The 57,671-nt window shown below is 63.8% G+C and carries 52 protein-coding genes (2 of these 52 only partly in view); 32 read left to right on the forward strand and 20 right to left on the reverse strand.

Going from position 1 to position 57,671, the window contains the following annotated elements; genetic code table 11:
* Both ntrB and RS897_RS39890 read right to left on the reverse strand, forming a co-directional pair.
* On the reverse strand, positions 1 to 90 hold the start of the coding sequence (ntrB, locus tag RS897_RS39885) for a nitrate ABC transporter permease (RefSeq protein WP_315834136.1). Its footprint begins 750 nt before the window's first position; only the first 90 of its 840 coding nucleotides appear in the window; its start codon is at positions 88 to 90; its stop codon lies off the left edge, out of view.
* A 1-nt stretch (position 91) separates the two neighbouring features.
* Entirely contained in the window at positions 92 to 1,480 is a 1,389-nt protein-coding gene (locus RS897_RS39890) for a CmpA/NrtA family ABC transporter substrate-binding protein (protein ID WP_315834137.1), read from the reverse strand.
* Positions 1,481 to 1,651: 171 nt separating this feature from the next.
* Here RS897_RS39890 and RS897_RS39895 point away from each other — a divergent pair, with 171 nt between their 5' ends.
* Together RS897_RS39895 and RS897_RS39900 are read left to right on the forward strand one after the other, a co-directional pair.
* Complete coding sequence (locus RS897_RS39895) at positions 1,652 to 3,520, forward strand: sigma 54-interacting transcriptional regulator (protein WP_315834138.1); 1,869 nt, start codon at positions 1,652 to 1,654, stop codon at positions 3,518 to 3,520.
* Positions 3,521 to 3,601: 81 nt separating this feature from the next.
* Positions 3,602 to 4,084: a nucleoside deaminase gene (locus tag RS897_RS39900; RefSeq protein ID WP_315834139.1), complete on the forward strand. Its 483-nt coding sequence runs from the start codon at positions 3,602 to 3,604 to the stop codon at positions 4,082 to 4,084.
* A 305-nt stretch (positions 4,085 to 4,389) separates the two neighbouring features.
* Here the strand turns inward: RS897_RS39900 and RS897_RS39905 are convergent, their stop codons facing one another.
* Positions 4,390 to 5,442, reverse strand: coding sequence for a hypothetical protein (locus RS897_RS39905; RefSeq protein ID WP_315834140.1), 1,053 nt, complete (start codon positions 5,440 to 5,442; stop codon positions 4,390 to 4,392).
* A 69-nt stretch (positions 5,443 to 5,511) separates the two neighbouring features.
* Here RS897_RS39905 and RS897_RS39910 point away from each other — a divergent pair, with 69 nt between their 5' ends.
* The 5 genes from RS897_RS39910 to RS897_RS39930 all read left to right on the forward strand — a co-directional run bounded on the left by RS897_RS39910 (position 5,512) and on the right by RS897_RS39930 (position 10,723).
* Entirely contained in the window at positions 5,512 to 6,054 is a 543-nt protein-coding gene (locus tag RS897_RS39910; protein WP_315834141.1) for a hypothetical protein, read from the forward strand.
* Positions 6,017 to 7,591 carry an ABC transporter ATP-binding protein gene (locus tag RS897_RS39915; RefSeq protein WP_315834142.1) on the forward strand — a complete coding sequence of 525 codons (1,575 nt, stop codon included), beginning with the start codon at positions 6,017 to 6,019 and terminating at the stop codon, positions 7,589 to 7,591. The genes RS897_RS39910 and RS897_RS39915 overlap by 38 nt, the downstream gene beginning before the upstream one ends.
* Positions 7,575 to 8,666, forward strand: coding sequence for an ABC transporter permease (locus tag RS897_RS39920; protein WP_315834143.1), 1,092 nt, complete (start codon positions 7,575 to 7,577; stop codon positions 8,664 to 8,666). Before RS897_RS39915 ends, RS897_RS39920 begins: the two co-directional genes overlap by 17 nt.
* Entirely contained in the window at positions 8,653 to 9,570 is a 918-nt protein-coding gene (locus RS897_RS39925; RefSeq protein WP_315834144.1) for an ABC transporter permease, read from the forward strand. The genes RS897_RS39920 and RS897_RS39925 overlap by 14 nt, the downstream gene beginning before the upstream one ends.
* A 73-nt stretch (positions 9,571 to 9,643) precedes the next feature.
* A complete protein-coding gene (locus RS897_RS39930; protein WP_315834145.1) occupies positions 9,644 to 10,723 on the forward strand; it encodes a BMP family ABC transporter substrate-binding protein in 1,080 nt (359 codons plus the stop codon).
* Between the two features lie 57 nt (positions 10,724 to 10,780).
* On the opposite strand, the gene RS897_RS39935 is transcribed toward RS897_RS39930, so the two are convergent.
* Entirely contained in the window at positions 10,781 to 12,136 is a 1,356-nt protein-coding gene (locus RS897_RS39935; RefSeq protein WP_315834146.1) for an 8-oxoguanine deaminase, read from the reverse strand.
* A gap of 155 nt (positions 12,137 to 12,291) precedes the next feature.
* On the opposite strand from RS897_RS39935, the gene RS897_RS39940 reads away from it, so the two are divergent.
* The 8 genes from RS897_RS39940 to RS897_RS39975 all read left to right on the forward strand — a co-directional run bounded on the left by RS897_RS39940 (position 12,292) and on the right by RS897_RS39975 (position 23,750).
* On the forward strand, positions 12,292 to 13,113 hold the full coding sequence (locus tag RS897_RS39940) for an FAD binding domain-containing protein (RefSeq protein ID WP_315834147.1): 822 nt from the start codon (positions 12,292 to 12,294) through the stop codon (positions 13,111 to 13,113).
* Complete coding sequence (locus RS897_RS39945; protein WP_315834148.1) at positions 13,110 to 15,839, forward strand: molybdopterin-dependent oxidoreductase; 2,730 nt, start codon at positions 13,110 to 13,112, stop codon at positions 15,837 to 15,839. Before RS897_RS39940 ends, RS897_RS39945 begins: the two co-directional genes overlap by 4 nt.
* A 78-nt stretch (positions 15,840 to 15,917) precedes the next feature.
* The gene (locus RS897_RS39950; protein WP_315834149.1) at positions 15,918 to 16,814 is read left to right on the forward strand and encodes a LysR family transcriptional regulator; all 897 of its coding nucleotides are present in this window, start codon (positions 15,918 to 15,920) and stop codon (positions 16,812 to 16,814) included.
* 189 nt (positions 16,815 to 17,003) lie between these two features.
* Positions 17,004 to 19,094 carry a hydantoinase/oxoprolinase family protein gene (locus RS897_RS39955; protein WP_315834150.1) on the forward strand — a complete coding sequence of 697 codons (2,091 nt, stop codon included), beginning with the start codon at positions 17,004 to 17,006 and terminating at the stop codon, positions 19,092 to 19,094.
* Positions 19,091 to 20,995 carry a hydantoinase B/oxoprolinase family protein gene (locus RS897_RS39960; RefSeq protein ID WP_315834151.1) on the forward strand — a complete coding sequence of 635 codons (1,905 nt, stop codon included), beginning with the start codon at positions 19,091 to 19,093 and terminating at the stop codon, positions 20,993 to 20,995. The genes RS897_RS39955 and RS897_RS39960 overlap by 4 nt, the downstream gene beginning before the upstream one ends.
* A 142-nt stretch (positions 20,996 to 21,137) precedes the next feature.
* Positions 21,138 to 22,133 carry an ABC transporter substrate-binding protein gene (locus RS897_RS39965; RefSeq protein ID WP_315834152.1) on the forward strand — a complete coding sequence of 332 codons (996 nt, stop codon included), beginning with the start codon at positions 21,138 to 21,140 and terminating at the stop codon, positions 22,131 to 22,133.
* A gap of 14 nt (positions 22,134 to 22,147) precedes the next feature.
* Positions 22,148 to 22,981 (forward strand): ABC transporter ATP-binding protein, encoded by an 834-nt coding sequence (locus RS897_RS39970; RefSeq protein WP_315834153.1) that lies wholly within the window; start codon positions 22,148 to 22,150, stop codon positions 22,979 to 22,981.
* A gap of 4 nt (positions 22,982 to 22,985) precedes the next feature.
* The gene (locus RS897_RS39975) at positions 22,986 to 23,750 is read left to right on the forward strand and encodes an ABC transporter permease (protein WP_315834154.1); all 765 of its coding nucleotides are present in this window, start codon (positions 22,986 to 22,988) and stop codon (positions 23,748 to 23,750) included.
* Here the strand turns inward: RS897_RS39975 and RS897_RS39980 are convergent.
* Genes RS897_RS39980 through RS897_RS39995 form a run of 4 tightly spaced genes read right to left on the reverse strand, consistent with a single transcriptional unit; the run spans position 23,713 to position 28,383 of the window.
* The gene (locus RS897_RS39980) at positions 23,713 to 24,612 is read right to left on the reverse strand and encodes an SDR family oxidoreductase (RefSeq protein WP_315834155.1); all 900 of its coding nucleotides are present in this window, start codon (positions 24,610 to 24,612) and stop codon (positions 23,713 to 23,715) included. The genes RS897_RS39975 and RS897_RS39980 overlap by 38 nt on opposite strands.
* Positions 24,613 to 24,650: 38 nt before the next feature.
* Entirely contained in the window at positions 24,651 to 26,999 is a 2,349-nt protein-coding gene (locus RS897_RS39985) for a molybdopterin cofactor-binding domain-containing protein (protein ID WP_315834156.1), read from the reverse strand.
* Positions 26,996 to 27,484, reverse strand: coding sequence for a (2Fe-2S)-binding protein (locus RS897_RS39990; RefSeq protein WP_315834157.1), 489 nt, complete (start codon positions 27,482 to 27,484; stop codon positions 26,996 to 26,998). The genes RS897_RS39985 and RS897_RS39990 overlap by 4 nt, the downstream gene beginning before the upstream one ends.
* The gene (locus RS897_RS39995) at positions 27,481 to 28,383 is read right to left on the reverse strand and encodes an FAD binding domain-containing protein (protein WP_315834158.1); all 903 of its coding nucleotides are present in this window, start codon (positions 28,381 to 28,383) and stop codon (positions 27,481 to 27,483) included. Before RS897_RS39995 ends, RS897_RS39990 begins: the two co-directional genes overlap by 4 nt.
* A gap of 407 nt (positions 28,384 to 28,790) precedes the next feature.
* On the opposite strand from RS897_RS39995, the gene RS897_RS40000 reads away from it, so the two are divergent.
* The 5 genes from RS897_RS40000 to RS897_RS40020 all read left to right on the forward strand — a co-directional run bounded on the left by RS897_RS40000 (position 28,791) and on the right by RS897_RS40020 (position 33,023).
* Complete coding sequence (locus RS897_RS40000; RefSeq protein WP_407654598.1) at positions 28,791 to 29,579, forward strand: ABC transporter ATP-binding protein; 789 nt, start codon at positions 28,791 to 28,793, stop codon at positions 29,577 to 29,579.
* Entirely contained in the window at positions 29,569 to 30,489 is a 921-nt protein-coding gene (locus RS897_RS40005; protein ID WP_315834159.1) for an ABC transporter permease, read from the forward strand. The genes RS897_RS40000 and RS897_RS40005 overlap by 11 nt, the downstream gene beginning before the upstream one ends.
* Complete coding sequence (locus tag RS897_RS40010; protein WP_315834160.1) at positions 30,486 to 31,613, forward strand: ABC transporter permease; 1,128 nt, start codon at positions 30,486 to 30,488, stop codon at positions 31,611 to 31,613. Before RS897_RS40005 ends, RS897_RS40010 begins: the two co-directional genes overlap by 4 nt.
* A 44-nt stretch (positions 31,614 to 31,657) precedes the next feature.
* Complete coding sequence (locus tag RS897_RS40015) at positions 31,658 to 32,647, forward strand: ABC transporter substrate-binding protein (RefSeq protein ID WP_315834161.1); 990 nt, start codon at positions 31,658 to 31,660, stop codon at positions 32,645 to 32,647.
* Positions 32,648 to 32,876: 229 nt separating this feature from the next.
* A complete protein-coding gene (locus tag RS897_RS40020) occupies positions 32,877 to 33,023 on the forward strand; it encodes a hypothetical protein (protein ID WP_315834162.1) in 147 nt (48 codons plus the stop codon).
* A gap of 12 nt (positions 33,024 to 33,035) precedes the next feature.
* On the opposite strand, the gene RS897_RS40025 is transcribed toward RS897_RS40020, so the two are convergent.
* Together RS897_RS40025 and RS897_RS40030 are read right to left on the reverse strand one after the other, a co-directional pair.
* The gene (locus RS897_RS40025; protein WP_315834163.1) at positions 33,036 to 33,320 is read right to left on the reverse strand and encodes a hypothetical protein; all 285 of its coding nucleotides are present in this window, start codon (positions 33,318 to 33,320) and stop codon (positions 33,036 to 33,038) included.
* A gap of 52 nt (positions 33,321 to 33,372) precedes the next feature.
* Positions 33,373 to 33,852, reverse strand: a complete 480-nt coding sequence (locus RS897_RS40030; protein ID WP_315834164.1) for a hypothetical protein — start codon at positions 33,850 to 33,852, stop codon at positions 33,373 to 33,375.
* A 494-nt stretch (positions 33,853 to 34,346) separates the two neighbouring features.
* On the opposite strand from RS897_RS40030, the gene RS897_RS40035 reads away from it, so the two are divergent.
* From RS897_RS40035 to RS897_RS40070, 8 genes are read left to right on the forward strand one after another with little or no spacing between them, the layout of a single operon-like run.
* Entirely contained in the window at positions 34,347 to 34,481 is a 135-nt protein-coding gene (locus RS897_RS40035) for a hypothetical protein (RefSeq protein ID WP_315834165.1), read from the forward strand.
* A gap of 11 nt (positions 34,482 to 34,492) precedes the next feature.
* Entirely contained in the window at positions 34,493 to 34,582 is a 90-nt protein-coding gene (locus RS897_RS40040) for a K(+)-transporting ATPase subunit F (RefSeq protein ID WP_315834166.1), read from the forward strand.
* Between the two features lie 13 nt (positions 34,583 to 34,595).
* A complete protein-coding gene (gene kdpA, locus RS897_RS40045) occupies positions 34,596 to 36,299 on the forward strand; it encodes a potassium-transporting ATPase subunit KdpA (protein WP_315834167.1) in 1,704 nt (567 codons plus the stop codon).
* A gap of 27 nt (positions 36,300 to 36,326) precedes the next feature.
* Positions 36,327 to 38,441, forward strand: coding sequence for a potassium-transporting ATPase subunit KdpB (kdpB, locus tag RS897_RS40050; protein WP_315834168.1), 2,115 nt, complete (start codon positions 36,327 to 36,329; stop codon positions 38,439 to 38,441).
* Between the two features lie 21 nt (positions 38,442 to 38,462).
* Complete coding sequence (locus RS897_RS40055; protein WP_315834169.1) at positions 38,463 to 39,068, forward strand: K(+)-transporting ATPase subunit C; 606 nt, start codon at positions 38,463 to 38,465, stop codon at positions 39,066 to 39,068.
* Between the two features lie 39 nt (positions 39,069 to 39,107).
* Complete coding sequence (locus tag RS897_RS40060) at positions 39,108 to 41,834, forward strand: DUF4118 domain-containing protein (RefSeq protein ID WP_315834170.1); 2,727 nt, start codon at positions 39,108 to 39,110, stop codon at positions 41,832 to 41,834.
* Positions 41,831 to 42,520 carry a response regulator transcription factor gene (locus RS897_RS40065; RefSeq protein WP_315834171.1) on the forward strand — a complete coding sequence of 230 codons (690 nt, stop codon included), beginning with the start codon at positions 41,831 to 41,833 and terminating at the stop codon, positions 42,518 to 42,520. Before RS897_RS40060 ends, RS897_RS40065 begins: the two co-directional genes overlap by 4 nt.
* Positions 42,521 to 42,550: 30 nt before the next feature.
* A complete protein-coding gene (locus RS897_RS40070; RefSeq protein WP_315834172.1) occupies positions 42,551 to 42,994 on the forward strand; it encodes a PTS sugar transporter subunit IIA in 444 nt (147 codons plus the stop codon).
* Positions 42,995 to 43,001: 7 nt separating this feature from the next.
* Here RS897_RS40070 and RS897_RS40075 read toward each other — a convergent pair whose 3' ends face one another.
* The 8 genes from RS897_RS40075 to RS897_RS40110 all read right to left on the reverse strand — a co-directional run bounded on the left by RS897_RS40075 (position 43,002) and on the right by RS897_RS40110 (position 52,320).
* Positions 43,002 to 43,715, reverse strand: a complete 714-nt coding sequence (locus tag RS897_RS40075) for an ABC transporter ATP-binding protein (protein WP_315834173.1) — start codon at positions 43,713 to 43,715, stop codon at positions 43,002 to 43,004.
* Positions 43,696 to 44,460, reverse strand: coding sequence for an ABC transporter ATP-binding protein (locus RS897_RS40080; protein ID WP_315834174.1), 765 nt, complete (start codon positions 44,458 to 44,460; stop codon positions 43,696 to 43,698). Before RS897_RS40080 ends, RS897_RS40075 begins: the two co-directional genes overlap by 20 nt.
* Positions 44,457 to 45,452, reverse strand: coding sequence for a branched-chain amino acid ABC transporter permease (locus tag RS897_RS40085; protein ID WP_315834175.1), 996 nt, complete (start codon positions 45,450 to 45,452; stop codon positions 44,457 to 44,459). Before RS897_RS40085 ends, RS897_RS40080 begins: the two co-directional genes overlap by 4 nt.
* A 7-nt stretch (positions 45,453 to 45,459) precedes the next feature.
* The gene (locus tag RS897_RS40090; RefSeq protein WP_315834176.1) at positions 45,460 to 46,326 is read right to left on the reverse strand and encodes a branched-chain amino acid ABC transporter permease; all 867 of its coding nucleotides are present in this window, start codon (positions 46,324 to 46,326) and stop codon (positions 45,460 to 45,462) included.
* Between the two features lie 210 nt (positions 46,327 to 46,536).
* Positions 46,537 to 47,712, reverse strand: coding sequence for an ABC transporter substrate-binding protein (locus RS897_RS40095; RefSeq protein ID WP_315834177.1), 1,176 nt, complete (start codon positions 47,710 to 47,712; stop codon positions 46,537 to 46,539).
* A 28-nt stretch (positions 47,713 to 47,740) separates the two neighbouring features.
* Complete coding sequence (locus RS897_RS40100; RefSeq protein WP_315834178.1) at positions 47,741 to 49,183, reverse strand: glutamine synthetase family protein; 1,443 nt, start codon at positions 49,181 to 49,183, stop codon at positions 47,741 to 47,743.
* A 27-nt stretch (positions 49,184 to 49,210) separates the two neighbouring features.
* Positions 49,211 to 50,572 (reverse strand): aromatic ring-hydroxylating dioxygenase subunit alpha, encoded by a 1,362-nt coding sequence (locus RS897_RS40105; RefSeq protein ID WP_315834179.1) that lies wholly within the window; start codon positions 50,570 to 50,572, stop codon positions 49,211 to 49,213.
* A 38-nt stretch (positions 50,573 to 50,610) separates the two neighbouring features.
* Positions 50,611 to 52,320, reverse strand: a complete 1,710-nt coding sequence (locus RS897_RS40110; protein ID WP_315834180.1) for an amidohydrolase — start codon at positions 52,318 to 52,320, stop codon at positions 50,611 to 50,613.
* 229 nt (positions 52,321 to 52,549) lie between these two features.
* Between RS897_RS40110 and RS897_RS40115 the strand changes: the two genes are divergently transcribed.
* From RS897_RS40115 to RS897_RS40125, 3 genes are read left to right on the forward strand one after another with little or no spacing between them, the layout of a single operon-like run.
* Entirely contained in the window at positions 52,550 to 52,873 is a 324-nt protein-coding gene (locus RS897_RS40115; protein ID WP_315834181.1) for a 2Fe-2S iron-sulfur cluster-binding protein, read from the forward strand.
* Positions 52,870 to 54,111 carry an NAD(P)/FAD-dependent oxidoreductase gene (locus RS897_RS40120; RefSeq protein ID WP_315834182.1) on the forward strand — a complete coding sequence of 414 codons (1,242 nt, stop codon included), beginning with the start codon at positions 52,870 to 52,872 and terminating at the stop codon, positions 54,109 to 54,111. The genes RS897_RS40115 and RS897_RS40120 overlap by 4 nt, the downstream gene beginning before the upstream one ends.
* 59 nt (positions 54,112 to 54,170) lie before the next feature.
* Positions 54,171 to 54,968, forward strand: a complete 798-nt coding sequence (locus tag RS897_RS40125) for an IclR family transcriptional regulator domain-containing protein (protein ID WP_315834183.1) — start codon at positions 54,171 to 54,173, stop codon at positions 54,966 to 54,968.
* Here the strand turns inward: RS897_RS40125 and RS897_RS40130 are convergent.
* Complete coding sequence (locus RS897_RS40130) at positions 54,965 to 56,002, reverse strand: MBL fold metallo-hydrolase (RefSeq protein ID WP_315834184.1); 1,038 nt, start codon at positions 56,000 to 56,002, stop codon at positions 54,965 to 54,967. The two genes, RS897_RS40125 and RS897_RS40130, sit on opposite strands and share 4 nt — an antisense overlap.
* Here RS897_RS40130 and RS897_RS40135 point away from each other — a divergent pair.
* On the forward strand, positions 55,991 to 57,019 hold the full coding sequence (locus tag RS897_RS40135) for a LysR substrate-binding domain-containing protein (RefSeq protein WP_315834185.1): 1,029 nt from the start codon (positions 55,991 to 55,993) through the stop codon (positions 57,017 to 57,019). The genes RS897_RS40130 and RS897_RS40135 overlap by 12 nt on opposite strands.
* A 70-nt stretch (positions 57,020 to 57,089) precedes the next feature.
* On the opposite strand, the gene RS897_RS40140 is transcribed toward RS897_RS40135, so the two are convergent.
* Positions 57,090 to 57,671 carry the 3' portion of an ABC transporter ATP-binding protein gene (locus tag RS897_RS40140; RefSeq protein ID WP_315834186.1) on the reverse strand. It continues 186 nt past the right edge of the window, so 582 of the gene's 768 nt are visible here — the last part of the coding sequence; the start codon falls outside the window, past its right edge; its stop codon occupies positions 57,090 to 57,092.

Genomic DNA, 57,671 nt, shown 5'->3' on the forward strand with positions numbered 1-57,671 from the left:
GCCGCGGGTCGCCAGATGCCACACGCCGAGGAAGGCCGCGAAGATCGCAACCGACAGGATAGCGGCGCGCAATGTCAGCGAACTGCCCACCTCAGCTCGCCTTTCGGATCTTGAAGCTGGCGAGATAGTCCTCGGGCTTGGCCGGATCGAACGGTTTGCCCATCACCGAGAACGACTTGGTGGTGTTTGCCGGCGGCGTCAGGCCAACCTCTTTCATTAGCTTGGCCGTGTCGGTGGCCAAATAGACCTGGCTCGCCACCGCCGCGTAGTCGACGTCGCCCTTGATCTGCCCCCACCGCTTCATCTGGGTCATGATCCACACCGCGAACGACTGCCAGGGGAACGGATCGAAATCGACCCGGTTCGGCTGCGTCACGATGTTGCCGAGACCGTCAGCAAAAGTGCCGGTCAGGATCTGCTCCAGCACGATCGGCGGCTGATTGAGATAGTTTGCGGGTGCGATCGCCTCGGCGATCTGCTTGCGGTTCTCCGCCTTGTGGGCGAACGCGGTGGCGTCGATGATCGACTTCAGCAGCGCCGCGTAGGTGTTGGGCATCGTGGTGACGAATTCCTTCGACGCCGCAAAGGCGCAGCACGGATGCCCCTCCCAGATATCCTTCGTCAAAATGTGGATGAAGCCGACACCGTCATAGACGGCGCGCTGGTTCATCGGATCAGGACCGAGGAAACCGTCGATGTTGTCGGCGCGCAAATTGGCCACCATCTCCGGTGGCGGCACCGCGCGGATCTGCACGTCGGTGTCGGGATCGATGCCATGCTCGGCCAGGTAATACCGCAGCAGGTAATTGTGCATGGAATAGTCGAAGGGCACGGCGAACTTGAATCCCTTCCAGTCCTTGGGATCGCGCTTGTCCTTGTGCTTGATGGCGAGCGTGATGGCCTGGCCATTGATGTTCTCAACCGCCGGCATGGTGTAGGGCTGCGGATTGGAGCCGACGCCCATGGTGATGGCCAGCGGCATCGGCGACAGCATGTGAGCCGCGTCGTATTCCTTGTTCATGGTCTTGTCGCGGATCACCGCCCAGCCGGCGGTCTTGATCACTTCGACGTTCAGTCCCTGCTTGGCATAAAAGCCCATCGGCGCCGCCATGATGATCGGCGTGGCGCAGGTGATCGGGATAAAACCGACCTTGATATCCTTCTTCTCCAGGGCCGCTCCTTGCGCAAACACCTCAGTCGCGGTCTTCAGCGGAAAGAATTGCGAGATCGCCGCAAGCGCGGTGGAGGCGCCGACCGATTTCAGGAATGCGCGGCGCGCCACATCCTTCGGAAACATCGCGCGCATCACCGCGGAGGCAACCACGCCCTCATACTGCTGCTCCGAACTTTCGACCGGCGCGCATTGCAGGGCGAGTTGCGCTTCTCGGTCGTGTTCGGCCCTGGTGCGATGGAGGCCGCAGCCGCAACCGGTCGCCTGCAAGGAATGGTCGGCATCAAACGGATCGTCGAAAGTGGACATGAGAGCTCCCCTGCGTGGATCTGACCTGGGACTCTCTACGCAAAGCCCATGCCAGCGCAGCAGAACTCGGATTCCTCAATCATCTCAATGGGACTGCGACAATCTGCACCTCACGAAATTTCGTGATATACGATATCTCGTCATTTCATTTACGAAAATCCGTAAGAGATCATGAGCACCGTCGGCACCGCCTTCGACTTCTCCGCTCAGCCGCAGCTGCTGCTCGATCCCTTCGCGGACCAGATCCTCGACGCCAATCCGGCCGCCTGCACCCTGCTCGGCTACGACCGCGCGCTGCTGCGGCAGATGAAGATCAGCGCACTGCATGCCGGCCAATTGCCGGCGCTGATCGTGTTCACCCAGGCGGTGCTGGCCAAGAGCGCCTACTGGACCACGACGCTGGTGCCGCGCCATGCCGCCGGCAAGGAGCTGCGCAGCGAATACAGCGGCTCGCTGATCCCCCGCGACGGCGCAACGCCGCATCTGCTGCTTGCCATCAGCGATCTCGATGAGCGGCGGCGGCGCTCGGTCGATGCGGCGGCGGATGACTATATGGGCGGCGGCATCGCCGCCTGGCAGCGGGTGGAGCGCGTGTTCCGCGACATCGAGCGCGAGAACCGCTTGATCCTGCGCGCGGCGGGCGAAGGCATCTACGGCGTCAACGCCGAGGGCAAGACCACATTCGTCAACCCGGTGGCGGAGCGCATCCTCGGCTGGTCGGCGGATGAACTGGTCGGCCGCGACATCCATTCGATCGTGCATCACACCCGCCACGACGGCAGCCATTATCCGCACGAGGAATGCCCGATCTACGCAGCCTTCCGCGATGGCGCCATCCACAAGGTCGACGATGAAGTGTTCTGGCGCAAGGACGGCGCGCCGGTCTGGGTCGAATACACCTCGACGCCGATCCGGGACCGCGACCTTGTGGTCGGCGCCGTGATCGTGTTCCGCGATGTCAGCCAGCGCCGCGAGGCGGACGAGAAGCTGCGCGCGGCGCTGGCGGAAGTCGACCAGTTACGCGAACGGCTCGAACTGGAGAACGCCTACCTGCAGGAAGAAATCCGCATCGAAACCAATCCGCGCGGCATCATCGGCCGCTCGGAGGCAATCCAGACCATCCTGCGCCAGGTCAAACTGGTCGCGCCGACCGATGCGTCGGTGCTGATCACGGGCGAATCCGGCACCGGCAAGGAGCTGATCGCCCGCGCCATCCATGAGGCCAGCCAGCGCCAGGACCGGCCGCTGATCCGGGTCAATTGCGCCGCGATCCCGCGCGAGCTGTTCGAGAGCGAGTTCTTCGGCCATGTCAAAGGTGCTTTCACCGGCGCGCTGCGCGACCGCATCGGCCGGTTCGAACTGGCCGACGGCGGCACGCTGTTCCTCGACGAGGTCGGCGAAATTCCGATCGAACTGCAAGGCAAGTTGCTGCGGGTGCTGCAGGAGGGCCATTTCGAGCGGGTCGGCGAGGAACGCACCCGCGCCGTCGACGTCCGCGTGATCGCCGCCACCAACCGCGACCTCAAGCTGGAGGTGCAGCGCGGGCGGTTTCGCGAGGATCTCTATTTCCGGCTCAACGTCTTCCCGGTGGAATCGGTGGCGCTGCGCGATCGCCGCGAGGACATCGCGCTGCTTGCCCAACATTTCCTGATGAGCGAGAGCAAGGCGCTGAAATCGGATTTGCGGCTGTCAGAGGCCGACGCGCGAAAACTCGCGCGCTACGACTGGCCGGGCAATGTGCGCGAATTGCAGAACGTGATCGAGCGGGCGGCGATCCTGGCGCAGAACGGACGCTTGCGCATCGACCTGCCCGATCCCCCAGGATCTCACGCCACGCCGGTGGCCGATCCACGCAAGGGCGAGACGCGGCCCGTCATCCTGACCGAGGACGAAATGCGCGAGCGCGATCGCAGCAACATCGCCGCCGCCCTTGACCTGTGCGGCGGCAAGGTGTCCGGCGCCGGTGGCGCGGCGGAACTGCTGGCCATGAAACCAACCACACTTGCCTCCCGCATCAAGGCCCTCGGTCTCGGTGGATGACGAGGCGGCAGATCCACATCGATGGCATTGAACCAACATTTCTGCTCTGCTCGCAGCCAGGCATGCGTAAGGGGTGAGCTGATGGCCCACGACGATGAACAATTCCTGCGCCGTTCATTCGCGGTCGCGCTCGCGGCCCGCGCCCACGGCAATCATCCATTCGGAGCCATCCTGGTCGACACATCAGGCCAGGTGCTGATGGAGCGAGAAAACGGCCACCTGCCGTCACGGGACGGCACCGCCCATGCCGAGCGCCTGCTCTGCACCGACGCCAGCATCGCCTACGACGCCGACATTCTGCGCGGCGCGACACTCTATTCCTCGGCAGAACCCTGCGCGATGTGTGCCGGCGCCATCTACTGGGCCGGCATCGGCCGGCTGGTGTACGGCCTCAGCGAACATCGCCTGCGCAGCTTGACCGGCGATCATCCAGAAAACCTGACACTCGACCTGCCATGCCGCGAGGTGTTCCGCACCGGACAGCGCGACATCGAGGTGGTCGGGCCGCTGCTGGAGGACGAGGCCGCCACAGGGCACGCCGGCGCCTGGGAGCCGCGCGCGTAGAAAAAGGTTGTTCAGCGCGAAGTACGGCGCCTCCCATTGCTGTCATGCCCGCGCACGCACGCGGGCATCAATTACGCCCGGCGTGCATGAGGAGCCGCGATGCTCGTGACCAGCGCCTGCGTTTACTGGATCGCCGCTTCGCGGCGATGACAGCAGAGAATGAGGAACGCTCCGGGGCACATCACCGCAAACCTGATGGCGCCGCGGCAAAGACCGCGGCGCCATGTGTCGCTGACAGACTTGGACCTGACAGACTTGGAGCTAACAACCTTGGAGCTGACAGCCTTGTCGCTAACAGCCTCGGATCAGAACTTGACCGTCACGCCAGCATAGAGGGACTTTTCAGTACAGCTCTTGTTGTTGGTGGCCGCAGCCGTTCCGGCGTTGAAGAAGCAGACGCCGTTATTGGTGTTCTTGTCGTCAAGACCGAACTTGTTCTCCCAGTAGCGATAGGCAACCCAGACGTCGAGGAAGTGGGAGTATTTCGGGCCCCAGATCAGCTTGCTGGTGTCCATGGTCAGACGGATCGGCTCGCTGTTGATTTCCATCTTGGTTTTGTTGCTGTCGGGGAGCGTGTAGCTGCCGTAAGCACCGCTGCCCTTCGGGCCGTAGAAGCCGGCGCGACCGCTGATGGCGAAATACTGCAGGTTTTCCGGCAAGAAGCCGAGATCCATGTAGTAGTTCATTTCCACCGCCCAAGTGCCCTTGAAATGGGTGTTTCCATCAGGAATGCCGGTGAAGCCAGCCGGAACAAAGCCCGGAGTCACGAAGGTGTTGTGATTCCACTCCTGGTAATACAGCGGATTGACGTTGAAGAAGCCCTTGTACGGCAGGTTGAAGGCAAACTGCAGACCGGCCACCACGTCTTTCTTGTTCGGGGCCAGGAACTGGTTTTCCGTCTCGCCATCCGCACCGACCACGAACGACACGTTCTGCAACGGCCCCATGGTGAAGGCATGGGTGTCGAAAATCTGATTCCAGCCGAAGGTGCTGCGGATCAGCCCGTAAAACTCCATGGCGCCGGCGCAGGCGTTCGGAACGCCGACGGTTCCGATGCAGGGAGACGCCGGGTCCCGATGATCCGACTTGAGCAGTTCGAGGTTGATGAAGTTGGTGCCGTAGGCCCAGACGTCGAAGTGGGTGAAGGCATAGACCTGCTTCGCGGTCTTGTCGGCAAAGCCAGGCGAGGTTGCGGTGAACTGGTAGGCGTAGGTCAGGCGGTTGTCGTTCACAAGAAAGAACGGCACGTCGATAATCGGCTTGGCCTTGACCGGCATCGGCGCAAGGTCGGCAGCGAACGCCGAGCTGAATGCCGTCACGGCAAGCCCGGCCGCAAGAGCGATTGATTTGTAAAACATCGAGCTGGTCCCCCAGAGAAGTTGCGACAAACTAAAAGCTGTCCCGGTCAGTTTGCGCGGGGGCGCCAAATGGCAAAGCCCGAAAGTTCCGCAGAAAATGCTCAGTTCTTGAAACCGGCGCAAAATACATCGGCACATGGGCTCGCGAGGCCATCGCCGACGATGGGCGCGACGGCGACGCCCAATACAACGGACGACATGCCGAAAAGCCCGAATTATTGCGGCAATCTGGCGCATGTGAGGGGGCGCGACTGCGACAATTTATGCCTTGCTTTTCTAATCCAGAAGCCAGCAGCGGCCATGCTCAAAAAACAGACTGATGCCAAAACCGCCCCGCACGATTGCCGGCCGACAGTTACAATTCTGCAACAGGTTGCTGGGGCAACCATCGGCTTCCCCATTGCCGACGACATGTCATCACCGCCATCCATGACGAAGCGATCACGGTCAGCCCCGGTCCATTGCCGGTGTTCTGGGCAGGTGATGACGCCTTTTCACCACTTACCTTCGATTCCGATTTGTCACAGTATCGCCGAAGCTTACCCCGTTCGCACCAGTGAGTTGTCCGCATTCGATGTCCGCCGCACCGACCATCGCACCACATCCCGGTGATTTGCCGCTGCTCCAGGCGGTCGGCATCACCAAGCGGTACGGCGATTTTCTCGCCAACGATTCGGTCGATCTCGATGTGCGTCCCGGCGAGGTCCACGCCCTGCTCGGCGAGAATGGCGCCGGCAAATCGACCCTGGTGAAGGTGATCTACGGACTGATCCAGCCCGGCGGCGGCGAGCTGCGCTGGGAGGGCCAGCGAATCGAGCTCGCCGGGCCGGCGGCGGCGCGCGCGCTCGGCATCGGCATGGTGTTTCAGCACTTCTCGCTGTTCGACAACCTGACGGTGGCCGAGAATGTCGCGCTGGGATTGTCGACCGATGAATCCTTCGGACAGATGTCGGCGCGGCTGGCGGAGGTTTCGCGGACCTACGGCTTGCCGCTCGATCCCAAGCGCGAGGTCTGGCAGCTCTCGGTCGGAGAACGGCAGCGCATCGAGATCGTCCGGCTGCTGATGCAAAATCCGCGGTTTCTCATCCTCGACGAACCCACGGCGGTGCTGACCCCGCAGGAAGCCGACCAGCTCTTCACCGTGCTCGAGCGCCTGACATCCGAGGGACGCGCCGTGCTCTACATCAGCCACAAGCTGGACGAGGTGAAGCGGCTGTGCGATGTCGCAACCATTCTCCGGGCCGGCAAGAAAGTCGCGACCTGCAACCCCCGCGCGGAAACCGCCGGCTCGCTGGCGCGGATGATGGTGGGGGCCGAAATCAAGCAGGTGAAAGCCGCGACCGGCCGCGCGATCACCGTGCCCCGCCTGGTCGTGAATAACCTCAGCGCCGCGCCCGACGAGCCGCACGGCGTCCGCCTCGCGGACATTTCGATCGAGCTGAAAGGCGGTGAAATTCTCGGCATTGCCGGCGTCGCCGGCAACGGCCAGGACGAACTGTTCGCCATCCTCTCCGGCGAGCGGCGCCTGCCCGACCCCTTGACCATCGTCATTGATGGCCAGTCGGCCGGGCATCTGTCCATCACCGAGCGGCGCAAGCTCGGCGCGGCATTCGTGCCGGAAGAGCGGCTGGGACACGGCACCGCGCCACGGATGCGGCTGTCGGAAAATGCCCTGCTGACCGGCCACGCCACCGGCGCCATGGTGCAACACGGCTTCATCAACGCCAAGGCCACGCTCGCCACCGTCGATCGCGCGACGCAGGCCTTCGACGTGCGCAAGGCGAAGCGCGATCCGGAAGCCGCCAGCCTGTCCGGCGGAAACCTGCAGAAGTTCATTGTCGGCCGCGAGATCCTGCGCGACCCCGGCATCCTGGTGGTCAGCCAGCCGACCTGGGGCGTCGACGCGGGCGCCGCCGCCGTGATCCGCCAGGCGCTGCTCGATCTCGCCGCGCGCGGCTCCGCCGTGATGGTGATCAGCCAGGATCTTGATGAACTGTCCGAAATCGCCGACCGCATCGCAGTGATGTTTCACGGACGGCTGTCCGATTCATTGGCGGCCGCGGACGCGGACCGCGAAACCATCGGACTGTTGATGGGCGGCAGCGCCGCGACAAAGCAGGAGGAGCCGCCGCATGCCGCTCGTGCTTGAGAAGCGCACCGAGCGCTCCACGGCGATCGCGCTGGTCTCGCCGCTGATCGCCATCCCGCTGACGCTGGTCACCATGAGCATCGTATTCGCGCTGATCGGCAAGAATCCGATTGCCGCGCTGTCGGCCTATTTCATCCAGCCACTGACCGACAGCTATTCGCTGCAGGAGATCGCGGTGAAGGCCTCGCCTTTGGTGCTGATCGCGGTCGGACTTTCGCTCTGTTATCTCGCCAACGCCTGGAACATCGGCGCCGAGGGACAGCTCGTGATCGGTGCGGTGGCGGGAAGCTGGATCGCGGTCAAGACCCAGGGAACCGACGCCGGCGCCTGGGTGCTGCCGGCCATGCTGCTCTGCGCCGCGATCGCCGGCGCACTCTATGCCCTGATCCCGGCAATCTGCCGGGTGCGGTTCGGCGCCAGCGAAATCCTGACCAGCCTGATGCTGGTCTATGTCGCCGAACTGCTGCTGGACTATCTGGTCCGCGGCCCCTGGCGCGATCCGAACGGCTTCAATTTTCCCACCACCGCCGAATTCGATCCCGTCGCCACGGTGCCGCTGCTGATCGAAGGCACCCGGCTGCATGCCGGCGTGCTGTTGACCATCGTGATCGTGGTCGCAATCTTCGTCCTGCTCGGTCGGACCATCAAGGGTTTCGAAATCCGCGTGGTCGGCGCCGCGCCGCGCGCCGCGCGCTTCGGCGGCTTTAACGCGAACCAGCTCGTCATTCTGACTTTCGCATTGTCGGGCGCGCTCGCCGGCGTCGCGGGGATTATCGAGGTCGCCGGGCCGATCGGCCATCTGCAGCCGGGGATTTCTCCGGGCTACGGCTTCACCGCGATCATTGTCGCCTTTCTCGGCCGGCTGAATCCGGTTGGAATACTAATTGCAGGACTGTTTCTCGCGCTCACCTTCATTGGCGGCGAACAGGCGCAGATCGCGATGAAAATTCCGCTCGACATGACCAAGGTGTTCCAGGGCATCCTGCTGTTCTACGTGCTGGCCTGCGATTCCTTCATTCTCTATCGCATCCGATTGATGACCTCACAGCGAGCGGCAGCCGATGGGATTGGTTGAAGCCATCATTCTCTCGGTGATCGCCGCATCGACGCCGCTGCTGCTGGCGGCGACCGGCGAGCTCGTGGTGGAGCGCGCCGGCGTGCTCAATCTCGGCATCGAGGGCATGATGATCGTCGGCGCGGCCTGCGGGTTCGCTGGCGCGCTTTACACCGGCTCGACCCTGATCGGTGCGCTTTGCGGCATCGGCGCAGGCGTCGCGCTGTCGCTGATCTTTGCGGCGATGGCGCTCGGTCTCGCCGTCAACCAGGTCGCGAGCGGCCTTGCATTGACGATCCTGGGCGTTGGACTTTCGGGATTGATCGGCGCCGGCTTCGTCGGGGAACGAATTGCGATCGCGCCCCGCCTCAACATCCAGGGCCTGACGAACATTCCATTGATCGGACGGATTTTGTTCGGCCAGGATATGTTCGTCTACGTCTCGGTCGCACTGGTCGTTGCAACCTGGTGGTTCCTGTACCGCAGTCGCGCCGGCTTGATCCTGCGCGCGATCGGCGACAATCACATCTCGGCTCACGCGCTGGGATATCCGGTGCTCAAGATCCGCACCCTGGCCGTGTTGTTCGGCGGCGCCTGCGCCGGCCTCGCAGGCGCCTATCTGCCGCTTGCCTACACGCCGTTCTTCATTCCGGGAATGACGGCAGGCCGCGGCTGGATTGCTCTTGCACTGGTCGTGTTCTCGTCGTGGCGTCCGGCACGGCTGGTGATCGGCGCTTACCTGTTCGGCGCCGTGACGATTCTGCAATTGCATGCGCAGGGCGCCGGCGTCGGCGTTCCCTCGCAGTTGATGTCGGCGCTGCCTTATCTTGCCACCGTCATCGTGCTGGTCCTGATATCGCGCGCGCGCACCGGTGGCTCGACCGCCCCAGCCGCGCTCGGCAACGTGTTCGTGCCGGATCGCTAATTTTTTTCCGGAGCGTGTGCGGCGGGAGCCGCGCTCTGGGTGTGTTTGTTCCCCGTCGTCGTGGAGAGAGCTTATGAGAAAAACCTTATTTGCCGCCGCAGCTATTCTGCTTGCGAGTGCAACCGGCCTGACCGGCGCATCGGCTGCCGACAAATTGAAAGTCGGATTCATCTATCTGGGACCGGTCGGCGACTTCGGCTGGACCCACCAGCATAATGTCGGGCGCGAGGAACTGATCAAGGCGCTCGGCGACAAGATCGAGACCACCTACCTCGAGAATGTCGCCGAAGGGCCGGACGCCGAACGCTCCATCGAGCAACTGGTCCGCGCCGGCAACAAGCTGATCTTCACCACATCGTTCGGCTACATGGATCCGACGCTGAAGGTCGCCAAGAAATACCCCAATGTGCATTTCGAGCACGCCACCGGCTACAAGCGCGACAAGAACATGGCGACCTATTCCGCGCGCTGGTATCAGGGCCGCTACATCCAGGGACAGATCGCCGCGAAGATGTCGAAAAAGGGCCTGCTTGGCTATATCGGCTCCTTCCCGATTCCCGAGGTGGTCTCGGGCATCAATGCCACCATTCTCGGCGCGCAAAGCATCAACCCCAATATCAAGGTCAAGATCATCTGGGCGAACACCTGGTTCGATCCCGGCAAGGAAGCGGACGCGGCGAAAGCGCTTTTCGACCAGGGCGTCGACATCGTCATGCAGCACACCGACAGCCCGGCGGCGGTTCAAATCGCCTCCGAGCGCGGCGCGCTGGCCTTCGGCCAGGACTCCGACATGATCAAATTCGGACCGAAGACGCAGCTGACGTCGATCATCGATACCTGGGGCCCCTATTATATCGAACGGGTCAAGGCGGAGCTCAACGGCACCTGGAAGTCGGAAGACACCTGGGGCGGCATCGAAACCAAGATGTTCGTGATGGCGCCCTACACCAACATGCCCGACGATGTGAAGAAAATGGCCGAGGACACCCAAGCCGCTATCACCAAGGGCACGCTGCATCCGTTCAAGTGCCCGGTGCTCGCGCAAGACGGCAAGGAGGTCGAGTGCAAGGGCAGCGGCCATCTCGCCGACGGCCAGATCCTGGGGATGAATTTCTACGTCAAGGGCATCGACGACGCGATCCCGGGCAAATAGCCACTGCCGTTTCGTTATCGGCAAGAGCCCGGACGATTGTCCGGGCTCTTGTTGCGATCAGATGATCCCGCTCATCGCAGCCGCCGCCGCGCTGTGACGCCGGATCAGATCGGCGACATTCAACCCCGGAATCGCACCGTCTTCGACCACCCATTTGCCGCCGACCATGACCCTGTCGGCACGATGCGCGCCGCATAGCACCAGCGCCGCCAGCGGATCGCCGTGACCGGAGAAGCGCAACTCGTCCAGCTTGAACAGCGCCAGATCAGCCATCTTGCCGACGGCAATCCTGCCCAATTCCGGGCGGCCGACGCAGGCTGCCGAGCCTTCGGTGGCCCAGCGCAACGCATCCTTATGGCTGACGCGGGTGACGCCATAACGGGCGCGCTGCAGCAGGAAAGCGGAGCGCACCTCCTGGATCAAATTGGAGCCGTCGTTCGATGCCGAGCCGTCGACGCCGAGCCCGATGGCCACGCCGGCGTCTTCCATGTCGCACACCGGACAGCACCCGGATGCCAGCAGCTGATTACTGCAGGCGCAATGACTGATACTGGTTTTCGCCTTCGCCAGCCGCTGCATCTCGGCGGCGTTGAAATGGACGCCGTGGGCCAGCCATGTGCGCCCGTTCAGCCAGCCGCAATCCTCCAGATAATCCAGCGGGCGGCAGCCGTGCAGCTGTTCACAGAAGCGGTTTTCGTCCTCGGTCTCGGCCAGATGGGTGTGCAGGCGAACGTCGAGGCGGTCCGCCAACGCCGCCGTTGCGCGCATCAGCGACGTCGTCACGGAAAACGGCGAGCATGGCGCCAGCGCAATCTGGACCATGGCCGTGTCGCCGCGCTCGTGGAACTGCGCCACCACGCGCGCGCTGTCGGCCAGGATGGTCTGCTCGTCCTGTACCACACTGTCGGGCGGCAGCCCGCCGTCACGCTGCGAACGGTTCATCGATCCCCGTGTCAGCAGCACCCGCAACCCCAGCCGCCGCGCGACGGCGACTTCGATATCGACCGCGTACTCGAGGCCCGCAGGAAAGACATAGTGATGATCGGTGGTGGTGGTGCAGCCCGACAGCAACAGTTCCGACATCGCCACCGTGACGGCGAGATCGAGATAAGCCGGCGTCAATTTGGCCCAGACCGGATAGAGCGCCTGCAGCCAGGGAAACAGCTCGCGGTCCATGGCGGCCGGGAGTGCCCGTGTCAGGGTCTGATAGAAATGATGATGGGTGTTGATCAGGCCGGGCAGCACCACATGAGCGGAGGCATCGCACACAGCAACGTCACGGGCCACCGGCTGCTTGCCCCTGCCGACCAGTTCGACAACACGCCCGCCGTCGACCACCACACCGCGTTCGGCGCCATCTGTCAGGATGGAAAGAGGATCCTTGATCCAGATCGGTCGATCAGGTGTCGGCATAGGACATCTCCGGAAGCCCGGCCGAATGAGCTCGGCGGGCGTACTGTGGCTATTTTTAGCCACGTCGCTGCCGTCAGACAATTGGCTCCGGATTTGCAAGTCTTTACGAAAGATCGCTTGAATGCCCTGGTGCCGTTTGCGAACCTGACGCCTGCATGGACCTGAACACCATTACGGAGGTCGCGCGCCCGCTGTCCCGGGCGCAGCTGCCCAATTGGACGGCAGGCGATGCATGGCTCGCAGGCGGCACGTTCCTGTTCTCCGAACCGCAACCGCATCTCACCCGCCTGATCGATCTCACCGATCTGCAATGGCCGGCGCTGACCAGGAGCGAGCACGGCCTCGCCATCGCGGCGACCTGCACCGTCGCCGAACTTGCGGGACTCTCCGCCAGCTCGAAGTGGCGCGCGGCCCCGCTGTTCGAGCAGTGCGCGCGCGCCTTCCTCGCCTCGTTCAAGATCTGGAAGGCGGCGACGGTCGGCGGCAATCTCTGCCTGTCACTGCCGGCCGGCCCAATGATTTCACTGGCCACAGCGCTGGACGGCACCTGCACCATCTGGACGCCGGATGGAGGCGAGCGCCACGTCAGCGTGCTCGATTTCATTACCGGCGCGGGACGCAATACACTTGCGCCCGGCGAACTCCTGCGAGCGATCACGCTGCCGGCCACCTCGCTGGCGGCACGAACCGCGTTCCGGCAGATCTCGCTGACGCCGGTCGGCCGCTCGGCGGCGCTGTTGATTGGAACGTCGCCGCGCGACGGCACGTTCGCGCTCACGGTGACGGCGGCGACCGTCAAGCCCGTTCGACTGCAATTCGAGACGATGCCATCGGCGGCGACACTGCGCGATCGCCTCATCAGCGCGATTCCCGATCCGCTCTATCACAGCGACGTTCACGGGCGACCCGCGTGGCGCAAGCAGATGACGCTGCGGCTGGCGGACGAGATCCGCACTGAACTGGCGGGGCCGCCATGACCTACATGATCAACGGCCGGCCGTTCGCGGCGACACCACGCGCCGGCCAATGCCTGCGCACGCTGCTGCGCGAGCTGGCCTGGTACGGCGTGAAGAAGGGCTGCGATGCCGGCGACTGCGGCGCCTGCACGGTGCTGCTCGACGGTGATCCCGTGCACAGCTGTCTTTTTCCCGCGCATCGCGCCGATGGGCACGAAATCACCACCATCGAAGGTCTGGCCTCGGGCGACAGTCCCCATGCCATGCAGCAGGCGTTCCTGAATGCGCAAGCGTTCCAGTGCGGCTTCTGTACTCCGGGCATGATCCTGACCTGCGCCTCGCTGAATCAGGCACAGCGCGCCGACCTGCCGAACGTGTTGAAAGGCAATCTCTGCCGCTGCACCGGTTATCGCGCCATCGACGACGCGCTGGCCAATCGCAGTGAGGTGGAAACCGACGGCACAGGCGACGCCTTCGGCCGCAGTGTCGCGGCGCCGGCGGCGGCGCACGTGGTCCGCGGACAGGCGCCCTACACGTTCGATACCACCATCGCGGGCCTATGCCACATCAAGCTGCTGCGCTCGCCCCACGCCCATGCCCGCATCCGGGGGATCGATACATCTGCAGCGCTGGCGGTGCCGGGCGTGATCGACATCCTGACCTTCCAGAACGCGCCGGCAACGCTGTTCACCACCGGCGTGCATGAATTCACCCGCGACGATGCCCTCGACACCCGCGTGTTCGACGACGTGGTGCGGTTTGTCGGCCAGCGCGTCGCCGCCGTGATCGCCGACACCGAAGCCGCGGCCGAGGAAGGATGCCGCTGGCTCAAGGTGGATTACGAGGTGCTGCCGGCGGTGATCGATCCGGAGCTCGCGATCCTGCCGGGTGCACCGATGGTCCACGACAAGCCGGACTGCCGCATTGTCGACGCCACGCGCAATATGCTGGCCGAGGTCCGCTATCATCTCGGCGATGTCGAGGCCGGCTTTGCCGCGGCGGATTTTGTCTATGACGACACCTTCACCACCCAGCGGGTGCAGCACGCGCACCTGGAAACCCATGGCGGCCTGGCCTGGCTGGACGCGCACGGGCGCATCAATGTGCGCTCCAGCACCCAGACACCCTTCCTCGCCCGCAAGCTGCTGTGCCAGATCTTCGATCTGCCCGCGGACAAGGTGCGTGTGGTGTGCGCGCGGCTGGGCGGCGGCTTCGGCGGCAAGCAGGAGATGCTGGTCGAGGATGTCTTGACTCTTGCCGTGCTGCGCACCGGGCGCCCGGTCAAGCTCGAATTCACCCGCGAGGAGCAATTCATCGGCGCCACCGTGCGCCATCCCATGCGGGTGCGGGTGAAAGCCGGAGCACGCCGCGACGGCACGCTAACGGCGCTGCAGATGGACGTGCTCTCCAACACCGGCGCCTACGGCAATCACGGCCCGGAGGTGCTGTATCACGCCTGCGGGGAATCGATCGCGATCTACAATTGCCCGAACAAGAAGGTCGACGGCATCGCCGCGTACACCCATACGGTGCCGAGCGGCGCGTTCCGCGGCTTCGGCTTGCCGCAGACAACATTTGCCATCGAGTCCGCGATGGATGAACTGGCGCGCGGCCTCGGCCTGTCGCCGTTCGAGATTCGCCGCAAGAACATGATCAGACCGGGCGATCCCATGACATCGCCGGGCAGCGAGCACAGCGACGTCGTCTACGGCAGCTATGGCCTGGACCAGTGCCTCGACCTGGTGGAAGCCGCGATGAATGTATCGCGCGGTCGTGCCCTGCCACTGGCCAAGGAATGGCTGACCGGCGAAGGCATCGCCATGACCATGATCGACACCATCCCGCCGTTCGGTCATTTCGCCGATGTCAAAATCACCCTGCGTGACGACGGTGCCTTCGACCTCGTGGTCGGTACCGTCGAGTTCGGCAACGGCACCAGCACCGTGCATCGCCAGATCGCGGCCACGGCGCTGGCGACCTCGGTCGACAGCATCCGCCTGCATCAATCCGACACCGACCATGGCGGGCATGACACCGGTGCCTATGGCAGCGCCGGCACCTTCGTGGCCGGGCGGGCGACCGAGCTGGCCGCGAAGGCCCTGCGCGACAGCATCCTGCTGTTCGCCTCCACGCTGGAGAAAGCCGGGCCCGAGACCTGCCGGCTGGATCGAGATCTCGTCGTCTGCGGAGCGCGGCGCATTCCACTCACCGAGATCGCCGCGGCTACGCGCACCCAGGGCAACGCGCTGTCAGGGCACGGGCACAGCAATGGATCGCCGCGCTCGGTCGCCTTCAATGTGCAGGGATTCCGGGTCGCAGTGCATAGCGGCACCGGGGAGCTGCGCATTCTCGACAGCGTGCAGGCGGCGGACGCCGGCCGCGTGGTCAACCCGATGCAGTGCCGCGGCCAGGTCGAAGGCGGCGTCGCCCAGGGGATTGGCGCTGCGCTATACGAGGAGGTCATTCTCGATGCCGAAGGGCGCGTGGTGAACGCGAAATTCCGCGACTATCACCTGCCCTCGTTCGCCGACCTGCCGCGCACCGAGGTGCTGTTCGCGCAGACGTCGGACACGGTCGGCCCGCTTGGCGCGAAATCCATGAGCGAGAGCCCCTACAATCCGGTCGCCGCCGCACTCGGCAACGCCATCGCCGATGCCACCGGCATCCGTTTTCGCGACTTGCCGTTCAAACCGGACCGGCTGTTTCCGGCGCTGGCGGAGAAGTTTGGAACCAGCACCTCGACGTGAGCCGCATCCAACCGGTTTTCAATTTTCAGAATCATGCCCTAGGCTGAGGTCAGCCCTGTCGTGGCTTGAGGTTGCAGCATGGAATTCCGCCAGATCCGATATACCCTTGCGGTGGCCAAGCAGCGCAGCTTCACCAAGGCGGCGAGCCGCCTGAACATTTCCCAGTCCGCGGTCAGCGAACAGGTGCGCCTGCTCGAGGAGGAGGTCGGCTTTCCGCTATTCGCCCGCACGCCGCGCGGCATCGAGCTGACTGACCGCGGCCGCACCTTTCTCTACGAAGCCGAACGGGTGGTCGGCGATCTCCTCAGCCTCTCCGACACCGCGCGGCGCCTCAAGGGCGCCATCTCGGACACCCTGACCATCGGCATGGGCTCCGGCATGGCGCAGATCTTCATGCCGCGGCTGTTTCCCCGCCTGCATGAGATCCTGCCGGGCGTGCGGCTGGAGTTGCTGACCGCGCCGACCAAGAACATCTTCAACGAACTGCACGAGGAGCGCATCGACGCCGGTCTCGCCATCGAGACCGATCCGGACCGGCTGCCCGCGGGCCTGGTGTTCTTCCGACTGACCACGGCGGAGCTCGCGCTGATCGTGCCGCCCAAGCATCCCCTTGCCCGCTCGAAGGCGCCGGTCGATATCGGCCGCCTGCTGGCCGAGCCGATCATCATGAGCGAACTGACGGTGGGATATGGCCAGGCGGTGCTGTCGCTGTTCACCGATCTCGGCACCCGCCCCAACATCCTGGCGATCGCCGATAATATCGAGACCATCAAGGTGATCGTGCAATCAGGCAAAGGCATCGCCATCGTGCCCCGCGCCTGCGCGGAGAACGAGGTCGCGCTCGGCGTGCTGAAGGCACTGGCGATCACGCCCAGCCGCAGCGTGGCGCTCAGCCTGTTCCGCCGCCGGCAGCCGCTGTCCCGCCGCAAGGAATCCTTCCTGACCTCGCTGCAGGATGCCTTGAAGGATTCCTGACGGCCCGGAGCGCCGGAACCGCCCCTTATCGGAGAAACCGATAGCCGCATCAAAAATTGATTTTTGACTCGGATTGCCGCAGCCACCCATAGTTTGGACCGCGATGCACCGCCTTGTTCGCCCGGCGAACAGCCGCATTCCGCCGGAAACATGGGCTTTCCGGCCATTCCGGAGGAGCGATCCCGTCTCATGACAGCCGCCGCAGCACCCCGTTTCCGGATCGGTATCGATACCGGAGGCACTTTCACCGATATCGTTTCAGTCGATAGCACCACCGGCGCCATGCACGTGACCAAGGTCTCGAGCACGCCCACCAATCCCGCGATCGGCCTGGTGCGCGGCGTCAACGACATTCTCGGCGCCGCCGGTGGCAGCGCCGACGACGTCGCGGGCCTCGCCCACGGCACGACGGTCGCCACCAACGCATTGCTGCAGGGGCAGATCGATTCGCTGGGGCTGATCGTCACCGCGGGCTTTCGCCACATCCTCGAGATCGCCCGGCAATCGGTGCCGGAGGGCTATGGCAACTCGTATTTCTGGGTGAAGCCCGATCGCCTGGTACCGCTGCAGTTCGTGCGCGAAGTCGGCGGCCGGCTGGATTTCCGCGGCAACCAGCTGCACCCGCTCGATGAGGATAGCGTGCGCGAGGCGGCGCGCTATTTCCGCAAGCACGGCACCCGCGCCATCGGCCTCTGCCTGATTCATTCCTATGCCAACGACGCCCACGAGCGGCGGGCGGCGGAGATCGTCGCCGAGGAATATCCCGAAGCGACGCTGTCGCTGTCGTGCGCGGTGCTGCCGGAATACCGCGAATACGAGCGCGCGGTCACCACTCTGGTCGACGCCTTCGTCAAGCCGTACATGGAGCGCTACCTCAAACGCGTGCATGACGAATTGGGCCCGCTGAAGGACAAGCCGTTCCTGGTGATGCAGTCGAGCGGCGGCGTGGCGAGCACCGATCAGGTGGTGAAGAAGCCGATCACCACGGCCCTGTCCGGCCCGGCGGCGGGCGCGCTCGGCAGCGCGGTGATCGCTGAAATCGCCGGCTTCCCGAATCTGGTGACGCTCGATGCCGGCGGCACCTCGACCGACCTCTGCCTGATCGAAGGCGCCAAGCCGCATATCACCAATGGCGGATCTGTCGGCCCCTTCCCGGTTCGCATCCCGATGATCGACATCGAGACCATCGGCACCGGCGGCGGCTCGATCGCCTGGATCAGCCGCGAAGGACATCTGAAGGTCGGCCCGCGCAGCGCCGGCGCCGAACCCGGCCCGATGTGCTATCCGCGCGGCGGCAACGAGCCGACCATCACTGACGCCAACCTGGTGCTGGGACGCATTCCTCCGGCGCTGATCGGCGGCGGCATCGCGCTCGACATCGAACGCTCGCGCCGCGGCATCGCCGCGCTCGCCGAAAAGCTTCCGGGCAACATGAGTGTGGAGCAGCTCGCCAGCGGCATCATCGAGATCGCCAACTGGAACCAGGCCAACGCCATCCGGCAGATGACGATCCAGCGCGGCATCGATCCACGCGGTTTCGCGCTGTTGTCGTTCGGCGGCGCCGGGCCGGCGCAATCCGCCGCGGTGATGGACCTGCTCGGCATGAAGGCCTGCATCGTGCCGCCCAATCCCGGCAACCTGTCCGCCTTCGGCCTGCTTGCGGTCGACTGGCGCACCGATCACATCGTGACCAAGGTAATGCACGAGGACAGCATCGATCTCGCAGGGATCGCCGCGCACTATGCCGCGCTGGAGCACGAGGCGATCGAGACGCTGAAGCGCGACGGCATCGATCCGTCACGGATCCGCATCGTGCGCGAGGCGGACGTGCGCTATGCCGGCCAGTCGATGGAGGTGCGGGTCACGGCACCGGGCGGCGCGCTCGACCAGGGCTTCCTGACGGCGCTGATCGACGCTTTCCATGCCGCGCACCGGCGTACCTTCGGCTATGACTATGCGGGACGGCAGAAGGTCGAACTGGTCAATTTCTGCGTCTCCGGCTTCGGCATGATCGAGCGCCCGACCATGCCGAAACTCAGCGAACGCAGCGCCACCCCCGCCCGCAAGGCGGTGCGCCCGATCTATGTCGACGGCGCCTTTCACGACACGCCGATCTATGACCGCGCCGTGCTGTCGCCGGGCTTCCGCCTGGAGGGACCGGCCGTGGTCGAGGAATTCGGATCGACCACGGTGGTCTTTCCCGGCCAGCATCTCGACGTCGATCCGCACGGCATCCTGATCATCCGCCCGACGAAGGCACAGCTCGAGGTCGTCCGATGAGCCTGACATCCGCAAAGCCATCCAAGCCGTGGCCGACCGCGCCGGCGAGCGTCGCCAGCAACGTCGACCCGATCATCCTGCAGATCATCGAGGGCACGCTGAACTCGATCGAGGCGGAGATCGAATACGCCATCGAACGCACCGCGCGCTCGCCGATGATCCGCGAGGCGCACGACTACCGCGTCGGCCTGTTCGACCGCTATTGCCGCAAGCTGACAGGACGCTCCTATTCGGCAATGCCGAATGCGGTGGTGCGCGACTTCCCGCCGGAAACCATGCGGCCGGGCGACGTGTTCCTGATGAACGACACCTATCTGACCGAAGGCAGCATCGGCCACCTGCCCGATCTGTGCAGCACCGTGCCTGTGTTCCACGAGGGCGAGGTGGTCGCCTACATCCAGGCGTTCGGCCATCACGACGACATCGGCGGCAAGGTGCCGGGCTCGATGCCGGGCACCGCCGCCACCGTGTTCGAGGAAGGCCTCGCGATTCCGCCGGTCAAACTCTACAGCGAAGGCGTGCGCAACGAGGCCGTCTACACCATCATCAAGCGCAACACCCGGGTGCCGGAGATGCTGGCGGCCGATCTCGACAGCGAGATGCAGGCCTGCATCATGGGCGCGCGCCGGATGGCCGGCCTGTTCGAGCGTTTCGGCCGCGCCCAGGTCGAGGCCTGCTTCCAGGCCATCCTGGACAAATGCCGCGACATCTACCGCAACGAGCTGCTCGCCAAGATCGCCGACGGCGAATACGTCTGGGAAGACTATGTCGAGCATGACGGCGTCACCGATCCCAAACTGCACAAGCTGGTGATGAAGATGATCAAGAAGGGTGGGCGCATCACCCTCGACTTCACCGGCACCGATCCGCAATCGACCGGCCCGATCAACTGGCCCGCCGACTATGCCGACGGCGCCTTCCTGATCAAATGGATCGCCCCCATTTTGCGCAATCTCGCCGATACGCCGGAGCGCGCCGCCGAGATCCATGTCAACGAGGGCGTGTGCGAGGTGTTCGACATCGTGTTCCCGCCCAAGGGCACGCTGATCACGCCGGAATGGCCGGCGGCGACCAATGCGCGCTCGTTCGTGCTGCTGCGCGTGCTCGGGCTGCTGGCGGGCGTGGTGGCGCAGGCCGTTGACGGCCGCATGCCGGCAGACCAGGAAACCATCCGCTACACCGGCTTTTACGGCACCGATGCCGACGGCAACTCGTTCCTGTCGCGCGAGGTGCTGGGTGGCGGCTCGGGCGGGCGCTATTACGCCGACGGCAATGACGCCATTCACATCGTGCCGGATTCACGCAACCAGCCGGCGGAATTCACCGAGACCCGGTTTCCGCTGCTGGTCGAGAAGCTCGCGCTCAACACCGATTCCGGCGGCGCCGGCTTGCGCCGCGGCGGGCTCGGCTATGAGAAGCATTATCGTGCGCTGGTGGATTGCCGCACCATCGTTACCGCCGACCGGGTACGGCTTGGCTGTTATGGCCTCAATGGCGGCAAGGCCGGCGCACCGTTCTGCGTCACCGTCGACCTTGACGGCGAGGCACGCGATCTCGGCGGCCTGGTCGACGGCGAGCCGGTGCTCGCGGGGCAGATCGTCCGCGTGGTCACCACCGGCGGCGGCGGCTGGGGCGATCCGCTGCAGCGCGAACCGGAGCGGGTGCACCAGGACGTGATCGAAGGCCGGGTGTCGCCGGAGCGTGCGCGAGAGGATTATGGCGTGGTGCTGATCCGCGCCTCCGGCCTCGACGATGGCGAAATCGACCACGACGCCACCGAGAAGTTGCGGGCCGACAAGCGAGCCCAGCAGTCGCCATCGCCGCCGATGATCGACCGCGGCGCCGGATACGACCTGATGCTGAGCGGGCAAGCGAAGCCGCGCATGAAAGCCGGGGTCTAGGCAATTGCCGACGGGCGGATGAGCTGCCTTGTCGCGGGTCCGGGGGCGGCGCGCGGCATGGTCCTTGCCTCAGGAATCGGCAGATGGGGACCAGATTTGCTGGTTCCCAGCGGTTGTCGGTGATTGAACAGGGAGAATTGCGATGGGAATTGATGGCAAAAGCACCCGGCGGCAATTGATGGCTGGCCTCGCCGGCCTGACGGCGGCGGCAGCGCTGCCGGCGGCGGCGCAGGACAAGCCGGCCGACAAGGTCAAGGTCGGTGTCTTTCCCCTGAGTTCGTCGCTGCCGTATTTCGTGGCGCTGGAGCGCGGGTTCTTCAAAGAGGTCAATATCGATCCCGAAACCATCAAGCTGATGGGCGGGCCGGCCAATGTCGCCGCCCTGATCACCAACCAAATCGAGGTCTCGGTGGTGCTGGTGATGCTCGAGGGCATGAACGCCAACGTGAAAAAGCCGGGCGTCGCAACCTATATTTCCGCGAACAGCCAGACCAAGACCTGGCAGATGGAACAGTTCGTGGTCCGCACCGACTTCAAGGCCGAGACCATCAAGGATCTCAAGGGCGCCAAGCTGATGACCGCGCCGGGGCCGGCCAACTTCAACACCGCCAAGGCGGTGCTGGCCAAGAACGGGCTCAAGGACGGCGACTACTCGATCGACCAGCTCGACATGGGCCAGCACATCAACGTGATGAAGGCCGGCACCTTCGACGGCGGCTATACGCTGGAGCCACAGGCCACCATCATGCGGAAGATGGGAATCGCCCGCACACTGGAAGCCGGCCTGATCTCGAAGTACATTTTGGGCGACGAAGCCGCCAACAGCTATGCCGCGGGATGCGCCCTTTCCGCCGACTTCATCGCGGGCCGCCCCGACGTCGCCAAGCGCTTCGCGACCGCCTGGGGCAAGGCCATCGCCTACATCAACACCCAGCCCAACGAGGCGCGCAAATACCTTGCCAAGAACACGCTGACGCCGGACGACGTGGTCGATGACGTGCCGATGCTCGGCTACGCCATGGTCAAGGATATGTCGCCGAAGCAAATGGACGAATGGCAGAAGCTGGTCGATTTCGGCACCGAGATCGGCGTGGTGCCGGAGAAGATCGACATCAAGAAGTTCGTGGCCGCACTCTGACCTGGGGCACGACCATGGCGGGGCGAACGGCAGCGGCACTATCGACGGCGGATTCTCTCGGGGCACAGCGGCTCGCAACGGTGAACCGCACCGCGCCCCATGTCACCATCCGGGGCTTGAGCAAGCGCTTCGACGGCGCGGTGATCTACGACAATTTCGATCTCGATCTGCCGCGCGGCAAGCTGATCTCGATCTTCGGTCCCAACGGCTGCGGCAAAAGCACGCTGATCAACATGATCGCCGGCCTGATCCCGGTCGACGCCGGCGAAATCCTGTTCGACGGCATGCGTCTGGACCAGATCAAGTTCGGCTACGTGTTCCAGAACTATCGGGAGGCGATGTTCCCCTGGCTGCGCGCGGTGCAGAACATCGAATATCCACTGAAGAAGATGGGCCTGCCGAAACGCCAGCGGCGCGACCGCATCGAGCGGCTGGTGGCCCATCTCGGCGTGAAACTCGACCTCAATCTCTATCCCTACCAGATGTCCGGCGGCCAGCAGCAGCTGGTCTCGATCATGCGCGCCTTGATCGTGGAGCCGGAAATCCTGTTCCTGGACGAGCCGTTCTCCGCGCTCGACTACGAAATGACGCTATTCATCCGCGAGCAGTTGCAGCGCATCTTCATCGAGACCGGCACCACGACGGTACTGGTGTCGCACGATCTCGAAGAGGCGGTGTACCTCGCCGACCGCATCCTGCTCCTGTCGCGCCATCCGGCGCGAGTGGCGGACTTTGTGCATTACGATGCGGCGCGGCCGCGCGACGGCGCAACCTTGTCCGATCCCGACTTCGTCCGCGTCAAGGCGCATTGCCTCGAGATCTTCCAGCGTGAAGTCCGTAAAGGATGATGGGATGAACGCGATGAAACGCTTCGATTCCTTTCTGCCGCTGATCGGCGTGGTCGGGCTGATCGCGGTCTGGTCACTCACCGTCCAGTTCAAGCTGGTCGATCCTGTGCTGCTGCCCGGGCCGATGGAGACATTCCGCGCGCTATGGAAAGGCATGACCGGCGGCGCGCTGGGCGTGGACTTCGCCAAGACGGTGTGGCGGACCGTCATCTCGACGGCGATCGCGACAGTGATCGCCATTCCGCTCGGCATCATGCTCGGCTCCTGGGAACGGCTCTACCGCTCGGTCGAGTTCGTCATCGACTTCTTCCGCTCGACGCCGGCCTCCGCCATGTTCCCGCTGTTCCTGGTGCTGTTCGGAGTCGGCGACAAGACAAAAATTTCAGTCGCGGCTTTCGGCGCGGTGCTGGTGATCCTGTTCAACGTCGCCTACGGCGTGATGAATGCGCGCAAGACCCGCCTCCTGGCGGCCAAGGTGATGGGTGCGTCGCGGGTCGGCGTGCTGGTCGATGTCATGCTGCTGGAATCGCTGCCACAGACCTTCGTGGGCTTGCGCAACGGCGTGTCGCTGGCACTGGTCATCATCGTGGTCGCCGAAATGTTCATCGGCTCGCAGGACGGCCTCGGCCACAGCGTGTTCGAGGCCCAGCAGCTTTTCAACATGCCGGAAATGTATGCCGCGATCTTTGCCGCGGGTGCGCTCGGTTACGGGCTCAACCTCGTGTTCCTGCTCATCGAACGCTATTTCGTCCATTGGTCGGGGAAGTAGAGGCGCCAAGATCACCAGCGACGCCGCACACAAACGCCGCAAGCGACGTCGGCGGACGGACCAGAAGCCAGCGCAGCACATTCGAATTTCCGGCGAGTCCATGGCGCTCGTAGTAGCGGAACATGCTGATCAATGTGTCACGCTCCGCCGTCGCCATGCCGCCGGCGCCCGCCCGTGCGTCCCACGCCTTGACCGACTCGGCCTCGGCGCGAACCGTCCGCCCCAGTGCTTCACTCAGAACCTCAGCGACGTCCGTCTGGTTCAAGGGCGCGGTGCCGACAAGCTCATAGGTCGCGTTCTCATGCCCCGGCTCGGTCAGCACCCGCGCGGCAACTTCGGCCACATCGGAGAGATCGACGAGGCTGATACGGCTGGTGACGGGATAGGGGACCCGAAGAATCCCCTCCTCCACAATGCTGCGCCAGCCGGCAAGCAGGTTCTGCATGTAGGCGGTCGGCTGCAGGATCGTGACATCGAGTTCCGCCGCGAACAGCAGGTCCTCGACCCGCATCTTGGTCCAGTGATGCGACATGGCTTCGATCTGCGGATGCAGCACGGAGTGAAAAACGAACCGCCTGGTGCCAGCAGCCCGGGCCGCCGCAATGGCATTGCGGCCGAACAGGATTTCGTCGGGGCTGACATTGGGACAGATATGGTAAATCGCCCGGGTTCCTTCCGCCGCACGGCGCAAGACATCAGGATCCGCCATCGAACCGACCAAGGTCTCGCGAGCGCCAAGCCGAATCATCGCCTCGGTGCTCTCGGCGCGATGAACCAGGGCACGGACATCATGGTGCCGCGCGACCAATGCCTGCGTCACCGCCCTGCCCGTCTTGCCGCTCGCGCCTGTGATCAGGATCATGGATCAGCCGTCGATGGAATTGGAAAACGCCGCAGGCCTCACGAGGGTTCCCGCGCCCTGGTCAGGTCCCACAGTTTGCTCGGGCTGAGCGGAATTTCAAGAATTTCGATCTTTCGGGCCCTCAGCCCCAGGGCATCCTCGATTGCCTGAGCGAACAGCGGCCCCACCGGAATGGCGCCGGCCTCGCCGGCGCCCTTGATGCCGAGCGGATTGAGCGGCGACGCCGTCACCGTGTGGTCCAGCTCCATGCGCGGCACATCAAGAGCCGTGGGCAGCAGATAGTCGGCGAGCGAAGCGTTCAACAACTGTCCCTCGTCGTCGAAGACCAGTTGTTCGTAGAACGCATTGCCGATGCCCTGCGCCACGCCGCCATGAATCTGGCCCGCGAGAATCAGCGGGTTGATGACGGTGCCGCAATCATGCACCACGACATATTTCCGGATTTCAAGATCGAAGGTTTCGGGGTCGACCTCGACGATCATTGCATGGACGCCGCTGGCGGTCGCACCGCGCGGCGGCCCGAAATACTGGGTGGCCTCGAGCCCGGGCTCGGTGCCGGGCCGCACTGCGCCGCGCATCGGATTGGCTTTCATAGCCAGCTCCCCAAGACGGATGGAGCGCCCCGGCACACCGACGATGGAGACCTCCCCGTTCTCCAACACCAGATCGGTTTCAGCACATTCGAAATGCTCGGATGCGAGCCGCAGGATTTTCTCGCGCACCACCTTGGCGGCTTCGTTGACAGCGTTGCCCGCGACCACGGCGCCGCGGCTGGCGAAGGTGCCGGCGCCCCAGTGGAAGCGATCGGTATCGCCGGTGACGATGTCGACGTCGCGCACGTCGACGCCGACCTGATCGGCCACGATTTGCGCGAAAGATGTGAAATGCCCCTGCCCCTGGGTGCCGATCCCAGTGGCGACGCTGACCTTGCCGTTGGCCTGCACCTGGACGCGCGCGCCCTCGTAAGGGCCGATGCCGGTGCCCTCCACGTAGCAGGCAATGCCGATCCCGACATGACGGCCTTCGGCGCGCAAGCGCAGTTGCTCATCATCGATAAAATCCCGATAACCGATCGCGTCCAGCGCCTTGGTGAGGATTGGCTGGTAATTGCCGCTGTCGTATTCCAGCGGCGCGAAGTCCTGGTAGATGATCTCATTGTTGTAGGGGAACGCATCGGGCGGAATGAAGTTGCGGCGGCGGATCTCGGCACGGTCGAGGCCGAGTTCGTGCGCGGCGATGTCGAGCAGCCGCTCGATCACGAACACGCCGTGCTGCCGGCCGGCGCCACGATACGGCGTCACGATCGGCAGCGTGGTGAACACCGCCGTGAACGTACTGTCGTAGCTCGGCACCACATAGGGACCAAGCAGCGTGCACTGGCTGTTCAGCGGCACCGTCAGCCCGTAGGGATCATAGGCCCCGGTATCGAACAGGAATTCATCCTTGATCCCGAGGATGCGGCCATCGCCATCGAGTGCGATCTCCGCATCGTGGATCTGGCTGCGCTCATGGGTGGTCGCGACGAAATGCTCGAGCCGGTCCTCGATCCACTTCACCGGCCGCTGCAGCTCGATCGCGGCCCACGGCACCACCACTTCCTCGGGATAGAACAGCATCATTTTTGGACCGAAGCCGCCACCGACAAAAGGTGCGATCACCCGGACCTGTCGTTCGCTCAAGCCGAGCATGCCGGCCAGGCCGTTGCGGATGAACACCGGCCCCTGGGTGGTGTCCCAGACGGTTAGTTGACCCGCACGCCCATCCCACTGGGCGACGACGCCGCGGGTTTCCATCGGTGACGACGCACCGTGGTCATAGGTAAAGCGGCGGCGGATGATATGGCTGGCGCGCTTAGCGGCCGCGGCATAATCACCCTTGGTCTGCCGCGCTCGCGCGGCGACGTTTGAGCGCAAGTCGTCGTGCACCAGCACGGATTGCGCACCCAATGCCTTCTCCATATCGACCACCGCCGGCAGCGGCTCGAGGTCGACCTCGATATCGGCGAGCGCGTCTTCGGCGATGTAGCGGCTCTCGGCGATCACGATCGCCAAGGGCTCGCCGACATGGCGGACCTTGTCCCGGGCGAGTGGCACCTGGCTACGCTGGTTGAATACGATGCCGGGGATCGGCGGCGGCGGCACCAGCAAAGGTCCCGGCTGCCAGTAATCGCCGAGATCCCCTGCGGTATAGACCGCGATGACGCCCGCACGGCGGCGCGCCGCTTCGACGTCGATGCGCTTGATGCGCGCGTGCGCCACCTGGCTGCGCAGGAAGGCCGCATGCAGCATCCCCGGCAATTCGACGTCATCGACGAACAGGGCCTGCCCGGTGAGCAGCCGCTGATCCTCGTTGCGTTTGACCGGAGCGCCGAAGTAACGCGTCGTCATGCCGGCCCCTCCGCCGGCTTCGCGGCCAGCAGCATCGCATCGACGATGTGCTGGTAACCGGTGCAACGACAGAGGTTACCCGAGAGGGCTTCCCGAATCTCCGCTTCGCCGGGCGACGGATATTCATCGAGGAAAGCCTTCATGGTCATCAGGATGCCCGGCGTGCAGTACCCACATTGCAGTCCGTGGCATTCCTTCATCGCCGCCTGAAGCGGGTGCAGCGTCTCCGGATCCGGCGCCAACCCTTCCACGGTCATCACCTCGCGGCCGTTGGCCTGGACGGCGAGCATCAGGCAGGAGCGGATTGCCTCACCGTCGACCAGGATCGTACAGGCGCCGCAAACGCCGTGCTCGCAGCCGACATGGGTCCCGGCGAGCAACAGTTCGTGCCGGATGAAGTCGCTGAGCAGCATGCGCGCCTCAACTCGCCGTTCATAGCGCCGGCCATTTACCGTGACGGCGACGTCATGCTGGTCGAAGCTCATTGCGCGCCGATCCTCTCCACGGAGGCCGGCGTCATGCGCGCACGCTCGATCGCTATGTTGAGCGCGCGTCGCGTCAGCACCCCGGCAAGATGCCGCTGATAGTCCTTGCTCGCATGAATGCTGCCGAACGGGTCGACCTCGCGGGCGGCCTCCTCAGCCGCGGCCGCGATATCGTTCTCACCCACGCGGCCTCCAATCAAAATCGAGGCGGCCGCGGCAGCCAACACCGGCCCATCGCCGGCGCCGCAATAGGCCAGCCGGGCGGCAGCGCAGCTGCCATCATCCGCCAGCGTCAGGGTGGCGGCGATCCCCATGATGGCGAAATCCCCGCGTCGCCGCGCAATCTCCATGAATGCCGTGCCGCAGCGCGGCGCGGTCGCCGGCAACTCGACCTCGACCAGCATCTCGTGGGCTTCGAGCGCCGTGCACAGCGCCCCGACAAAGAACATGCGGGCATCGATCCACCGCTCACCGGCGCTGGACCGCACCCGCATCCGAGCCCCCGACGCGAGCATGATCGCCGGCAGCTCGGAAGCTGGGTCGGCATGGGACAGATTGCCACCGATGGTCCCGCGGTTGCGGACCTGCGGATGCGCGATATGCGGCAGCGCTTCGGCGATCAGTGGCGCATGCTGCGCGATGCCTGGATTGCGCTGCAGCACACGATAACGCGTCAACGCGCCAACGCTCACTTTGCCGTCTCGAACCGACACGCCATCGCAGTCCGCAACGGTGTTAATGTCGATTAGAACCGCCGGCTGGGCCAGGCGAAAATTCAGCGCCGGCACCAGGCTCTGGCCGCCGGCAAGAAAGCAGGCGTCGCTGCCATGCTCGACCTTCAGCGCCACGGCCTCCTCGACCGAATGAGCGACGATGTATTTGAACGGGGCCGGCTTCATGATGCCATGACGAGGTTCAGACCATATCCACCGGCTGCGTGTCGGCAGGGAGAGTATGCGAACGATGACCGCCGCCTGTCAAAAGCGATCAGCCAATTCCGTTATCGGAAAATCAGATGGCGACATTCCGACAATCTATCAGGCCCATACTTATAATTGTGTCGTTCTTGAATAAACTGTGGCTGCGCAATCCGCATCGCGGCCGGCCAGTATGCGGGCGTTGGGACGCTACTTCGACGACGAACGTTGCAACGGAAGCGCAATCGGTGAGCGAACGTCGAAGGCGAGCGAGACGGACTTTGGCAGGGCAAACGATGTCGCTTCGGTCGAGCTTATTACCTGCAGTTAACGTGGACGGCGAGGTCAATCGACTGGACGCCGGCTCCGATCCATCGCAAAATCCGATCGTGCCCGATCGTAGCCCCGCCGTCGCCATTCAAAACACCTCGCTCGTGTTCGAGACATCGGACGGCAGGGTCGACGCGCTGTCAAACGTCGATCTGCAGATCGCGCAAGGTGATTTCGTCTCGCTGATCGGCCCGTCCGGATGCGGCAAGACCACGCTGCTACGGATCATCGCCGATCTGGAACGTCCGACCTCCGGAACGGTGCGGGTCAATGGCATGTCCGCCGAACAGGCCCGGCAACAGCGCGCCTACGGTTATGTCTTCCAGGCCCCGGCACTGTATCCCTGGCGCACCATCGAGCGCAATCTGATGCTGCCGCTGGAGATCATGGGATACTCGGCCGCCGAGCGCAGGGAACGCGCGCAACGCTATCTCGCGCTGGTCAATCTGTCGGGCTTCGAGCGCAAGTTTCCCTGGCAGCTGTCCGGCGGCATGCAGCAGCGCGCGTCGATCGCAAGGGCGCTGTCGTTCGACCCGGCGTTGCTGCTGATGGACGAACCGTTCGGAGCGCTCGACGAAATCGTCCGCGATCATCTCAACGAGCAGTTGCTGCAGCTCTGGTCCAAAACCGGCAAGACGGTAGTCTTCGTCACCCATTCAATCCCGGAAGCCGTGTTCCTGTCGACCAAGATCGTGGTGATGTCGCCGCGCCCGGGACGAATCATCGACACCATCGACTGCAATTTTCCACGCGATCGGTCGCTCGACATTCGAGAAACGCCGGAGTTCTTGTCGATCGCCCACCGGGTCCGCATGGGCCTTCGCTCGGGGCACGCCTATGACGAGTAGTGCCGTTACCCTGCCCCGCCCATTGCCGCGCAGTCGTCAATGGCTGATCGACCGCGTGGCGCCGGTGCTGGTGGTGGTCGGTGCATTGCTGGTGATCTGGTACGTCGCGGCGATGCTGATGAACGCGACGATGGTGCGGGATAGCTTCGAGCGCGAGGAAACGCCTTACGGAATCGCCGACCTGATTGCCGGCACGCTGAGCGGAGAACGGCCGGTGTTGCCGGCACCGCACCAGATCGTCGCCAGTTTCGTCGATTCCGTCGTGAACTATCCGCCGGATTCGCCGCGCAGCCTGATCTATCACAGCGCGGTCACGCTATCGGCGACGCTGCTCGGCTTCCTGCTCGGAAGCCTGTTCGGGATCGTGCTGGCGGTGCTGATCATCCATCTGCGCACCCTGGAGAAAAGCCTGCTGCCGTGGATCATCTGCTCCCAGATGGTGCCGATCCTGGCGGTTGCCCCCATTGTCATCGTCGTGCTCGGCTCGATCGGGATTCGCGGGTTGCTGCCGAAATCAATCATCTCGGCATATCTGTGCTTCTTTCCCGTCGCCATCGGCATGGTGAAGGGATTGACCTCACCCGATCCGATGCAGCACGACCTGATGCGCACATGGTCGGCGACGCGCACCGAGACATTCTGGAAGCTGCGTTGGCCGTCCGCCGTTCCATTCCTGTTCGCCAGCCTGAAGGTTGCCATCACGATTTCGCTGATCGGGGCCATTGTCGGCGAACTCCCCACCGGCGTGCAGGCGGGAATCGGGGCCCGGCTGCTGGCCGGCTCCTATTACGGGCAGACCGTCCAGATGTGGGCCGCGCTGCTCGCGGCCTCGCTGCTCGCGTCGAACCTGGTGTGGTTGGTGAGCCTCACCGAGCGTCGCGTGGCCCGCATCATGGGAGTGCGGACATGACCGCCCGATGGCAGCGAACGATCGCCGGCCTCGCCGCCCTGGCATTGCTTGCGGCGATCCTGCTGCCCCTGTCGAGCGACGGTCCGGAAAACCGTTTGCCCGCGAATTCGGCCTTGCTGACACTGACCTTCAGCGCTGCGCTGCTGTTCCTGTGCGCTGGATGGATGACATCGCCCGCGGCAATCGGGCTTGGTCTCGCCGGCGTCCTGCTCGGTTGCGGCGAGGCTCTGTTGCTGCTGGGCAAACCCGGCATCGCCGGACAGGCGGGCCCCGCCTTCTGGGCGCTGGTGATCGGCACCTGGCTTGCGGCCGGGCTGTGCGTCACCCGCCTCGCGGCAATCAAGCCGACCCGCCCGGCGGCGCGGCGTGCCCTCGATCTTCTGGTGCCGCTCCTGTTTGGCGCCTTCGTGCTCTATCTGTGGGAGGTGGCCGTCCGCGGCTTCGGCGTGCCGGCGGTCCTGATGCCGGCGCCGAGCGCGATCATGGCGCGCCTTGCGGGCTCACTCCCGGTGCTCGGCGAAGACTTCATCCAGACTTTCGTCCGCGGCGTCCTGACCGGATACGCGATCGGCTGCAGCGCTGGCCTTATCGTCGCCATTCTCGCTCATCGTTTCGCCTTTCTCGGCCGCGGCCTGCTGCCGCTCGGCAACTTCATCTCGGCGCTACCGATCGTCGGCATCGCGCCGATCATGGTGATGTGGTTCGGTTTCGACTGGCCCTCGAAAGCCGCCGTCGTGGCCGTGATCACGTTCTTTCCAATGCTGGTGAATGCACTGGCCGGCCTCTCCGCCGCGGGAGCGATCGAGCGCGACCTGATGCGCTCCTACGGTTCGACCTACCGCCAGACGCTCACCCGGCTGTATCTGCCCGCAGCGATGCCCTTCATCTTCAATGCCATGAAGATCAATTCGACGCTGGCGCTGATCGGCGCGATCGTCGCTGAGTTTTTCGGTACGCCGACGCGCGGCATGGGCTTCCGCATTTCCATCGAAGTCGCACGCATGTCGCTCGACATGGTGTGGGCCGAAATCACGCTGGCGGCACTGGCCGGTATGGCATTCTACGGGGTCGTCGCGCTGGTCGAGCGGGCGACGACCTTCTGGCACCCATCTTACCGTACCTGATTTGCTACCGTACCTGATTTGGTCATCCACTGGAGGACGTCGACATGAGAACGAGATTGGGGATCGCTTCGAGCATAACACTCGGCCTGGCGCTGATGACGACCGCGCACGCGGCCGACAAGGTCACGCTGCAATTGAAATGGGTCACACAGGCACAGTTCGCCGGCTACTACGTGGCCAAAGAGAAGGGCTACTATAAAGAAGCCGGCCTCGACGTCACCATCAACCCCGGCGGGCCGGACGTCGCACCACCCCAGGTCATTGCCGGCGGCGGCGCCGACGTGGTCATCGACTGGATGCCGTCGGCGCTGGCGTCGCGCGAAAAGGGTGTTCCGCTGGTCAATATCTCGCAGCCCTTCAAGAAGTCCGGGCTGCAGCTGACCTGCCGTGCCGACACCAACATCAAGGCCCCGACCGATTTGAAAGGCAAAACGGTCGGCGTCTGGTTCGGCGGCAACGAGTATCCATTCCTGTCCTGGATGTCGAAACTCAACATCAAGACCGATGGTTCAGCTGGCGGTGTGAAGGTTCTCAAGCAGGGATTCAATGTCGATCCGCTGCTGCAGAAGCAGGCCGAATGCGTCTCGACCATGACCTACAACGAATACTGGCAGGTCATCGACGGCGGCTACAAGCCGAGCCAGCTCGTCATCTTCAAGTACGCCGACGAAGGCGTCGGCACGCTCGAGGACGGTCTGTACGTCATCGAAAGCAAGCTCAAGGATCCGGCATTCGTCGCCAAGATGGCCAGGTTCGTCAAAGCGTCGATGAAGGGCTGGGATTTTGCCCGCAAGAATCCGGACGACGCGGCGAAAATCGTTCTCGCGGCGGATACCACCGGCGCACAGACCGAAAAGCATCAGAAGCGCATGATGGGCGAGATCGCCAAGCTGCTCGACACCGGCGATGGCAAGCTCGACCCCAAGGACTACGAACGGACCGTCGCCACGCTGCTGACCGGCGGATCGGATCCGGTGATCACCAAGGCTCCCACCGGCGCGTGGAGCCACGCCGTCTACGACGCAATCAAGTGACGGTCCGGCATGAATCCCTCCCGCGACGGGAGCGGATACCGCTGCACTGGAGCGAACGCAAAAGCGATACGGCGGCAAAACGCCGTATCGCCCGCGCCACCAGCGCAGACACCCCATAGGCTCTCATGCCATGCAGCGTGTCAGGGCCAAAGGTCTCTATGTCATAGCCTCACGCCGTGGACAGCTTCCGAATCCATGGGCCTGGGAGATCCGCCGGAAGGGACAACCAATGGGCGCTCGGTTGTGGGCCGGCTATTTCCGCTCCGAGCAGGCCGCTATCAAGGCCGGACAGGACGCGCTCCGGGAATTGCTGTCGCAGTGGTGTGATGCCACCGATAACGGCTTGCCGGACAACGACGACACACCTCACAAATAGATCGCTGTCGAATCAAGCGATCGCCAGCTGACCGGCTGATATCGTCAGGGCGCACAGCGCCCCATAAGCCGCGGCCTCGTCCCAATGATTGAGCGTGGTTGCGAGCGGTGTTTCACGCTGCAGCAGTGCACCCGCGACACATATCGTTGCCGACATCAGGGACAGGACGGCGAACCCCTGGGCGAAGCCGGCATTGCCGAGGCTGGCAAACACACCGAGGATCGCGAGCCGCAGACCAAATCGCACCATCACATGGGTGGACCTGATCTCATTCGAGATGTGGGGGAACTGGGCCATTGCAATCGATGACTTCGGTAGCTGGTGATCGCCTGACGTCGCGGCGCTCAACTCACATGAAATTGTCGCAGCAGACCAGGTCTTCGCGCCGCGCGGCAATGCGGGGCACCCAGTGGGTGTGGGCGTTCTCCACGGGCTCGCTTTGCCGGGCGGCTTCGACCACGGCGGTGAGAATCGCAGCCGCGCAATCGGGATGGCTGGTCTCGATCGCCTGATCCAGCCATTCCGGCAATTCACGCTGGCGCGACAACGCGCAGTGCCACAGCCCCTCATCATAGGTGAGGCGGCGCAGTTTCCATTGTGGCAGTTCACTGGCGATCAGCGCCAGCGCCGCATCGAGCGGAGCGCCCGCCGCCACAAGAGTCTTGATCCGCGCCGACGTCGAGCGGTCCGGCGCCGAGGATCGTCCACAAACCATCTCCGCAACGGAAGCGAGGAGATCCACGGTGAGTGTTTCACTCGCGCGCAATTGATCCAGGACACCGGCCAATCGCTCGGTGCGATCGACATGAAATGAGGCGTGCATGGACATGGCGAACTCCTCTTCGGCAGAGCGATCGACAAGCCGCGATCACACCCAACAAGGTGAGCAAATCGCCGTTCGAAAACGAGAGGAGTGCGAGGACGATAATATAATGATTTCATAAACGCCCTCCGGTGATCAGGCGCAGCGCCTCGCCGATGGCGCCGCCGTCGCATCACGTCACTCCGCGGCCTCCGACTTTATGCGGATGCCGCCCCGACGGTCCGCCTACATAGAATTTCAGATGTTCGATCGATAGGAAAACTATAGGTTTTGCAGTTGCTTGCGGCGGCCAAACGGCCGGCCTGCAGGCAGTCCCGATCCGCGTCTTTATGGGATTCCTATAATGTTGCGGTTCCTCCCATCTCGAAAACCTATGTCGCCGCTGCCATTCCAGTCATGGCGCGCGAACTGTCGGCAATCGGCATTCGTTTTGCGCTGAGAACAAGACCCGACGGGGCTTGATCCCTTCGGCTTTTCCGAGCGGGACCACGCTTCATCACATGAGAAAGCACGAGCCGCAACCGGCGGTGATCGCGCTGAAGGAGCATTCCATGTTGGACGTCATCATGCTGGCCCTTGGTCTGGGCTTTTTCATGCTGTCGATCGGCTACGCCTACGCCTGCGACCGGCTCTGAGGAGAACGACCATGATTTTCGATTACACCCTCGCCGGCATCGTCTCCGCCGGACTGCTGTTCTACCTGACCTACGCTCTGCTGCGGCCCGAGCGGTTCTGAAAGGCACACGACCATGACCTTAATCGGCTGGATTCAGATTTTGCTCTATTGCGCTGTTGTCGTCGCGCTGGTGAAGCCGCTCGGCGCCTACATGACGCGCGTGTTCAATGGCGAGCGCACATTCCTGTCGCCGGTCCTGCGCCCAGTCGAGGCCGGGCTGTACTGGATCGGCGGTGTCGACGAAAAACGCGAGCAGCACTGGCTGACTTACACCGTCGCCATGCTGCTGTTCCACGTAGGCGGCTTCATCATTCTTTACGCCGTGATGCGCCTGCAGGCGGGGCTGCCGTTCAATCCGGCGGAGCAGTCGGCGGTGGCGCCGGACCTGTCGTTCAACACCGCCATCAGCTTCATCACCAATACCAACTGGCAGAACTATGGCGGCGAGAGCACCCTCTCCTATCTCACGCAGATGCTCGGCCTGACGCACCAGAACTTCCTGTCGGCGGCGACCGGCATCGCGCTGGCGGTTGCACTGATCCGCGGCTTCTCCCGCTCCTCGATGCGCACCATCGGAAATTTCTGGGTCGACGTGACGCGTTGCACGCTCTATGTGCTGCTGCCGATCTGCATCGTCTACACCTTGTTCCTGGTGTGGCAGGGCATGCCGCAGACCCTGGGCGCTTATGTCGATGCAACCACGCTGGAAGGCGCCAAGCAGACCATCGCAGTGGGTCCTGTGGCCTCGCAGGTGGCCATCAAGATGCTGGGCACCAATGGCGGCGGCTTCTTCAATGCCAACGCCTCCCATCCGTTCGAAAATCCGACCGCGCTGTCGAACTTCGTGCAAATGATCTCCATTTTCACACTCGGCGCGGCGCTCACCAACGTATTCGGCCGCATGGTCGGCAACCAGCGCCAGGGCTGGGCCATCCTCGCCGTGATGGGCGTGCTGTTCATCGTCGGTGTGGGCGTGACTTACTGGGCTGAAGCCTCCGGCACCACTGGCCTGAACGCCCTCGGCCTCACAGGCGGCAACATGGAGGGCAAGGAAGTCCGTTTCGGCATCGTCGCCTCCTCGATGTTCGCCGTGATCACCACCGCCGCTTCCTGCGGCGCGGTCAACGCCATGCACGATTCCTTCACCGCGCTCGGCGGCATGATCCCGCTGATCAACATGCAGCTCGGTGAACTCATCATCGGCGGCGTCGGCGCCGGCCTCTACGGCATGCTGCTGTTCGTGGTGCTGGCGATCTTCGTGGCCGGCTTGATGGTCGGACGCACGCCGGAGTATGTCGGCAAGAAGATCGAGGCGCGTGAGGTCAAGATGGCGATGCTGGCCATCCTGGTGCTGCCGCTGATGTATCTGGGCTGGACCGCCGTCGCGGTGGTGCTGCCCTCGGCGGTGGCGTCGATGGCCAACGCCGGACCGCACGGCTTCACCGAGGTGCTCTATGCCTTCACCTCGGCGACCGGCAACAACGGCTCGGCCTTCGGCGGCCTCAGCGGCAACACGATGTTCTACAACCTGACGCTTGCCACATCGATGTTTGTCGGCCGCTTCTTCATGATCGTGCCGGCCATGGCGCTGGCGGGATCGCTGGCCCAGAAAAAACTGGTGCCGCCATCTGCCGGCACCCTGCCGACCACAGGCGGACTGTTCGTCGGCCTTGTCATCGGCGTCATCCTCATCATCGGTGGTCTCACCTTCTTCCCGGCGCTCGCGCTCGGGCCGATCGTCGAACACCTCGCAATGAACGCCAACATCCTGTTCTGATCATTTTCTCTGCTCGGAGTACTCTCCATGGAAACCCTCAAACTGCAGAAGCAGGTCCCGGTCTCGGCGATGCTCGATCCGAAGATCGTGCTCCCTGCGATCGGCTCTTCTTTCGTCAAGCTCGACCCCCGGCTGATGATCAGGAACCCGGTGATGTTCGTGGTCGAGGTGGTCGCCACACTGACGACGGTCATCTTCCTGCGCTCGCTCTTCACCGGCGGGACCGATATCGGCTTCACCTTCCAGATCATTCTCTGGCTCTGGTTCACGGTGCTGTTCGCGAACTTCGCCGAAGCCGTCGCCGAAGGCCGCGGCAAGGCCCAGGCCGAGTCGCTGAAGAAAACCCGCACCGAAAGCAAGGCCAAGCTGCTTACCGGCATCGACAAGAGCTATCGCGTCGTAGCCGGCACCAGCCTGAAGGTCGGCGATATCGTGCTGGTGGAAGCCGGTGACAACATTCCCTCCGATGGCGAGGTCATCGAGGGCGTGGCGTCGGTCAACGAGGCCGCGATCACCGGTGAATCCGCGCCCGTGATCCGCGAATCCGGCGGCGACCGCTCGGCGGTGACCGGCGGCACCCAGGTGCTGTCGGACTGGATCAAGGTGCGCATCACCGCGGCACAGGGCTCGACCTTCATCGATCGCATGATCAAGCTGGTCGAAGGTGCCGAGCGCCAGAAGACCCCGAACGAGATCGCACTCAACATCCTGCTGGCCGGCCTCACCATCATCTTCGTGTTCGCGACGGTGACGATCCCGAGCTACGCGTCTTACGCGGGCGGCTCGATCTCGGTGGTGGTGCTGGTGGCGCTGTTCGTCACCCTGATCCCGACCACCATTGGCGCTCTTCTTTCAGCCATCGGCATCGCCGGCATGGACCGCCTGGTGCGCTTCAATGTGCTGGCTATGTCGGGCCGCGCGGTGGAAGCCGCCGGCGACGTCGACACCCTGCTGCTGGACAAGACCGGCACCATTACGCTGGGCAACCGTCAGGCGACCGCGTTCCGTCCGGTGCGCGGCGTCACCGAGCAGGAACTGGCCGATGCGGCGCAACTCGCCTCGCTCGCGGACGAAACGCCGGAAGGCCGCTCCATCGTGGTGCTGGCCAAGGAGCAGTATGGCATCCGCGGCCGCGACATGGCCGAACTCGGTGCCACCTTCATCCCGTTCACGGCGCAGACCCGCATGAGCGGCGTCGACACCGGCAGTTCCTCGGTTCGCAAGGGCGCCGTCGAGGCGATCCTCACCTATGTCAACGGACCGGCGCCGCGCATGGCGGCGACGGCGGGCAGCGCTGTTCGCGTGCTGCCGACCACCAGCAGCGAGACCGCCCGGGAAATCCAGGCGATCTCCGACGAGATCGCCAAATCCGGCGGCACCCCGCTGGCGGTGGCGCTCGATGGCCGGCTGCTCGGCGTCATTCACCTCAAGGACATCGTCAAGGGCGGCATCCGCGAGCGTTTTGCCGAGCTGCGCCGCATGGGCATTCGCACGGTGATGATCACCGGCGACAACCCGATGACCGCGGCAGCGATCGCAGCCGAGGCCGGCGTCGACGACTTCCTCGCCCAAGCAACGCCAGAGGACAAGCTGAAGCTGATCCGCGACGAACAGGCCAAGGGCAAGCTGGTCGCCATGTGCGGCGACGGCACCAACGACGCCCCTGCCCTGGCGCAGGCCGACGTCGGCGTGGCCATGAACACCGGCACGCAGGCGGCACGTGAAGCCGGCAACATGGTGGACCTGGATTCCAACCCGACCAAGCTGATCGAGGTGGTGGAAATCGGCAAGCAATTGCTGATGACCCGCGGTGCGTTGACTACCTTCTCGATCGCCAACGACGTCGCGAAGTACTTCGCCATCATCCCGGCACTGTTCATCGCTTTCTATCCGCAACTGGAGGCGCTCAACATCATGGGGCTCGCCAGCCCGAAGAGCGCCATCCTGTCGGCGATCATCTTCAACGCGCTGATCATCATCGCGCTGATTCCGCTGGCACTGAGAGGCGTCGCTTACCGTCCGATCGGCGCCGGCGCACTGCTGAGCCGCAACCTGCTGATCTACGGCCTCGGCGGCATCATCATCCCGTTCATCGGCATCAAGGCGATCGACCTCGTCGTCACCGCCTTGCACCTGGCCTGATCGGTCAGAGGAGAAAAAGTCATGTTGAAAGAAATCCGCCCCGCCATCGTGATGCTTGTCGCGCTGACCGCCATCACCGGCCTCGCCTATCCGCTGGCCATGACCGGCATCGCCGGTGTGCTGTTCCCAAGTCAGGCACAAGGCAGCCTGATCGAGAAGGACGGCAAGGTCATCGGCTCCGCCCTGATCGGCCAGGAGTTCAAGGGCGATCAGTATTTCCACGGCCGGCCGTCGGCCACGACCGCGGCCGATCCCGCCGATTCCACCAAGACGGTGCCGGCGCCCTACAATGCGGCGAACTCCGCCGGCTCGAATCTCGGACCGACCAGCAAGGCGTTGATCGACCGGGTGAAGGAAGACGTCGACAAACTGAAAGCCGAGAACCCGTCGGCACCGGTGCCGGTTGACCTCGTCACCAGTACGGGCAGCGGCCTCGATCCGCATATCTCGCCGGAAGCGGCCTACTTCCAGGTGCCCCGCGTGGCGAAGGCCCGCAAGCTGCCGGAGGATACCGTGCGCAAGCTGGTCGACGACCGTGTCGAAGGCCGCCTCGCCGGTATCCTGGGCGAACCCCGCGTGAACGTTCTGGCGCTCAACCTGGCGCTGGATCGTGCAGCTGCGAATTAGGCTGCTAGGCCGGCACCGTGACGAGGGTTAGAATGCCTGATGGCAATGACCACGCGCGATTCTGAACAACGACCGTCGCCGGACGCCCTCCTCGAGGCCGTCCGGCGCGAGGAAAGCCAGGGCGGTCGGTTGAAGATCTTCCTGGGCGCCGCGCCCGGCGTCGGCAAGACCTACGAGATGCTGCAGAGCGCCCATGCCCGGCGCAAGTCCGGCATCGATGTGGTTATCGGCGCCGTCGAAACCCACGGACGGCTGGAAACCCAGGCCCTGCTCGACGGACTCGACATCCTGCCTCGCAAGCGGCTGGAGTATCGCGGACAGTATCTCGAAGAGATGGACCTCGACGCGCTGCTGGCGCGCAAGCCGCAATTGGCGATCGTGGATGAGCTCGCCCACACCAATGCGCCCGGCAGCCGGCATCCCAAGCGTTATCTCGACGTCGAGGAACTGCTGAACAACGGCATCGACGTCTACACCGCCGTCAACATCCAGCACATCGAAAGCCTGAACGACGTGGTCGCGCAGATCACGCGGGTGCGCGTGCGCGAGACGGTGCCGGATTCGGTGTTCGATCTGGCCGACGCCATCGAGCTCGTCGACCTGACGCCGGACGACCTGATCCAGCGCCTGAAGGAAGGCAAGGTCTATGTCCCCAAGCAGGCCGAACGCGCGCTCGAACATTATTTCTCGCCGGGAAACCTGACGGCGCTGCGCGAGCTGGCACTGCGCCGCACCGCCGAGCGGGTCGACGAACAACTGCTCAACCACATGCAGGCGAACGCGATCCCCGGCCCGTGGGCCGCCGGCGAGCGCATTCTGGTCTGCCTCAGCGAAGACCCGCGAACAGCAGGTCTCATTCGTTACACCAAACGCCTGGCCGACCGCCTGCACGCGCCCTGGACGGCGATCTGCATCGAGACCCGGCGCAGCCTGCAACTGACCCAGACCGAGCGCGACCGCCTCGCCGACATGCTGCGGCTGGCCGAAACCCTTGGTGGCGAGACACTGACCATCCCCGCCGTCGGCCGCCGGATCGCGGACGACGTCCTGAGTTTCGCCCGCGCCAACAATGTGACACAGATCGTGGTCGGCAAATCGAACCGGTCCTGGTGGTTCGAACTGGCGCGCGGCTCGGTGGTGCACGAACTGGTGCGCGCCGCCGGCAACATCAGCGTTCATGTGATCGCCGGCGACAAGCTGGACGCGGACGCCGTGTCCGCCGCCAGAGGCATCCGCGCCGCCGAGCCTTCGGAGCCTTTCAAACCATTACCCTACGCCATGTCGCTGATGTTCGTTGCGATTGCGCTGGGCATCAGCATCCTGATCCGCCCGTTCTTCGGCATCGAGAACGTCGACCTCGTGTTCCTGACCGGCGTGATCGCCGCCGCGGTCCGCTTCGGCCTGCTGCCCTCTCTGCTCGCCAGCATCGCCGCGTCGCTGTGCTACAATTATTTCTTCCTGCCGCCGATCTACACCTTCACTATCGCCGATCCGACCAATATTGCGGCGTTCTTCTTTTTCATGCTGCTCGCCTTCCTGGTCTCCAACGTCGCGGCGCGGGTGCGCAGCCAGGCGGTCGCGGCCACGGAGCGGGCCCGCACCACCGAGTATCTCTATTCGTTCAGCCGCAAGCTCGCCGGCACCGCCGCACTCGACGATGTGCTGTGGGCGACGGCCTACCAGACCGCCCTGATGCTGAAGGTGCGTGTGGTGCTGTTGCTGCCGGAAGATAGTCTGATCACGGTGAAGACCGGTTATCCCCCGGAAGACGAACTTGACCAGGCCGATCTCGCCGCCGCCAACTGGGCCTGGAGCAACGACCGCCCGGCCGGACGCGGCTCGGACACCCTGCCCGGCGCCAAACGCCTGTTCCTGCCGATCCGCACCGGACGCGGCCCAATCGGCGTGGTCGGCATCGACGACGACCGCTCCGGCCCGATCCTGACACCCGACCAGCGCCGGCTGCTCGACGCCCTGATGGACCAGGCGGCGCTGGCGATCGAACGCGTTCACCTGGTCGAGGACGTCGACCGGGCAAAACGTACGGTCGAAACCGACCGGCTGCGCTCGGCGCTGCTGACCTCGATCTCCCACGACCTGAAGACGCCGCTTTCCTCGGTGCTGGGATCGGCCAGTGCACTACGCGACTTCTCGACCAAGCTCAACGACAGCGAGAAAGCCGACCTGCTCGGCACCATCATCGACGAGTCCGAGCGACTCAATCGTTTCATCGCCAACCTGCTCGACATGACCAAGCTGGAATCCGGCGCGGTGGCGCCGAATTCGGCGCTGCACGACCTCAGCGACATCATCGGCAGCGCACTGCGGCGGGCGAGCAAGATCCTGGCGCAGCATCGCGTCGAGCTGGCGTTGCAACCGGACCTGCCGATGCTGGAGCTCGACGCCGTGCTGTTCGAACAGGTGCTGTTCAATCTGCTGGACAATGCGGCGAAGTACGCCCCCGCCGGCAGCCTGATCGAGGTTCGCAGCTGGCGGGACTCGGACACGGTCTGCCTCCAGATACTGGATGAAGGCCCAGGCATTCCGCCGGACGACCTGTCGAAAGTATTCGACAAATTCTATCGCGCCCAGAAGGGCGACCATGTCCGCGCCGGCACCGGGCTTGGCCTTGCCATTTCCCGCGGCTTTGTCGAAGCCATGCACGGGACGATCACTGCCGGGAATCGCAACGATCGCAGCGGCGCCGTGCTCACCATCCGTTTGCCGATTCCGAAAACCAAAACAAAACTGGATACCGCAGCATGAGTGCAGCTCCTCTCAAGATCCTCGTGGTCGACGACGAGCCCCCGATCCGCAAACTGCTGCGGATGGGCCTCAGCACCCAAGGGTACGAAATCCTGGACGCGCCGAACGGCAAGACCGCGCTGGAACTGCTGGCGAAGAAGCCGGACCTCGTGATCCTGGATCTCGGCCTTCCCGACATTCAGGGCCACGAGCTGCTGCGCATGATCCGGGCGCGCGACGACAGCATTCCGGTCGTGGTGCTGTCCAGCCGCGGCGACGAGGCCGGCAAGGTGCAGGCACTCGATCTCGGCGCCGACGATTATGTGACCAAGCCGTTTGGAATGGATGAACTGCTGGCCCGCATCCGCGCGGCGCTGCGGCATCAATTGCAGGTGCAGGGCGAGCGGCCAATCTTCCGGACCGGTGACCTCTCGGTCGATCTGGTGCGCCGCATCGTCAAGATCGGCGACAAGGACGTCAAGCTGTCGCCGAAGGAGTACGACCTGCTGCGCATCCTGGTGCAGCATGCCGGCAAGGTGCTGACGCACCGCTTTCTCCTTGGCGAATTGTGGGACGACCTGACCGATGCGCAATACTTGCGCGTCTATGTCCGGCAGCTGCGGCAGAAGATCGAGGGCGACGCGGAACAGCCGCAATACATTCTGACCGAAGCCGGCATCGGCTATCGGCTGCGCGCACCAGACTGACGAAGATCGACGCGCCGACTGGAACAAGTCATGAAGATTTCAGATTTTCTGCTCCCTACCGATGTCATCATCGACTGTCGCGCGGCCAACAAACACCAGTTGCTGCAGAAGCTCGCGCACAAGGCCGCGCCCACGCTCGGCCTGCCCGCGGAAACCATCCTGTCGGAGCTTTTGAAGCGCGAGGAACTGGGATCGACCGGGGTCGGCGGCGGCGTCGCCATTCCACACACCCGGCTGGCGGCGGTGAAAAAGCCGCTTGGCGTCGTGGTGCGCATGAAACAACCGATCGACTTCGAGGCGATCGACGGTCAGGCGGTGGATATCGCCGTGTTGCTGCTGTTGCCGGCCTCGCCCGAGGCCGATCAGCTTGTCGCTTTGGCGCTAGTGGCCCGCAAGCTGAAATCAGCCGAGACCCTGACCCTGCTGCGCAGCATCAAGACGCCTGCGGATTTTTACGCAGCCCTGACCGATTGAACATCGATCAGTGAATGCCGACGCCAAGCAGGCGATCGATCAGGCCACGATCCTGCTTCAGCTCCTCCGACGATCCACCCCACGCCTGCCGTCCGCGCTCGATGACAATGACGCGGTCGGCGAAATCCAAGGCGCGTTCGATCTGCTGTTCGACCAGAACCACGGTCATGTCGCCGGATGCCGCCAGGCGCGCAATCATGCTCATCAGTTCGTCGCAGATCACCGGCGCGAGCCCTTCCAGCGGCTCGTCCAGCAACAGGATCGACGGCTTGCCGAGCAGGGTTCGCGCCATCGCCAGCATCTGCTGTTCGCCGCCCGAAAGCTGTAGCCCGAGGTGCCGCCGCCGCTCACCGAGCCGTGGAAACATCTCGTAGGCCTCGGTGAGATCGGCCCGCGACCGCCCCTTCAGGCCGGTCGAGAGATTTTCCTCCACGGTGAGGGAGCGGAAGATATCGCGGGTCTGCGGCACATAACCAACGCCACGCCGCGCACGCGACGAGGTGCTGCTGTCGGCGAGATCATGGCCGTCGACCTTGATCGCACCGCGATGCCGGGTCGACAGCCCCATCAGTGTCGCGAGCAGCGTGGTCTTGCCGACGCCGTTGCGGCCGAGGATCGCCAGGCGATCCCCCGCCGGCACGGCAAAGGACATGTCGGTGATGATCTGCGTCGGCCCGTAACCGGCGCTGAGGTTGTCGACGTCAAGCCGTGCGGCGGCCATCGGCATAGCTCCCGAGATAAGCGCGGCGGACTTCGACATCGGCGGTGACGGCGGCGGGTGTTCCCTCGAAGATCAGCCGGCCGCCGGCAAGCACCAGCACCCGCTTGGCGAAGCGAAACACCAGGTCCATGTCGTGTTCGATCATCAGCACGGCGATGTCCGAGGGCAGGCGATTGATCGCCTCGAGGATGCGCGGCGCCTCGTCATGCGGCACGCCGGCGGCGGGTTCATCAAGCAGAAGCACCTTGGGATTGAGGGCCAGCCCGATCGCCAGCTCCAGCAGGCGCTGCTGGCCATAAGCGAGTTGCACCACCGGCAGCCGGGCCAGATGGCCGATGCCGAGTTGTTTCAACAAGTCCTGGCATTCGGCGCGAACGTCGGACGCAGCCGCGGCCAACGACAGGAAGCGACGTGTCATCCGTCGGCGCTGCATGACCGCGAGCGCGACGTTTTCCTCCGCCGTCAGGCTGGTGAAGAGACGAGTGATCTGGAAGGTGCGAACCAGGCCGCGGCGCACCCGCCGGGCGATCGGAAGACGCGTGACGTCCTCGCCATCGAACACGATCTGTCCGCGGCTCGGCGGCAGGTCGCCGGACATCACATTGACCAGGGTGGTCTTGCCGGCACCGTTCGGTCCGATCAGGGCGACACGGTCGCCGCTGGCAAGGCTGAATGAGACGTCACGATTGACGTGCAGGCCACCGAACGCCTTGGACACGCCATGCAGCGCCAGAAGCGTGCTCATGACCGTCCTCCGCGGCTGCGCAATTTCGACCACAGCGCCGCGGCGCCATGGGCCAGACCGCGTGGCATGAACACCACGATCAGGATCAGCAGCAGACCGACCAGCGTCATCCAGTGGAACGGGTTGGTGGCGGAGACGATGTGTTCGAAAATCTGGAAGATGATCGCCCCAGTCAGCGCACCCCAGAGACTGCCAGCACCACCGAGCACCAGCATCACCAGCACTTCGGCCGACCGCTCGAAGCTGACGCTGTCCAGCCCGACCACCCCCGTTGTGATGGCGGTCAGCGCGCCGCCGATCCCGGCCACTGCGCCGGACACGCCATACATCACGATCAGCCGCGGATACACCGATGCGCCGATCATCTGTGCGCGCAAATCGTCGTCCTTGATGCCGCGGCAGAGCAGGCCGAACGGCGACCGAACAAACCGCAGCAGCAGCGCAAACACCACGCCGAGCACGACAGCCGAAAACACGTAAGCCGTGCGGCTGTACATATCGAAGGCAAAAATGCCGAAGACTTTTCCCGGCGTGATGCCGGAGAGACCGTCGCTGCCGCCGGTCAGGATCGACAATTTGTTCGAGAGCGCTGCAACGAGCTGGCCGATCGCGATCGACAGCACCAGTTGCGGCAGACCGCGGAACCGGGTGATCAACGCACCGGACGCAAGCCCGACAACGGCGCCGGCGGCAAGGCCGACCAGCAGGAGCAGCAGCGGATTGGTGATTCCGGCGAGACAGGCATTGCCGACCACATAGGCACTGACGCCGAACAGCGCCGCCTGCCCCAGCGTCGCGACGCCGCAATAGCCGGTGACCAGATCGAGCGAGAGTACCAGCAGCGCGATGCTGATCAGGCGGGTGAGAAACGCGAGATCGTCGGGAAACAGAAAATATCCGGCGATCCCGAGCACGGCGATCACCGCAATGCCGGCGAGTTCCGTCGCCAGGGGCAATCGCTTGTCCGGTACGACAATGGTCGTCGATGACATATCCATCTCAGTGCGCCCGCCCAAGCAGCCCATGCGGGAACAGGAACACGATCACGATGACCGCCAGATAGAAGAAGAACTCGCCGAATTCGGGGGCGAGATACTTGCCGGTGGTGTCCGCCAGCCCCAGCAGCAGCGATGCCGACAACGCGCCGGCAATGGAGCCCGCGCCGCCCACCGATACCACCACCAGGAAGGTGACCATGTAGCGCAGCGCGTAGAACGGTTCGATCGGCAGGAGTTCAGCGCCGACCACGCCGCCGAACGCCGCAAGGCCGACAGCCAGCGCGAATGTCGCCGAATAGAGCATCTCGGTGCGGATGCCCAGCGCCTCGGCCATGTCGCCATTGTCCACGGCGGCGCGCAGGCGAACGCCGAACTCGGTCTTGTCGAGCAGGAACCACAAAGCCAGCGCAGTAACGGCGCCGCAGGCGATCACGAACATGCGGTGGGTCGGGACCATCCGGAAGCCGATGTCGAGCGGACCGCTCAGAGCGGGCGGCAGCGGGATCGATTTCAGGGTCGGCCCGAACACGAAGTTCACAATACCGATGACGAAGAAAGTGATGCCGATGGTCAGCAATAGCTGAGTGAGCGCATCGGATTTTCGATAGATCCGGCGATACAGCAGAACCTCGAATGGTATCGAGATCGCGATGGTGCCGACGACAGCGATCAGGATCGCGACCGCATAAGGCAGGCCCATGGCGCGCAGAGCATAGGAGGCAAGGTAGCCGCCAATCATCGCGAACGCGCCATGCGCCAGGTTCACGACGCGCATCAGGCCCATCATGATCGACAGGCCGATCGAGATCATGAACAGCACCATGCCGTAGGACACGGCATCGACACCAATGCTGAGGATCGTTCGCAAGCTGTTATCCTATCGGGCGGCCACCGGCGAGCCGAGCATTAAATCGGCGCCTACGCAGTCCGTAGCCCGGATGAGCGCAGCGACATCCGGGTACATGCTCAAGATCAGGTCCCGGGTATCGCTACGCTCACCCGGGCTACACTGTCCGTCACTTCAAAGCAAAACACATGCCGGTCTCGCGACCAAACGCCGCGAGACCGGCTTGCGTTATCAGTTCGCGCTCATCGCCCAGTCGGGCTGCGCATCGAAGGTCTGGATTTCCTTGTTGATGAGCTTGCCGTCCTGCTTGGCGACTTCGCGCAGATAGACGTTCTGGCGGATGTGCCGGGTGGCCGGATCGATCGAGACCGGCCCGCGCGGGCTGACCCACTTCAAACCTTTGACCGCCGCGAGCGCCTTCTCCGGATCGCGCTGGCCGTTGGTCGCCTCGATCATCTTGTAGATCAGGCGCGCGCCGTCGTAGGCCGCGACCGAGGTCATGGTCACTTCGTCGAGCTTGCCGCCGCCCTTGACCAGTTGGTCGAGGAACGCCTTGTTTTCCGGCGAGGCGTGGGACACGGCATAATGATAAGTCGACAGGATGCCGATGCCGCTGTCGCCGATGTTCGGCAGATCCGGCTCGGTGACGACGTCGCCAGTCGACATCAGCTTGACGCCTGCCGCCTTCAGGCCGTTATCGATATAGGCTTTAACAAAGCCCAGGGTCGGCGGACCGGCAGGCAGGAAGGTGAAGATGGTGTCGGCACCGGAATCCTTGATCCGCTGCATGATCGGGCTGAAGTCCGTGGTGTTGAGCGGCATGCGGATCGCCTCCGCAACGCTGCCACCTTCCGCCTCGAAGGTCTTGCGGAAGGCCGTCTCCGCATCGATACCCGGACCGTAGTCGCTGACCGCGATCGCGACTTTCTTCGAGCCATTGGCCTTGGCGACCTTGGCCGCCGGCACCGTGTTCTGCCACATCGTAAACGAGGTGCGCACGATATAGGGGCTCTTTTCGACGATGGCCGAGGTGGCGGCGTTCATCACCACCAGCGGTGTCTTGGCTTCTTCCAGCAGCGGGGCAACCGCCATGGCATCCGGGGTAAAATAAAGCCCGGCGAGATACTGCACCTTGTCCTTGACCAGCAGTTCCTGGGCCAGCGCCTTGGACTTGGCGGGATTGGGGGATTCTTCGTCGCGATAGATAAACTCGACCTGATGCTCGCCGACCTTGGCGCCGTTTTCGGCAACCCAGGCATCGATGCCCATCTTGAAATTCTTGCCGAACAGCGCGTACGGCCCGGACATGGTGCCGATCACGCCGACTTTGATCACATCCGCTGATGCCGCCGTACTCAACAGGCCGAGCGCGGCCAATGCGGACAACAGTTTCACAGGCTTACCCATTCAGTCCCCCTTTGAAGTCAGATCTGCGTCAGAACATTTCGAAATATTCGCGCTGCTCCCATTCGGTGACTTCCGCCTGGAAACGGTCGATTTCCGCATTCTTGATGTGGACGTAATAATCCACCAGCTCCGCCCCCATGGCGTTGCGGAAGAACGGATCCTCTTGTAACGCGAACACCGCCTCACGCAATGACTTCGGCAGCAGGCTCGCCTTGGTCTCGTAGGGTGTATCCGCCGACGGTCCGGGATCGAGCGCCCGATCGACGCCGTCGAGGCCGGCCAGGATCTGCGAGGCCATGTAGAGATAGGGATTGGCCGCGGGCTCGCCGATCCGGTTTTCCAGCCGGGTGGCCGGATCGTTCGGGCCGCCCAGCACCCGGATCATGACGCCGCGATTGTCGCGGCCCCAGATCGCGCGGTCAGGCGCCAGCGAATAGGACCGATAACGCTTGTAGCCATTGATGGTAGGCGTGGAAAACACCGCCGAGGCGCGGGCATGCTCCAGAAGACCCGCCATATAGCCGCGGCCGAGGGGCGAGAGGGTCTCCCCCTCGGTCGACATGAAAGCGTTCTTGCCGCTCGCGCGCGACACCAGCGATTGATGCAAATGCCAGCCCGACGACATCACGTTCGGAATTCGCGGACGGCACATGAAGGTGGCGTGATAACCGTGACGCTGGCAGATCTGCTTCACGGCGCTGCGAAACAGCACCATGATATCGGCCGGCGCGAGACCCACCGTGGGCTGGAATACGAATTCGCACTGGCTCGGGCCGTATTCCACTTCCATCGAACGCAGCGGCAGCTCCAGCGCCATCACATCGCGCCGAATCAGTTCCAACGCCGGCTCCATCTGGTCGTAGCGCTGCTCGGTCAGGTACTGATAGCCCTGCGACAGCAGGCTGACGACCGGCGGCTCGCCCGGATAACCCGGACTGCCGGCGTCGCTCGGCGCCAAGCGCGCATTCTCGACCTTGAAGATATGGAATTCGACTTCAAGACCGGCCATGAAGTCATAGCCGCGCTGCGCCAGGCGCTCGATCACCGATTTATAAAGACTGCGCGTGGCAAACGGCACCGGACGACCGTCGGCAAAATAGAGATCGCAGAGCATCCAGCCGGTGGTCGGCGCCCACGGCAGCACACGAAACGTGCTGGGATCGGGGATCATCAGCACATCGGCTGCGCCCTGCATCTCGCGCATGCCGAAGCCGCCGCCGGCGGTGAACACCGGAAACACCGTGCGATGCGAGGTGTCCTTCGCCAGCATGGTGGTGGTAATCGAGCAGCCGCTTTCCAGCGAGCTCAGCGCTTCGCCTGATATCAGCGTCTTGCCACGCAGGATGCCATGCTGGTCGGGAAACGACAGGCGGATGGTGTCGAGCTTGCGCTCCTCCGCCAGCTTGCGCAGGCGGACCGCTGCGTCCTTCTGCTCCTGCGACCAGAGACCATGTCGCGCGACGAAACTCACCGAACCCCTCTCCCCTGACATCGGCGCTTATTCCGCCGCAGTGATGAGATGGGGGACCTTGTCGGCGATCTCAGCCGGCACCGGCGCGGCCCAGGGGGCGCCGCGGCGACGCTTGACGTCGACCTCCATCCAGTAGGTCTCCCAGCCGCGGGTCGGCCCAATGCCGTCCATGGTCGCGGGACCCTGAATGCTGCGGGCATGCGGCGCGTCGAGATGCAGCAAGGGCTTGCCTCCGGCGACCGCCTTTTCGATCTCCTGACGCAGCAGGCGACGGTACTGAATGATCGCCTTGTCGGACTGCCCGAGATGCTCGCGGGTCCGATCCTGGATTGGCCCCATCGATTCCACGGCCCACTGGTCGTGCACGTTGATGTCGAGGCCCATGCCGGTATAGGTCTCGGTCGCCTGCTCGTGCGGATCGAAACCGTAGTCGTTGTTCTTGTTGCGGCGCGACCTGTAGTCCGGCAATTCGTAGAGCTCCAGCCGCTGGTCGCGCATCTTCTGCTTGTCGACCGGCTTGGTGTAGCTGGTGAAGATCGCATACCAGTAACAATGGGTGTCATCCACCGGCACATGCCACTGGGTGATGGTCATCTCGGTGCTCATCGGAATGACGAAACCGTGCGGGAACAACTGGTTGGTGACCCGCACATGGGTGCGCTGCTCGTCGAGCTCGCGCAGCGCGATCAGCCGCAGGCCGTATTCGGTGCGCTCCACATTGATGATGGGGCGATCATACTCGCGCAGGATGCGGGTCATCGGCAGGTCGCTGTCGGCGGAGGCGCCGCGGAACTGCTTGCCGTAGGACGCCGAGGTGTCTTCGTCCTCGAAGAAGCGATGCAGGAACGAGGCGTGCGCCGGATCGATGCCGACCTCCAGCGCCTGCAGCCAGTTGCACTCGAACAGGCCCTTGAAGGCAAACGTATAGGCGTCCGGCGCGACAAAACAATCCAGTTCCGGAAATGCCGGCGGCTCGCCTTCGCCCAGATAAGCCCACAGCATGCCGCTCTTCTCGACCACCGGATAAGCGCGCTGCTTGATGTTCTTGCACAGCGGCGATTCGGCCGGCTCCGCCGGGGTCTGCAGACATTCGCCGTCGACACTGAATAGCCAGCCATGGAAGGCGCAGCGCAGGCCGCCGTTTTCGAGCCGACCGAACGCGAGATCGGCGCCGCGATGCGGACAAGCGCGATCGATCAGGCCATAACGCCCGGTCTCGTCACGAAACAGCACGAAGTTCTCGCCGAGCAGCCGCACCGGCTTGATCGGGCGCTCGCCCTGCAGCTCGTCGACCAGTGCGGCCGGCTGCCAGTACATCCGCATCAATTTGCCGGCGGGATCTTTCGGCCCGACCCGCGTGATCAGATCATTCTGTTCCTGGCTCATCATGATGGCGTCCTCCCAAATTACAGATACTGGTCTTGCTGTCAGCGTTGAAAAACGATCTTGCCGCCGACCATGGTCATGTCGGCCTGGATGTCCTTGATCTGGTCGTCCGGGACCGTCATGTAATCGCGCGACAACACGACGAGATCTGCGAGTTTTCCGGGCTCCAGCGAGCCCTTGGCATTTTCTTCAAACATATAACGCGCGGCTGAGGTTGTGTAGAGACGGATCGCCTGCTCGCGACCAATGGCCTCGGAGGCGCCGTACACCTGACCCGCCGGATTTTTCCGCGTCACCATGATGTACATGTTGAGAAACGGATTGGCCGGATTGACCGGAAAGTCGGTGCCCGCCCCCAGATTGTCCATGCCCATGATGTCGATCAAGGTCTTGGTCGGCACCGCGCGATCCGCGATCGCGCGCCCGAGGAAACGCTCCACCGTCGCAGCCTTGTCCCACATGAAGACATTCTGGAAGTCGACCCGCACACCCAGCTTTTTGGCGCGTGACATCTGCTCCGGCAACATCAGGCTGCCATGGATCAGCACAAAACGTCTGGCGCCGATCGACTTCTCCTTGTCGGCGGCCTCATAGGCATCGAGCACCTGATCGATGCCCAGATCCCCGACCACATGCACACCGACGCGCCAGTCATAACGATTGCAGATCGCGATGAGCTGCTTCAACCGCTCGGCCGTCACCGCGGTGATGCCGTGATAATTGTCGTGGCTGTCGGGATAGACCTCACGCATCAGCGCGGTCTTCAGCGTCATCCCGCCATCATAGAAGATCTTGATGCCGCCGAACTTCAGCCAGTCGTTGCCGAAACCGGACGAAACACCATTGCCACTCATGATGGCCTCCCATGCCGCCAGATCCTCCGGCGGCTGGGGGCGAAACATCACGCCGACACGCAGCGTCGAGTCGCCGGCAACCGCAAGCTGCTGCAAGGCATGGATATCCGTGGCCTCGGTTGCGCCCTCCACCGCGCTGGTGATGCCGTAGCTGTTCAAGGCGCGCATCGCGATCTTGAACTGTCGCGCCTGGTCTTCCGAACTCCAGGGCGGCACAACGCCGGAAACGCGCGCGATCGCGGTCTCGACCAGCACGCCGGACATTTCACCCTTGGCGTCCTTTTCAAACGAGCCACCCGACGGGTCCGGTGTTTCCCTGGTGATACCGGCGCGCTCGAAGGCGAGACTGTTGGCCATGGAAAAATGCCCGACCGTCTGCAGATAGACCGGATTGGCCGGCGCGACACCGTCGATCTCCTGGCGCGTGAGATAGCGCTTTTCCGCAAGCTGTGACGGCGGATGCCAGGGGCCACCGATGATCCACTCGCCCGGCTTCTTGTTGGCGACGAAGACCTTGATCAGGCCCAGCGCGTCGGCCACGGTTTTCGCGGAACTCATGTTGACGACATAATCGCCCATGCCCGCGGCCTTGAAATGGGTGTGAGTGTCGATCAGGCCGGGGACAGCGGTCTTCCCAGCGAGATCAATGGTCCGGGTCGACGGACCGGCCAGCTTGCCGATCTCGTCACGCGATCCGACCGACACGATCCGGCCATCCCGGATCGCCAATGCATCGGCCACCGAAGATGTTCGGTCGAGGGTGAGTATCTTGCCGTTGACCAGAATGGTGTCCGCAACGGGCAGCGGCGATGTTTGCGCAGACGCGTCCAAACCAAGCACCTCAAGGCAGGCGACAACAGCCGCAACCACAAATCCGCACCGCGATCCCTGTCTCAAGACCAACTCCCAATTCGATTTTATTTTGTTCGTTTAGCGAACTTTTGTCCGATTATAATCAAAAATTATTCCAAAGCAAGCCTCTTAGAACGGCTCAAAAGGCGTCAGAGTGCGGCTAATCCTTGTGCAATGCAGCCAATTCAGAAGCAGCGGCCATTTTTCAAAATCCCGCTTGATCGCTTTTTATAACGAACATATGTACGATCATCGAACAATATTGGAGACTGCCATGCCCCTGGTTCGATTTGTGGAGCCGAACGGCGCCGAGCGCACCCTGGAGATCGTCACCGGCACCAGCGTGATGCAAACCGCGATCCGACATAGCGTCCGCGGCATCGAAGCGGGGTGCGGCGGCTGTCTCGATTGCGCCACCTGTCATGTTTATGTCGACGACTCCCAGCTTCACGCGATGCCGCCAGCGAGCGCGCAGGAAGATGCGGTGCTCGCCGCGGTCGCAGCCGAGCGTCGCCCGACCAGCCGCCTCGGCTGCCAGCTGTTCGTCCCGGTCGGCATCGAGACCCTCATCATCCACATCCCGGAGACTCAACTGTGAATGGATTGGTTGTCGTTGGCGCCTCGTACGCCGGTGTCCAGGCTGCGCTGAGTGCGCGCGAAGCGGGCTATGCCGAACCGATCCGGCTGATCGTGGATGAAACATCCCTGCCCTACCAGCGGCCGCCGCTGTCGAAAGGCTTTCTGCTCGGCGAGGCATCCGAGCAAAGCCTGGTGCTGCGCGACGAAACCTTCTTCCGCGACAAAGGCATCGAACTTCTGCTCGGCACGAGCGCCGTGCGCGTCGATCGCCAGGAGCGGCGCGTCGCGCTTGCCGACGGGGCTCGACTGGATTTCGACAGACTGCTGTTGGCGACAGGATCGCGGGCGCGACGGCTGAGCGTCCCCGGCGCGGAGCGCGAAGGCATTCATTACCTTCGCTCGCTCAGGGATGCGCAGACACTGAAGGCCGAACTGGACGCAGCCGCCTCGATCATCATCATCGGCGGTGGCTTCATCGGGCTTGAAGTGGCCTCAACCGCGAGCAAGCTCGGCAAGAACGTCACCGTGATCGAGGCCGCCTCGCGGCTGCTCGAACGCACGGTCTCGCCCGTGGTGTCACAATTCCTGCTGGCCCTGCACCATCAGAACGGCGTCGACATCCGTCTATCGGAGACAGTCGCGCGCCTCGACAAGGACGGCGACAGATGGACGGTCACAACCGGCAGCGGGGCTGCCTTGCACGGCGATATCGTGCTGGCCGGAATCGGCGGCCTGCCCAACATCGAGCTGGCAACGGAGGCCGGCCTTGCCTGCGACAACGGCATCCTGGTCGATGCCCACGGCGCGACCAGTGATCCCCTTGTCTTCGCGGCCGGCGACTGCACCAGCCATCACAACAGCTTTGCAGGGCAACAGACCCGTCTGGAGTCGGTGCAGCATGCGCAGGACCAGGGCAAGGCGGCGGGATCGGCGGTCGCCGGCAAGACCAGCCCCTACACCAGCGTGCCCCGGTTCTGGTCGGATCAATACGCGGCAAAGCTCCAGATGGTCGGCCTGTCTCACGGACGCGATCACCACGTGATTCGGGGAGAGCCGGATCAGAGCGGCTTTTCGGTGTTCATGTATCGCCAAAACAGGCTGATCGCGGTCGACAGCGTCAATCGCCCGGGCGAGCAGCTGATCGCCCGCAAGCTGATTGGCGCCGGGGTGTCGCCCTCGCCCGCGCAAGCCGCCGATTTGTCGTTTGATCTGAAGGCCCTGCCGCTCCCGCGCGCGGCGGAAGGTGCACGACCCTGAAAAGTGTGCTGACGTCCCCGCCGCAGGAGGCGATTCCTGAGACGGACAACAGGCGAGCAATGCCCCGAATCAAGCGAACGGCCGAAGAAGAAGACGCCCGACGCGAGAGCCCGGAGTTCATCGAGAGCCTGGACCGCGGCCTGCGGGTGCTCGAACTGTTCGGTGCCGGCGACCGTCCCATGACATTGAGCGACGTCGCCAAGGCAGCCAACCTGCCGCGCGCCACTGCGCGACGCATCCTGCTGACGCTGGAAAAAGGCGGCTTTGTCGCTGGTGACGGCAAGCTGTTCTCGCTGACGTCGCGGGTGCTGGCGCTGGCGTCCGCGTACCTCTCATCGAATCAGATCGTTTCAGTGGTGCAGCCGATGATCGACCGGGTGGCCTCCGAAACCCGGGAGGTCTGCTCGCTGGCGATCCTCGACGGCGAGCAGACGGTTTTCATTGCCCGCGCGAGCCCGGCGCGGGTGTTCTCCGCAGGGATCGATATCGGCTACCGGCTGCCGGCGTTCTGTACCTCGGTCGGCCGGGTGCTGCTCGGGCGCCTGTCGAACGAAGAGCTGACCGCCACCATCGGCCGCATGACGGTGGTGGCGCAGACGCCGTTCACCGTGGTCGACAAGGATGTGCTGCTGGCGGCGATCATCACCGATCGCAGCAAGGGTTATTCGCTGGTGGATCAGGAGGCGGAGGACGGCTTCCGTTCGCTCGCCGTGCCGGTGCGTCGTTACGACGGCGAGATCGTCGCCGCCATCAATGTCGGCTCCCATGTCGACCGCATCTCCACGGGAGAGATGATCGACCGCTTCCTGCCGCCGCTCAAACAGGCGGCCGCCGGGGCGCAGCCGCTGTTGCTTTAGATCACGGACGGCGCCCATTCTTCCTTTCGAAGCTGGTAGCCGCCGTTGTCCTGCCGTCTGACGCGCGCGAAACTCGGCATATTGAGATGCATACCGGCGATCAGCAGGTTCTCTGCGCTTGCCATGTCCAGAACCTTCAGCCGCGTTTGTGCCGCCATCGCCGGATCGCTGTCGAAGGCGATGGTGACGTCCGGTCGGGCCACCTGAATATCCGGATAATGGACGATGTCGCCCCATATCAGCAGGCGCTGTCCGTCGGACTCGATCATATAGCCGGTATGACCGATCGTATGTCCGGGGAATGGATAGGCGACAATACCGGACAGAACCTCTCCCATCTTCTCGAAGGTGCGCGTTCTCGTTTTGAAAGCGTCGAAGGCGTTTCGCGCAAGCTGAAAGACCGGCCGGGTCCCGGCCGCCGCCCGGTTGAGATTCGCATCGTCCCCCCAGAACGCCAGCTCGCTCCGGTTGAGCACTAATTCGGCATTCGCGAAGTGGGAAAAGCCGAGTTCGCCGGCAAGACCGCCGGCATGATCTGGATGCGCGTGCGTCATCAGGATCGTATCGATTTCGGCAGGATCGACGCCCGCAGCCACGAGCGAGGTCGCAAGACGCCCGCCCCATCCTGAAAATCCACCGGCTCCGGCGTCGATCAGGATCGTGTGCCCGCGGCCTTGCACCACATAGGCATTGATGTTCATGACGGACTGCGCCGTAACGCCGGCCTCGCTCATCATGGCTGAGGCGGTTGTCGCGTCGATATGCGACAAAAGGCCAAAGTCGGCTTCGAGATAGCCATCGCTGATAGCTGTGACGAGAAACTCCCCGATACAGCGGCGATTGAGCGCGGGAGCCTGACCCATCCGAGACACGGGACGCCCGTCAGCGGCCTGAACCGGCTGCAAGCCGATCGTTGCAGCGCCGCTTGCCAGCAGGCCGATGCCGCCAGCTGTTCGAAACAGGCGGCGGCGCGAAAGTGCGTGTCGGGAATGAACGGCGGCATCCCGTTCAGATGAATCATCGTGCATGATCATATTTCTTTCGATGGTGGCAAGAGAGGGATGTGGACCGCCCGCGAAGATCGCTCATTGGAGATGTTTCCGTCCAAGACTAAATTTGATAAAGTTAAGATGGAAAAGGTCTCAATGCTCGATCTGCGCCAGCTCAGCTATTTCGTCGCCGTCGCCGAAAGCGAAAATGTCGGCCACGCGGCGGCGCGCCTGGGCATGTCGCAGTCGCCGCTCAGTCGACAGATCATGCAACTGGAGGCCGATCTCGGCCTCACGCTGTTCGAGCGGTCTCGCCAGCGGATTCACCTGACACAGGAAGGGTGCCAGTTCCTGACGGAGGCACGTGCCCTCCTGGCCCAGGCCGAGCGCGTCGAGGCGGAAGCCCGCGGCCTTGGACGGGGCGAAGGCAGTCTCGCGACGGTCGGATATACCGAAGGTGCCGTTCATACCGGGGTGCTGACGCACGCCATACGACGGATGCAAGCACAGCATTCCGGCGTGACGCTGACGTTGAATGCGATGCGCTCAGGCCGGCAGATCGAGGCCATCAGGACTCGCGAGATCGATGTCGGCTTTCTCTACACGCCTCCCGACGACGCCGATCCAGACATCGTTCATGCCCTCGCCTTCGACGATCCGTTGATACTGGCGATCCCGAGCGGTGATGCCCTGGCCAAGCGCAAGAGCGTTACGCCGGCGGATCTCGACGGCCGCCCCTGGATCGCCTCGTCGCGATACAGCAATGTCGCCACCCGCGACAGCTTCCTCGCGACATGTGCGGCCTCCGGTTTCACGCCCGATATTCGCTTCGAGGCCGATGAGCCGTTGACGATGCTTGGCCTCGTCGCAGCGGGCCTCGGTTTAGCGCTGACCCAGGCAACCCTTCGATCCCTGAAGTTGCCCGGGGTCGCCTTTATCCAGGTCCCGTGGTTTCCGCTGTCGGTCAAAATCCATGTCGCGCGGCGGCGTTCGGACAATCGCCGTCATATTCTGGCCCTCACCTGTCCCGCCCGGCAGCTGTTTCGAACAGCAAAGCGCTGATGCAGGACAGCACCTCAGGGCCTGAGCGGACATGCACAGAAAATCGGTGCGCCCCTGTCCGGATCATGCTCTAAGCCGCAAGCACGCCTTGAATCTGATCGCGAATACTCTCTTTGTCGCGGCCGCCCGTCACCGAGGTCAGCTGAATGTCGATCGCGATATTGGCCGGCCGCCTCAGCACCACGATCCGGTCACCGATCTCCAGGGCCTCATTGATGGAGTGGGTGATGAACACGGCAGTCTTGCCGTTCTCCCTGACCAGCTTGACAAATTCGGCGCGCAGCTTGCGGCCGGTCATTTCATCGAGGGCGGAGAACGGCTCGTCGCAGAGCAGGATGTTGGCATCGGTGGCGAACGCACGGGCAATCGACACCCGCTGCCGCATGCCACCCGACAGCGCGTGCGGATAATCGTGCTCATGACCGCGCAGTCCCAGGGTTTCGAGCCAGCGCTGCGCGGTTGCGCGGCGCTGTTCCGCCGCGATGTCCAGCATCTCCAGTCCCAGTTCGACATTCTGGATTGCGGTACGCCACGGCAGCAGGCGATCGCCCTGAAACACGATCGCCATCCGGCCGCAAAACCAGTCGAACTCGCGGAATGGATTGCGGCCATCGACCGTGACGTTGCCGCTGCTCGGCTCGGTCAGCCCCGC

It is taken from the genome of Bradyrhizobium prioriisuperbiae (assembly GCF_032397745.1).
Classification (GTDB): Bacteria; Pseudomonadota; Alphaproteobacteria; order Rhizobiales; family Xanthobacteraceae; genus Bradyrhizobium_A; species Bradyrhizobium_A prioriisuperbiae.

Coding starts and splice junctions, on each gene's coding strand:
- RS897_RS39890 (WP_315834137.1), bottom strand. CDS start 1,480: ATGTCCACTTTCGACGATCCGTTTGATGCCGACCATTCCTTGCAGGCG.
- RS897_RS39895 (WP_315834138.1), top strand. CDS start 1,652: ATGAGCACCGTCGGCACCGCCTTCGACTTCTCCGCTCAGCCGCAGCTG.
- RS897_RS39900 (WP_315834139.1), top strand. CDS start 3,602: ATGGCCCACGACGATGAACAATTCCTGCGCCGTTCATTCGCGGTCGCG.
- RS897_RS39905 (WP_315834140.1), bottom strand. CDS start 5,442: ATGTTTTACAAATCAATCGCTCTTGCGGCCGGGCTTGCCGTGACGGCA.
- RS897_RS39910 (WP_315834141.1), top strand. CDS start 5,512: ATGGCAAAGCCCGAAAGTTCCGCAGAAAATGCTCAGTTCTTGAAACCG.
- RS897_RS39915 (WP_315834142.1), top strand. CDS start 6,017: ATGTCCGCCGCACCGACCATCGCACCACATCCCGGTGATTTGCCGCTG.
- RS897_RS39920 (WP_315834143.1), top strand. CDS start 7,575: ATGCCGCTCGTGCTTGAGAAGCGCACCGAGCGCTCCACGGCGATCGCG.
- RS897_RS39925 (WP_315834144.1), top strand. CDS start 8,653: ATGGGATTGGTTGAAGCCATCATTCTCTCGGTGATCGCCGCATCGACG.
- RS897_RS39930 (WP_315834145.1), top strand. CDS start 9,644: ATGAGAAAAACCTTATTTGCCGCCGCAGCTATTCTGCTTGCGAGTGCA.
- RS897_RS39935 (WP_315834146.1), bottom strand. CDS start 12,136: ATGCCGACACCTGATCGACCGATCTGGATCAAGGATCCTCTTTCCATC.
- RS897_RS39940 (WP_315834147.1), top strand. CDS start 12,292: ATGGACCTGAACACCATTACGGAGGTCGCGCGCCCGCTGTCCCGGGCG.
- RS897_RS39945 (WP_315834148.1), top strand. CDS start 13,110: ATGACCTACATGATCAACGGCCGGCCGTTCGCGGCGACACCACGCGCC.
- RS897_RS39950 (WP_315834149.1), top strand. CDS start 15,918: ATGGAATTCCGCCAGATCCGATATACCCTTGCGGTGGCCAAGCAGCGC.
- RS897_RS39955 (WP_315834150.1), top strand. CDS start 17,004: ATGACAGCCGCCGCAGCACCCCGTTTCCGGATCGGTATCGATACCGGA.
- RS897_RS39960 (WP_315834151.1), top strand. CDS start 19,091: ATGAGCCTGACATCCGCAAAGCCATCCAAGCCGTGGCCGACCGCGCCG.
- RS897_RS39965 (WP_315834152.1), top strand. CDS start 21,138: ATGGGAATTGATGGCAAAAGCACCCGGCGGCAATTGATGGCTGGCCTC.
- RS897_RS39970 (WP_315834153.1), top strand. CDS start 22,148: ATGGCGGGGCGAACGGCAGCGGCACTATCGACGGCGGATTCTCTCGGG.
- RS897_RS39975 (WP_315834154.1), top strand. CDS start 22,986: ATGAACGCGATGAAACGCTTCGATTCCTTTCTGCCGCTGATCGGCGTG.
- RS897_RS39980 (WP_315834155.1), bottom strand. CDS start 24,612: ATGATCCTGATCACAGGCGCGAGCGGCAAGACGGGCAGGGCGGTGACG.
- RS897_RS39985 (WP_315834156.1), bottom strand. CDS start 26,999: ATGACGACGCGTTACTTCGGCGCTCCGGTCAAACGCAACGAGGATCAG.
- RS897_RS39990 (WP_315834157.1), bottom strand. CDS start 27,484: ATGAGCTTCGACCAGCATGACGTCGCCGTCACGGTAAATGGCCGGCGC.
- RS897_RS39995 (WP_315834158.1), bottom strand. CDS start 28,383: ATGAAGCCGGCCCCGTTCAAATACATCGTCGCTCATTCGGTCGAGGAG.
- RS897_RS40005 (WP_315834159.1), top strand. CDS start 29,569: ATGACGAGTAGTGCCGTTACCCTGCCCCGCCCATTGCCGCGCAGTCGT.
- RS897_RS40010 (WP_315834160.1), top strand. CDS start 30,486: ATGACCGCCCGATGGCAGCGAACGATCGCCGGCCTCGCCGCCCTGGCA.
- RS897_RS40015 (WP_315834161.1), top strand. CDS start 31,658: ATGAGAACGAGATTGGGGATCGCTTCGAGCATAACACTCGGCCTGGCG.
- RS897_RS40020 (WP_315834162.1), top strand. CDS start 32,877: ATGGGCGCTCGGTTGTGGGCCGGCTATTTCCGCTCCGAGCAGGCCGCT.
- RS897_RS40025 (WP_315834163.1), bottom strand. CDS start 33,320: ATGGCCCAGTTCCCCCACATCTCGAATGAGATCAGGTCCACCCATGTG.
- RS897_RS40030 (WP_315834164.1), bottom strand. CDS start 33,852: ATGTCCATGCACGCCTCATTTCATGTCGATCGCACCGAGCGATTGGCC.
- RS897_RS40035 (WP_315834165.1), top strand. CDS start 34,347: ATGAGAAAGCACGAGCCGCAACCGGCGGTGATCGCGCTGAAGGAGCAT.
- RS897_RS40040 (WP_315834166.1), top strand. CDS start 34,493: ATGATTTTCGATTACACCCTCGCCGGCATCGTCTCCGCCGGACTGCTG.
- kdpA (WP_315834167.1), top strand. CDS start 34,596: ATGACCTTAATCGGCTGGATTCAGATTTTGCTCTATTGCGCTGTTGTC.
- kdpB (WP_315834168.1), top strand. CDS start 36,327: ATGGAAACCCTCAAACTGCAGAAGCAGGTCCCGGTCTCGGCGATGCTC.
- RS897_RS40055 (WP_315834169.1), top strand. CDS start 38,463: ATGTTGAAAGAAATCCGCCCCGCCATCGTGATGCTTGTCGCGCTGACC.
- RS897_RS40060 (WP_315834170.1), top strand. CDS start 39,108: ATGGCAATGACCACGCGCGATTCTGAACAACGACCGTCGCCGGACGCC.
- RS897_RS40065 (WP_315834171.1), top strand. CDS start 41,831: ATGAGTGCAGCTCCTCTCAAGATCCTCGTGGTCGACGACGAGCCCCCG.
- RS897_RS40070 (WP_315834172.1), top strand. CDS start 42,551: ATGAAGATTTCAGATTTTCTGCTCCCTACCGATGTCATCATCGACTGT.
- RS897_RS40075 (WP_315834173.1), bottom strand. CDS start 43,715: ATGGCCGCCGCACGGCTTGACGTCGACAACCTCAGCGCCGGTTACGGG.
- RS897_RS40080 (WP_315834174.1), bottom strand. CDS start 44,460: ATGAGCACGCTTCTGGCGCTGCATGGCGTGTCCAAGGCGTTCGGTGGC.
- RS897_RS40085 (WP_315834175.1), bottom strand. CDS start 45,452: ATGTCATCGACGACCATTGTCGTACCGGACAAGCGATTGCCCCTGGCG.
- RS897_RS40095 (WP_315834177.1), bottom strand. CDS start 47,712: ATGGGTAAGCCTGTGAAACTGTTGTCCGCATTGGCCGCGCTCGGCCTG.
- RS897_RS40105 (WP_315834179.1), bottom strand. CDS start 50,572: ATGATGAGCCAGGAACAGAATGATCTGATCACGCGGGTCGGGCCGAAA.
- RS897_RS40115 (WP_315834181.1), top strand. CDS start 52,550: ATGCCCCTGGTTCGATTTGTGGAGCCGAACGGCGCCGAGCGCACCCTG.
- RS897_RS40125 (WP_315834183.1), top strand. CDS start 54,171: ATGCCCCGAATCAAGCGAACGGCCGAAGAAGAAGACGCCCGACGCGAG.
- RS897_RS40130 (WP_315834184.1), bottom strand. CDS start 56,002: ATGATCATGCACGATGATTCATCTGAACGGGATGCCGCCGTTCATTCC.